We start from the raw sequence: 57,671 nt of genomic DNA on the forward strand, positions 1-57,671 counted from the left end.
AGGCGTTGGACCACTGGTGTCAGGTGATAAATTGAATCTATTGTTAGGGGATCAAGACGTAGGACGGATCACTATAGGGTGAAACAGGCTTTTCGGTTAGCGCGACTACAGATGTGGTGTCGCGCTTTTATCTTTAGAATTGAACGTGCGAATAACAACCTAAAACACAGGCTTCCACACCATTAATACCAACAACAAAAACGCAAATGTATGAACAACATTCAGGAGCTTCAACGTCTTTTGGCGTGTTGCTTGATATTCACTTGGCACATTATCCGATTGACTACCCGTTAACTGCCCTAGGCCAAATGCCGTTACTTTTGGCAGCATCCCGACAGTAACGATTTGCGTGACCAGGTATAGTACAATCGCTGCAATGTACCAAAATTGCGTAAATTTATGCGCGATGTTCTCAATGAAGAACACACATACAAATTTTGTAGCTCCTCTTTTGAATGTAGCTCTGCTCTTACAAAGAGTTTGCGCAATCGTTCTAGCCGATGCTTCCGTCTACGTAACCTTCTTCTAACAGAACGTGCTTTCCTACGTGGTAGTGCTAGTGAATCCCCATTCTTTGGATTTTCAGCTCGATCAAAAATACGCACTCCTAAATCCTCAATACTTACTGGTTCATTCGTTACTGCATCTTCTTCAAGTACACTCCACCCCACTGAAGCAATTCCAATGTCCAGTCCAATACGATACAGAAAATCCCACCATCCACAAAAACCCTACTCCAAAGAGGACACAAAAGTAACGAATTTTACGTTTAGATGACAGAGAAGCGGGTATGTACATATTGGCGGTCAATTTTTTGTCTATTCCGTGCATATACTCAATTCAAACTATTCTGTACCAGGAATGTACAAAAAGGGGATCGTCAAAAAAGAAAAAATACCATTAAGGGGAGATGCTTCACTTATGAAGAAAACTTGGAAAACACTCGGTATGGCAGTTTTATCTATTGGAATACTCGCAGGATGCGGTTCTCAGGTGGCCCAGACAGAAAGTGGCGCTACGATTATTGAGGAAGGTAAGCTAACTTTTGCCGTTTCAGGTGAATTTAAGCCATTTAGTTATATGGACGAAAACAACGAACTGACAGGCTATGATGTGGAAGTCGGGAATGCCATTGCAGAAGAACTCGGGTTGGAGCCCGTCGCAGAAAAAATTAAGTTTGCTAGTATTATATCCAGTGTAAAATCTGACCGCGTTGATATTGCCGTGGCCAGTCACACCATTAACGATAAACGTTTGGAAGAAGTCAATTTTTCCACTCCCTACTATTACTCAGGACCGCAAATTTTCACTAGACCTGATAGCGACATTGAAACCGTGGAAGATTTGACTGACATGGAAGTGGCGGTATCCAAAGGGTCAACTTATCAGGAAGATGCTGCTGAGTATACAGATAACATTGCAACATATGACAGTGACATCACGGCATTGCGTGCACTCGCTGATGGTCGTCATGACGCCGTTATTACCGATTTTATCACTGGAAAGGAAGCCATAGGAGAAGGCTTTGAAATTGAAGGGAGAGAACTGCTTGGTCGAAGCGAGCAAGCAGTTGCCGTCTCCAAAGAAGATGAGCAACTTCTAGAAGACATCAATGAGGCACTTGAAACGCTGCGTGAGGATGGAACGCTTACCGAACTTAGTAAAAAATATTTCGGTGAGGATATTAGTGTAGACCCGGAAGAGTAAAAAACCTCCATCTATACTTTTCAAAAGTGCGCACAGTCTTTTTGAAGACCTGCGCACTTTTTAGCTAATTACGCGACGTCACGAGCGCAACGATTGCCCAACTCGCATCGTGCGAGCATAAGGAACCTGGAGGTCATGATATGGATAGCATACTGCACTTTTTTGAAACATTCGCAAGTTCCAGTAACGTATTCGTCGAAGCGTTATTACTGACTCTACAACTAGCCGTCGTTTCTCTAATTCTTGGTATTGTCATCGGACTTTTCTTTGCTCTTCTTAAGCTTACCAATAAGAAAGTGCTTCACTTCATTTATGATACGTATGTGTTCTTAATTCGAGGGACACCGCTCATCGTACAAATTTTTATTTTGTACTTTGGAATTAGTGATCTCTTCTTAATAGACAAATTTTGGGCTGCTTCTATTGCGCTTGCCGTTCATAACGGTGGATATATCGCTGAAATTTTTCGTGGAACCATTCAATCTATTGATAAAGGACAAACGGAGGCTGGTCGTTCACTTGGAATGACGTCTAGCATGACAATGCGTCGAATTGTATTACCACAAGCCTTCCGCCGAGCACTTCCACCTCTTGGAAACCAATTTATTATTGGTGTGAAAGATTCATCACTGGCCGCTTTTATTAGCTTACCTGAACTATTTAATATTGCCACCACTAGAGGGTCGACGACTTTTGATGAAATGACGTACTTGCTCATCGTAGCGGTTTACTATCTCGCCTTAGTCGCCGTTCTGACGATTGGGGTAAAACTTCTTGAAAACAAGCTATCTGTTAGTGAATGATAAGGAGGGAATTAAACTTGGCAAAAGAAATGATAAAAATTGAAAAACTCAACAAATCTTTCGGCCCATTGCACGTATTAAAGAATATTGATATGACGGTTACTGAAAGCGATGTTGTCTGTTTAATTGGCGCTAGTGGTTCTGGGAAAAGTACCCTATTACGTTGTATCAATTTTCTTGAGTTTAAGGAAAGCGGGAAGATTTTTCTTGAAGGTGAAGAAATTGATCCAGACAAAGTCAATTTAAACGAACATCGTCAACGGATCGGGATGGTGTTCCAACATTTCAACCTCTTTCCACACAAAACTGTGCTTGAAAACGTGATGGAAGCGCCTGTCCAACTTCGTAAACAAACGAAAGAAGAAGCGAGGAAATCTGGACTTGAACTTTTAGCGAAAGTTGGCTTGTCAGACAAAGAAACGGAGTATCCAAGCAGGCTATCGGGTGGTCAGAAACAGCGGGTGGCGATTGCTCGTGCACTGGCGATGAAACCTGACGTGATGCTCTTTGACGAACCAACATCTGCACTTGACCCCGAACTCGTTGGTGAAGTATTAGCAACGATGAAGGAGCTTGCCGAGGAGGGCATGACCATGGTGGTCGTGACGCACGAAATGGGCTTCGCGCGCGAAGTGGCCGACTGGGTTGTGTACATGCATGATGGGCGTATCGTCGAGGTTGGACCACCTGAGAAGTTGTTTGGCAATCCGCAAGAAGAACGTACCCAACAGTTTTTAGATACCGTATTATCGTAAATATACACAATCAAAAAACCCTTCCAGTACCGATCGAGGCGTTGGAAGGGTTTTTACTGCACTTAAAAAATCAAATGAGACGCTAGTGCAATGACCGGAAGTGTGATTAACGTACGAAGCAAGAAAATGAGCACTAGATCTAAGAAGTTAACAGGTACTTTCGAGCCGAGCAACAAACCACCCACCTCTGACATGTAAATGAGTTGAGTAACCGAAACCGCTCCGATCACAAATCTTGTTTGATCGCTCATAATATCCCCGCCCAGTGTCGCAGGGAGGAACATATCAGCAAAACCGACGACCATCGTTTCCGCAGCGGCAGCAGCCTCTGGAATTTGTAGCAAGGCAAGCAACGGCTGGAATGGTGCTCCTAGCCATGCAAACAGTGGCGTGTTTTCTGCCAAAACAAGCGCAATCGTTCCAAATGCCATCACGACAGGTAAAACACCGAACCACATGTCGAGAGCGTTTTGCACACCGCTTTTCACGATAACGCCAATATCTTTCGATTTGCCTGCTTGGTGTGTAGCTTGTAGCAGTCCGTATTTCACTACGTTAATACCTTCTGGGATGGTTTCATCTGCTTTTGCCTCTGCACCTTCGTAGTACGTGTCTGGTTTGCGCGAAAGTGGTGGAATACGCGGCATAATCAATGCGGCAATAATTCCAGCTACCACAATCGTTAAGTAGTATGGACCAAACAAATACGCCAAATCAAGTGCATCTAACACAGCGATACTAAACGTAATGGAAACAACAGAGAATGTTGTCCCAATGACAGCTGCCTCACGCTTTGTGTAGTAGCCTTCTTCGTATTGTTTGCTTGTCAACAGTACCCCAATCGTTCCGTCACCTACCCATGACGTTAAGCAGTCAATAGCTGATCGTCCAGGTAAACGGAACAGGGGTCTCATGACTTTAATCACTAATGAGCCGACAAACTCTAGCAGGCCAAAATTCAAGAGAAGTGGCAATAGTAATCCAGCAAATAAAAAGACCGTTACGAGCAGCGACAATAAGTCATTCAACAGTAATTGCCCGATATACTCTCCCGTAACTGCTGCCGGCCCAATTTGAAACACAGTCATCGCTGCAAAAAGAAGTCCGAGTACGCGCACGACGAACCAAAAGAGGTTCACTTTGAAGAGTGAGGTGAAGAACGGGCTATTGTGCATGGCGGAACTGAATTGATAGATGATGCTGCCGAGCACTGATATAAAGATAATAGCTAAAGTAATACTCGGAAGAGCCGTGCCAAGTGCCCCACCCAATTCGCTTGCCATAATGGCGACTGGGATCGTCATTTCTCCACCGTATTGAATCGGAATCATGAACAGAAAAATGCCGAGAACGGAAGGAATAATAAATAAGAGCAAATGCCCGACCGTCAAGTCATTCTGTAGCTGTTCCAGTTTCCCCTTTTCTTTTCCAGAATCCATACGAAACCCTCCTATTCTTTTGATAAAGGATTCATCCCTAATTTGTATAATTTCACTTTTTCTACTACTCTGTCAAATAGGAATTTCATACCGATATCTCCCCTTATACATCGCCACAGAAACTTTATTCATATAGCTGTATAACTTCTATATTTAGTTGAATAAAAATACCCAGGATAGTGTACCATGGGTGAATCGATTGGTAAACTATCCTACTATAAAAAAAGTGAGTGGACCCTATAAACCGAGCACACTCAACTGCATTTCAATCTGTATAGTATCGTGAATAAAATTCATGTCGGGCGTATATTTTTTTTACAATACCCATTTCTTGATACGAGTCGTTCAAATCGTTTTTTAGGATAACTTTAACTCCACAGCATTAAATGACATCTTCCTTTGCATACGCCTCCAACATATATAACGGCATACTGGCACGTGTATACACAGAAAGCTCAGACCATTGCGGTTTCAAGAGTTGCTGCACTCTTCTCATGATTTCAAATTGACGTCTCTCATACGCGCCGTAAATAGTCGGGGGGATATCCAAGAGGGCTGCTACTAAACGCTCTTCCTCTGCATCAACAAGTGTTGTAAACAAATGCGGAAATAAGTGGGCGAGGAATCTCTTTACGTAGCGTTTATCGTGTGGAATCTTTGACTGTATACAAAATTGATCATACCTTTGACACAATTCAATGGACTCGACATAAAACATGCGTTCACGCGCAGACATTGGATTTTGACGAGCAAGCACTAGTCGCGTCAGTTGATCTTTCGTATCCGCATGATGGAGAAATCGGACAAACCCGTCTGCCCCAAATGTCTTCGGAATCATCACCCAACTTTGGGCATCTTGAAGTAGAAAGCTTGGCTCCAACAGGGACTCATCCAAACCAATTTGCCATCGTCGCGCTCGACGGTCGACCTCCTCCAAGAAATCCTTCACACGAAACTCTTGCTCCAAACGTACATCATCACGTATATACCTCTTATAGCCTCTCCATGCCCAGTTTGTCACACGTCTGCCTCCTTTTGTTTGGCTCTAGATCGGTATCCCCTTTTTATTGAAGGGTTTAACACTAACTAATGCCGGAAACAAGTGAAGTAGAACGATGAAACCGCTTTCTTCTAGAGGCGTTCATTAAAAAACCTCAGCAACTTAACCTTGGTGGCTAAATTGCTGAGGGTTACCTTAGCGGTTATCTACTTTCTCTGGATACAAATCATGATTCATTAAGCGGTAATTTGCCATCTCTTCGTATTTCGTCCCTGGATTTCCCCAGTTTACATATGGATCAATCGAAATACCACCCCGCGGAGTAAATTTTCCCCAAACTTCAATATAGCGTGGCTCCATTAGCTCCTTCAAATCGTTAAGAATGATGTTCATACAATCCTCATGAAAGTCCCCATGATTACGGAAGCTAAACAAATATAGCTTGAGCGATTTGCTCTCCACCATTTTTTTATCGGGAATATAGCGGATAATCACATTTGCAAAATCAGGTTGCCCCGTTTTTGGACATAGCGACGTAAACTCTGGGCAGTTGAATTTCACGACCGTGTCACGATACGGGTGTTGATTCTCAAATACCTCTAAAATTGCTGGGTCGTACTCATACAAATACTTCGTCCCTTGGTTTCCAAGAAGCGATACTCCGTCTAGTTGTTCATCATTGCGCCCTGACATGACATGTCCTCCTCTATTTGTTGATTGAACTACACTCGACTTGGTTCATGTACAGATTTGTACTCGCCGTTTGTCTAGCGCGCATTTCCGCCGCTAACCAGGTTCCAGCGGATGATTATCCTACACGCCTCGTCGGTTCCCCCACAAATACGTATGCAGCTGGGGTAGAACACGAACATTTCGAAGCGCTGTACTCGCAGACACTTGATCAACGAGCCACTCGTAGCGTGAGATGAGATGCTGCAAAAAGTCCATCCCTTCTTCTGCGTCTGTCGTGTCGTTCCCTACTTGTGCGTAAAACAACACGTCTGGGTAGCGTTTATGAAGGTCCACAGCAAACGCTAAATCCTGCTCATCAAACACGACCACTTTCAGACTAAATCGTGTTCTGTTCGGATTCGCTTCTTGTAACCGCGCTACAATCGCATCCAAAATAGATAAATCCGGCGTCATTTGCGAGCTGGGTGGCTTTGGAGATAACGTCAGCTGATCGATATCGACAAACCAATCTTGCCACCGACTCCCTTGCGTCTCCAAACCAACCTCCATTCCGAGTCGATGCAACAAATCTACTAACTCTCCCATCCCTTTCAAAAGCGCTGGGTTTCCTCCTGAAATCGTTACATGCTGGAAGGTATCGCCACCGATTTGCTTTAGTTCGGCATATATTTCTTCGGCAGTCATCAGGCGTATGTGTTCCTTTGCCGATCCGTCCCATGTAAACGCGGAGTCACACCAGGCACACGAGTAGTCACATCCGGCCGTCCGCACAAACATCGTTTTTTGTCCGATGACCATGCCCTCTCCTTGGATCGTCGGACCAAATAGTTCTAGCACAGGAAACTTACTTGCCGTCATGAGCAAATGCCTCCTTTTTCGGGCGATAGATCACATAACTCGTTGGCGTCTCCCGCAAAAACACTTGTATGCAGCTTGGTTTGTGAGGCAACGTATTCAAATGGGCTTGAATCGTCTCCCATACCATCCGCGCCACTACTTCTGTCGTCGGAAACCGATCTGCATGCTTATCTGAAAACCATTCGTCCTCATTCAAAACGCGATGATCAAAGCGGTTGTGGATTAACTCTTTTAACACTTTGAAGTTGACTAGAAAGCCACTGTTATCGAGTTCATCGCCCACAACGGTCACATTGCATGTATACGTATGACCATGCACACGCTGACACGCACCGGCCTCCTCGTGTGGAACGTAATGTGCCGCGGCAAAATGAAAGTCTTTGTTTAACTCGTAACTGGACTCGTGCGGAGGTGGTGATGGGTACAATTGGTTCATATCGTTTCACCCGTTTCCCGCTCTTTCATATAAGCGTGTAATCCACGACTGCGTAGTTCGCACGCCGGACATTCGCCACACCCTGACCCTTTGATTCCGTTGTAGCAAGTCAGCGTTTCTTCTCTCACAAAGTCAAAGGCACCTAGTTCATCTGCCAGCGCCCACGTCTCTTTTTTGTCCAGCCACATAAGCGGTGTATGAATATCAAACGGTTGATCAATCGCCAAATTCATCGTCGTATTTAATGATTTGACAAATGTGTCCCGACAATCTGGATACCCACTGTAATCCGTCTCACAAACGCCGGTCACAATATGCTGTGCCTTAATTTGATGGGCAAGGATCGTAGCAAATGTCAAAAACACTGCGTTACGTCCGGGTACAAACGTCGACGGCAGCTCCCCTTCTGCTTGCTCAATTTCCATATCCGGCCTCGTTAACGCACTTGGCGCAAGCTGGTTCAATAGCGATACATCCAAAATGTGATGATGAACGTTTAGCTTACTGGCAATCGCCTTTGCACATTCGACCTCAGCCGAATGACGCTGCCCGTACGTAAAAGTCACCGCCTCTACTGCCTTAAATTGCTGTAGCGCCCACACTAGGCACGTCGTACTATCTTGACCGCCGCTAAATACAACGACTGCTTTTTCGTTTCGTTTCATCATTGGAACGCTCCTTTTTAGTAAGGTAGCTCGATTCATGACTTACCAGCTTCTATATTTGAACACAAAAAAATGGTGACGATAAATAGAACTCGTCACCACCCTGTACATGCAACACAAAATACGCCCTTCATAAAGAAGCGCATGTATCGGAAAAGGAAAGTCAACTAGGCTTTCCGTAGTTTTTTATAGAGGGAGTTCTCGAACCTCTTGCTATTTAGTTGATCACTATAATTAGTTTACCACTCTTGTCAAGCCAGTAGCGGGTGCCGTGAATGGGGATCTGCCCCGCGGATCGCGGATATCTTTCTCTGATCGCGGATATATGCTCCTCACCGCGGATATCTGCTCCTCACCGCGGATATATTCCCCTCACCGCGGATATCTGCTCCTCACCGCGGATATCTGCCCCTCACCGCGGATATATGCTCCTCATCGCGGATATATGCTCCTCACCGCGGATATATTCCCCTCACCGCGGATATATGCTCCTCACCGCGGATATATTCCCCTCACCGCGGATATCTGCTCCTCACCGCGGATATATTCCCCTCACCGCGGATATATGCTCCTCATCGCGGATATCTGCTCCTCACCGCGGATATCTGCTCCTCACCGCGGATATCTGCTCCTCACCGCGGATATATTCCCCTCACCGCGGATATCTGCCCCTGAACGCGGATATCTGCCCCTCACCGCGGATATTTGCTCCTCACCGCGGATATCTGCCCTTCACCGCGGATATCTGCCTTACCGTGCTCGTCACTTCTCGTTTTATCGCCCCTTGCCAATTATCTCGAATTTGAGATATACTATCCGTAGACAAGATCATTTAGAGACTATATCTAGTAAGGAGTGAACAAAATATGACACGGATGACGGGTATTCATCACATTACAGCGATCGTTGGAAATGTTCAGGAAAACGTTGACTTTTACGCACAGGTTTTAGGTTTGCGACTTGTGAAGAGAACGGTGAACTTTGATGATCCTGGTACGTATCATTTGTATTTTGGGGATGAGAAGGGTTCTCCGGGTACGATTATTACATTTTTTCCTTGGAGTGATGCACCACGAGGTACTGTTGGAAGTGGGCAAGTCGGTGTTACCACGTATGTCGTTCCAGCAGGAGCACTTCCGCACTGGGAGCAACGTCTTCAGGCAAAAGGGATTTCCTTTAAAAAGCAGGAACGATTCGGGGAGGAACTACTTGCCTTCGAAGATCCACACGGTCTCAAGCTTGAGCTAGTCGCACGGGAAGAGGGCAAACAAAATAACTGGCACACAGATGAACTTACAAAAGAAACGGCAATTAAAGGGTTTGGTGGTGCGATCCTCTATAGTGATCACCCGACAGAAACGGTGGCGCTACTGGAACAACTGATGGGCCTTGAAAAAATTGCAGAGAACGACGATTACTTCCGTCTTCGATCTACAGCAGATCTCGGTAACATCATAGACATCCCTAAATCTCCGCATCCACGGGGGCGCGGCGGGGTCGGAACCGTTCACCACATTGCTTGGCGGGCGGCTGATGATCATGATGAATTGCGTTGGCGAAGTGCCTTAGAATTGAACGGTTTCTCTACAACAGAAGTAAGAGATCGTCAATATTTTAAGAGCATTTACTTTCAAGAGTCTGGTGGCATTCTGTTTGAAATTGCGACAGATGAACCTGGTTTCCTGACAGACGAACCAGATGAAACGCTCGGAACTGATCTCAAATTACCTCCATGGTTAGAAGAACATCGAGGTAAAATTACTAAGCTTCTGCCAGCTCTTACCGATTCATCGCGATAAAAAAGGAGGATCACAATGGAGCATACACATATTTTCCAAAAGGGAACTGATTCAACGAAACCTACATTGCTTTTACTTCACGGAACGGGTGGAAATGAGAAGGATCTACTACCACTTCAATCAGAAATTGATAGCACTGCGTCTGTGCTTTCTGTTCGGGGAAACGTGTCCGAACACGGTATGCCGCGGTTTTTCCGCAGAATTGCCGAAGGGGTTTTTGATGAAGAGGATCTTATTAAACGAACAGGTGATCTGCATAGCTTCTTAGATGAAGCGAGTGAGCAGCATGGATTTGACCGCCACAACGTCGTGGCAATAGGATACTCAAACGGAGCAAACATCGCGGCAAGTCTCCTTTTCCACTATCAAAATACTTTACGCGGTGCGATCCTATACCATCCCATGGTTCCTAGACGAGGCATCACACTCCCTGAGCTTCACAATACGCCAGTCTTTATTGGTGCTGGTAAGAACGATCCTCTTTGCAAGCCCGAGGAGTCTGAGGAGCTTAAGAAGTTATTAGAAGCAGCGGGATCTACCGTCGACATCGCATGGGGTACGAGTGGACACCAGCTTACAATGGACGAAGTGAAAGCAAGTCGCGTATGGTATGAACGTCACTTTGCATAGCAAAAAGAAAGCAATCGGCGCTGACCGATTGCTTTCTTTTTGCCTATTGCTCACGGATACTATCTCGAAATCATCCTTTATTTGTCACCAATTGTGGAATAATCGCCTTCACATCTTCTTCTGACACTGCTCGTGCTTCCAGCCACCACTCAGCTAACTTCATTCCATCCACTAGCTGAATCGAAACATCCTTTGCATATTCCCTAGCCGCATTGGTAAAGCCAGCAGTTGAAATAACGTAGCCACCCTTCGCGTCCTGTTTGATCATCTGGGAGTGTAACACAGCGATCGGTTCGAAGCCGACATCCGTCGCACTGCACTTCACCTGCCCAAGATACAAACCATCTTCTCTGTCATGGTGAAAATCCACCCCTTGGTCATTGACTGGTGGCGTCACCCATGTGGAACCACCCTTGGCCAGCTCGATCACTTCTGCAACGAAATCTTCAAACAATAGAGGATCCTGTGTATCGTAAAATGCAGAGTATGCCACTCCTTCCGCCTGCTTTTGAAAGCGCAAATACAAACCAGCAGCTAGCGTGCGCTTCATTTCCTCACTATCGTTCATCTCCCGTGCAATTTCATTGTTCCGCTGTTCATGCGAATGCTTTGTTTTGACAAAATGAAGAAATGCGATAATAAGTGCGAAGGCAGCAATTAACTCTACGTAAAACATATCATCTCTCCTTTCGGCTAGCTGTTTTTAGGATCTCCAGTGCGCCTATCCGGCGTTTTTGACTTTTTTATCAGTATTGCCGCGAAGTTATGCGTACATTCCTCTTAAAAACGACAAAAACCGAGGTGCTTTTGCCTCGGTCTTCGCTCTCATTTTTTATACGATCTGACTCTCTTCTCCAGAAAATCGCCTAACCCCCTCTGCTCGCAGCTTAAATTTTTGTATTTTCCCAGAGGCAGTCATCGGATAGCTGTCTGTAAAGGCTATGTACTTTGGAGTTTTATGACGGGCGATTTGTCCTTGGCAAAATTCTTTTAGCTCTTCTTCAGACAAAGTTGCATTTTCTTTACAGACGATCCACGCCACCGCTTCTTCTCCGTATACAGCATCAGGAATGCCCACTACTTGTACGTCTTGTACGCTTGGATGGGTGTACAAAAATTCCTCGATCTCTCGTGGGTAAATGTTCTCACCCCCCCGGATAATCATGTCTTTGATGCGCCCGGTCACACGGCAATAGCCTGCTGAGTCCATGACTGCTAAATCACCGGTATGTAGCCATCCTTCCTCGTCAATCGCCTGGTGAGTCGCTTCTCGATTTTTGTAGTATCCGCTCATAACATGGTACCCACGTGTACAGAGCTCGCCTTGAACACCTCTTGGTACTTCAACCCCAGTTACCGGCTCAACAATTTTCACTTCTACATTCGGTAATGCTTTTCCAATCGTTTCTGTTTTTCTTTGCAACGAATCAGTAGTAAGCGTTTGTGTAATGACAGGAGATGACTCTGTTTGGCCGTAAGCGATCGTCATTTCCCTTGCCCCCATGCGTTCCATGACATCACGCATTACTTCTACTGGGCAATTGGATCCTGCCATAATCCCCGTACGTAACGAGGATAAGTCGTACTGTTCAAAATTCGGATGATTGAGCTCGGCAATAAACATCGTCGGCACTCCATGCAAAGCAGTACAGCGCTCTTTCTGGACTGTTTCTAGCACTCGCTCCGGATGAAATTCTTGTTCGGGAACCATCGTCGCCCCTACAGACACACAGGCGAGTGTTCCAAGCACACAGCCGAAGCAGTGAAAGAATGGAACTGGAATACACATACGGTCCTCTTTCGTTAGTTCCATACACTCCGCAATGTTGGCAGCATTGTTCACGATATTTGTATGGGAGAGCATGACCCCTTTCGGAAACCCTGTCGTACCGGACGTGTACTGCATGTTAATGACGTCAGTTGGATCCAATGAGTCCGTCACAGCATCCAACCGCTCGTCGCTCACTCTGTCTGCTGCTTCTAACACATCGTCCCAAGAATAGGTACCAGGATAACGTTTGTCTCCAAGCACTATAACCGTTTTCAGTTCGGGAAGTCGCTCAGCGTTCAGTTCTCCTGGGGTGCATTGTTTTAATTCCGGGGCGAGCTCATACAACATGTCCATATACGAGTTGTCTCGATATTGATCCATTAAGATGATCGTCTTGGCATCGCTTTGTCGAAGTAAGTATTCTAGCTCCGTCGTTTGATAGTTCGTGTTTACTGTGATGAGGACGGCGCCCATTTTTCCCGTTGCAAATTGCGTTGTTAACCATTCCGGAGTGTTCGTTGCCCAAATGGCCATATGGTCTCCTGGCTCAATACCGAGTTGCAAAAATCCTCGTGCTGCTTTTCGGCAATACGTATCAAACTCGGAGTAGGTCATTCTCAAGTTACGATCTGCGTAGACAACTGCTTCGTGTGCAGGGTGCAGCCTCGCTTTTTCCGCTAATAAACCTCCAACCGTTTTCATGATGATCTCTGACATGGTACCTCCCCTTTCTTCCCCTTGTCCTATCCTTATATTATCAAACTATTCTGACGTGATGAAGAGAGTAACTTTGTCGAAATTCAACTTGTTTTGTCACAAATGGGATATAATTCAGTCTGCTGTTTAATAGATGTTTTGTTCGATGTATGGTACAGTAGATGCGTTAAAGCATACTATACTCATAGGAATTAACAGATATATGTGAGGTGACCCAAAATGGGCAGAGAATTTTTATCAATTTTCGAAGATTGGGCAGATCGTTATGACAGTTCTACAGATGGTAAAGACCCACAATACGCGGCGGTCTTTCTTAAATATGAGGAAATTTTACAGGCAGTAGCAGACGCTGTCGATGGCAATGTGGTAGAGTTTGGGGCAGGAACAGGAAACTTGACAACAAAATTGCTTCAAAATGGTTGCTCCGTCATCGCCATTGAACCGTCTGAGCCAATGCGAGCTCAAGCACAAGAAAAGCTCGGGAATCATGTCACTTTACTAGACGGGGACTTTCTCCACTTTGAAGTGGAAGGTCCTGTTGATCATATTGTCAGCTCGTACGCGTTCCATCACCTTACTGATGAGGAGAAAGGTCGAGCGATCCGGCAGTATGCTAGCCTGCTTTCACCAGGTGGGAAAGTCGTATTTGCTGATACAATGTTTCCGACGAATACAGACTTCGAACACACCATTTCCAAGGCAAAAGAAGACGGCTTTTTCCAGTTAGCTGAAGACTTAGAAAGAGAATATTATACGACTCATACCGTCTTACGGGAGCTTTTTGAATCAGCAGGCTTTGTCGTCACATTCAAGCAGTATAACGAGTTTGTCTGGTTACTAGAAGCAAAGAAATGGACGGTCAGTTAAAAGGAGAATAGTTATGAACGTTTTTCCAAATGTCCACGCATTAATCGGTGGGACGCCCGTCGTGGAGCTTACGCAATTTCCTCTACCGACTGGCGTAAGACTGTTTGCCAAACTAGAATTTTATAATCCTGGCGGTAGCGTAAAGGACCGACTCGGCCAGGCGCTACTTAAGGAAGCGATTCAATCGGGGCGATTACCAAAAGGAGGCACGCTCATTGAGCCGACTGCAGGGAACACGGGAATTGGTTTAGCGTTGGCTGCTGTTGGCACAGGGTACCGCGTCGTCTTTTGTGTTCCAGAGAAATTCAGCTTAGAAAAACAGCAGCTCATGCAAGCACTCGGTGCAGACATTGTGCATACACCCACCGAACAAGGGATGAAAGGAGCAATTGAAAAGGCAGAAGAACTCCTCAAAACCATTCCAAACAGTTATTCACCACAGCAATTTGCTAATGCCGCTAATCCAAAAACGTATTACGATACACTTGGGCCTGAATTATGGCAACAGCTGGACGGCTCTATTCACACTTTTGTTGCCGGTGCAGGGACAGGGGGTACGTTCATGGGAACAGCTCAATATTTGAAAGAGCAAAATCCTTCCGTGCGCACCGTCATCGTGGAGCCTGAGGGGTCCATTTTGAACGGTGGTCCTGCTGGCTCTCATGATACGGAGGGCATAGGAATGGAATTTTTGCCAGATTATATGGATACTACCTATTTTAACGGCATTCATACTATACCCGACAGCGATGCGTTTCGACGAGTCAAGGAGCTAGCGCGTAAGGAAGGATTACTCGTAGGAAGTTCATCCGGAGCTGCCTTGCATGCCTGCTTATTAGAAGCTGAACAGGCATCAGCCGGCACGAACATCGTCACGATATTCCCAGACTCCAGTGAACGCTACTTGAGCAAAGAGATTTATAACTATTAAGGAGGCATAAGCCAAAATGAAACCAAAAACTAAACTCATCCACGGAGGTATTGTTGGGGATCCCCATACAGGCGCCGTATCTACTCCTATTTACCAAGTAAGTACGTACAAACAAGAGGGGGTAGGACAGCATAAAGGCTTCGAATATTCTCGGACAGGAAACCCTACGCGTCATGCACTTGAAGAGCTCATTAAAGATGTTGAAGGTGGGCAGGCGGGCTTTGCCTTTGCATCTGGGATGGCTGCCATTACCGCCGTTGTTATGATGTTCCAAAAAGGCGATCACCTTGTGCTTACAGACGATGTGTACGGGGGGACGTATCGTGTCTTGACGAAAGTGTTGAACAAGTTTGGCATTGAGCATACATTTGTCGATACGAGCGATCTCACACAAATTGAGACGGCCATCCAATCGAATACGGTTGCTGTCTATTTGGAAACTCCAACCAATCCACTGCTAAAAGTGACGGATATTGAGGCGACCGTACAGATTGCGAAGCACCACAATTTACTTACGATTGTCGACAATACGTTCAGTACGCCGTATTGGCAAACACCTTTAGCGTTCGGCGCGGACATCGTTTTGCATAGTGCAACCAAATACCTCGGTGGACATAGTGATGTCGTCGCAGGACTCGTTGTCGTCGCGACAGATCAACTTGCGGAAGACTTACACTTTGTCCAAAATTCGACGGGAGGTATTTTAGGACCCCAAGACAGCTGGCTATTGATGCGCGGGATGAAAACGCTCGGTATCCGTATGGAAGAACACGAAGCGAACACGAAAAAGCTTGTTGAATTCTTAGTAAATCATCCACAAGTGAGCAAAGTGTTCTACCCTGGACTTCCTGAACATCCGAATCACGCCATCGCGAAGAAGCAAGGGACCGGTTTTGGCGGCATGGTTTCCTTTGATGTCGGAAGTGAAGAAGCAGCAGATCGTCTAGTGAAGCAAACAAAGTTCTTTACGCTTGCCGAAAGCTTAGGTGCTGTTGAAAGTTTGATTTCCATTCCTGCCAAAATGACACATGCCTCTATTCCAGCTGACCGCCGTGGCGAACTTGGTATTACAGACGGATTGGTACGCATCTCGGTTGGACTTGAAGATGCGGAAGATTTAATTGCCGATCTACAACAAGCTTTAGAAGCATAAATGTTACGACCTCCTGCCACGCGCAGGGAGGTCGTTTTTTTGCCATTAAACAGAGGATTTTTCTTCGCTTTTCTGTTAGCGTTAAAGGGATGGTTTTACATATACACTCAACTAGAGGGGGACAAGCGCATGAAGCATTCGCTAACCATCTTTCTCATCACTATGATGATAGTGAGCGCGGGGTGTCAATCCTTCAACGCTCCCCTAAATTCCGTCCCATCTGGAACTGGCACTTGGGAATCAGCGTTTTCGGTTGCACAGGCACTCGATAATCAAGATGATTCAACGAAAACGGTCGAAGGGGTGATTGTCGGTATTCCGATTTCTGAAACCCGGATTGAAAGCTCCAATTTTGACAATGATTACGCAATAGCCATCGCTGATCTCTCGAATGAAACGGAAACAGATAAAATGGTCTATGTCCAACTTCCCTCTTCGTATCGTACGCAATTCGGATTACAAACGAACCCAAATTTGCTTGGAAAGTCAATTAAAGTAACGGGTTGTTTAAGCGACTATTATGCACACGCCGGTGTGAAATGTTTGTCTAAAATAGAACTCTCCGCTCAAGAGACGAATGAGGAATCACCGATCAAAGAGACGGAGACCCCTTACGATGATACATATTATAAAGAGGCTATCGGGAAAACAGACAGCACTCTAAAGCAAGCACTCCACGACATCATTGATGATCATAACGAATTAACTTATGACGAAGTGTGGGATGCGTTACGCCAAACTGATGAAGATCCGGATGATACGGACAATGTCATTTTGTTCTACACGGGTCGCTCACAAGACAAATTGCTCAACGGGGATGACGTCGATGACTGGAATCGAGAGCACGTTTGGGCAAAGTCCCACGGTGATTTCGGTACATCCATGGGGGCAGGCACAGACCTTCATAACCTTCGTCCAACCGACGTGACCGTGAACAGTTCTAGAGGAAATAAAGACTTTGACGACGGTGGTGCACCACATCCCGAAGCAGACGGCACCTTTGCTGATGGTGACTCATGGGAACCCCGCGACGACATCAAAGGCGATGTCGCACGGACGCTCTTTTATATGGCCGTCCGTTACGAGGGGGATGTAGAGGGAGAAATTGATTTAGAATTGATCGATAGAGTCGACAACGGATCGGTCCCACTCCATGGCAATTTATCTACTTTGCTACAATGGAATAAAGAGGATCCTGTGGATGACTTTGAACGACGTCGTAACGATGTGATTTATACAGAGTACCAAGGGAACCGCAACCCGTTCATTGACCATCCTGAATGGGCAGATGAGATTTGGTAATTACAAAAAAAGCGCCTCTCCGTATGAGTAGCGCTTTTTTTATGGAAAAGGGGCGGAGTTACGCAGAATCCTAAAATCATATGATTTATCCTAGTTGAAAAACGACTTTGGATGTTAATTGATAATAGACATGGGGCTACACTCGCGCCGCCTTGATGACAACTCGACTGCTTTGTGACCAGCTTCCATGCATGGTTGCGTGCCCAGCCTTTAACCGTGGTTCATTCGTTCTGCCGTCTTATACGCGTCCACCATTCCCCAGATCCACAGAATTGGTGTCGTAATGAATCCAATTAAAACAAACATTAAGAGTCCCGAGATAGCGTACGCCACGATGAAGAGAATTCCCTTTACAATTTGACCGTTATAAATTTGCCCCAGCCCTGCTATGAAAAAAGATAACACGGCCGCAATACCTGGATGTCTCATCATTGATGTGTTCCTCCTTTACATTCACTGTATAAATTGTAAAAGGAAATGGGATAAAAGGGAAGCCCTCTACCCCACTTAGGAGTAGAAAGCTTCTGGACATCAACAGTCAGCTTGCTTTTTTGCGCTCGTCTAACAGCTTTTTCATATCTTTGTAAGTGATTTTTCCATCCTTGTCGAAATCTGCTTTAGACGCTTCTTCCCAGTTGTTATCAGATTTTTCCTTCCCCATGTAAGCGGCTAGCCGTGCTACATCACCTGTAGAAACGACGCCATCACCGTTTAAATCGTAAGCATTCGCTGGTCCCGGCTCTGCACTTCCTTCAGCAAGCAAAGGAACCTCGATATCTTCAAGTTGCTGTTCTTCACCAGTCGCTGAAGCGAGAATGATGTTGGAAACCACTACATTTGTGCTCGCTACTTCATCCTTCTTCACTTGAAACTCTATCGTATAGAGCGTGTTTCCATCCACCGCTTGCGTCCCTTCCGCATAGCCGAGGAAAGAAACGCTTCCTTTTTCACGCCCAAGCTCAGGTTTGCTCCAGCCTTTTGCTGCATTAGCTTTTTTGAATTTCACTGGTTTGTCATTGAAATTGAGGTCGAATGATAAAGCTTGCAAATCGGCTGCGTCCTCTGCAGTGATTGCAACTTCCACCCATTGCTGTTTCTTCGTATCTTTGACAACCTTTGTTGCAAAGGAAAGTGCTGTGTTGGTTTCTTGCTCTGCCAATTTCACATCTTCTGCTCCACGGGGCTTCACTTGATATGCTCCTTGAAAGACGCTACCCATACCCGTTACATCAACCACATCTCCTGCTTCGTACAATGTGGAAAACTGGTCATAAGCAAAGCCAGTTCGGTTATCGATACGAACTATAATATCTTCTTCGCCTTGCGTAGCCGTAAATTCGACTGTTCCGTAAGCTAGTTCCGTAATGTTAGAGATCGTCACACCCTCGAGTGCTACCACTTCGCCTTGTGCATCAGCCACTTGTGCTGGCGTCACGGATTGTGGTGCGGGCACGCTCTCTTGGCCGATTACTTCTAATGCTGTAACGTTTGACAACTGCACCTCGCCATTGAATTCATCACGAGTACCCGTCATGCGAATCACATCGCCTGCTGCTACGTCAAAGTCACTTTGGTAAATGTATAGACCCGCATCCTCATCTTGCAAATAAAACCCTTTTGCTCCCCAGCTACCAGGAGTTGTTGTGACTGTCCCTTCAATGGTAACGACTTCACCTGGTGTAGCTTCACGCGCCTTTGTAATAGACACAACCTCATCATCAGGGGTCGGTTCAGGCGTCACACCAGCAGCAGCTGTGTATCCTGCACTTGCTGCTTGTGCGGTATCCCAAAAGAATACTCGCTTTTCTACAGGAACGCTTTCCCAATCTTGTGGAGCTACGTATTCTTTTGTATCCGAGTTTCCGACATACTTATCAAGTTCATCGCCTTCGTAACGAGTACGGAAGACAAATGGTAACTCTGCAAGAGGATCTGCTGGATTCCAAATCCCCTTTTCTGTCTCTTTTGCTTCAAGAACAGCACTCTGGTATTGCTCGTACTCAGCCTCATCACCTACAGGCCAAATAAAGTACGTCACTGCTAGGCCTTGTTTCACCATTTCTAAATTTGTGTTTAATCCATCTTCATCGCGAATAACCTGTGCTAGCAATCTACCATAATTATCAAGTGGCTCAGCGCCTACTTTCACTCTCACTTTGTCACCTGGCTGCAGCAACTCGCCCATATAAGCTGTGGCTCGTTGTCCATGATCCATTTGATTTTGGTCTAAGTCGTTTCGTACGCTATGAAACGTTTCTGGCGTATCAATGTTTAAGAACCGAACGCTCGTGCTTCCGAGAATTGGTTCTACTACGTTAATCGTATCCCCATCAACTACTCGCGCTACAGTCGCCACATACTCCCCAGACGGATCCGGCGCTTCCGGTTGTGAGTCTGCTTCTATTATATCGTCAGCACTTCGAACGAGCAGTTGATAGCTGTTATACTGGCTCACGATGGCTGTAAAGTCATACCATCTACCCTCTTCAATAGAGTCGATGGCATTTGTGCCTTCCATCACACGAAGAGTTGTACCGTTATAATCCTCATCAATAATTGTAACGTTATAACCCCCACCAGCAGGGCTGCTAGGTTTAGAAGAGACGTAGCCGTTGACTTTTACAAGTGTCCCTTCGAGCGGTTCTGCTGTTTCGGCGGTCATCAGTTCTGCAAGAGTAATCGTTTTTGAGTCTGGAAGGGATACATTTTCTGCGAGTATTTCAATACCGCCTTCAACCGGAACAATTTCTGTCAGCCCGTTGTACTCAGTAATCGATCCTTCCACGCGAATTTTCTGACCTGCAGTTAAATTCGGGAAACCGTCAGGAGAAAATTCAAACACGTTGATTCCACCTGTTTCATCTTGTACATATGTGGACAAACTACCGCCACCAATAGCTGCGTTATCTGCTGTGACAACGCCTTCGATGATGACCGTTTGACCAGATTGCCCTTTTGCTTCTTTTATAGTCATCAATTCTGGCTCTGTTGGCTGTTCAGGATCTGGTGCAGTATCACCTTCCACAACCGTCATGCTTGTAGGTGACTTTAACCCAGGGGCACCATAATAAGCTTCAAGACTGCCACTGACTTCTACTTTCGTTCCAACTAAACTAGGATTGGCTTGTAATCCAAATTCCCCACGGAACTCAGCAGGTAGTTGCACCAGTAACATGTTCGCCATGTTCGTCTCATCTGGCGAATCTGCTAACGCATAATTATAATCATTACTAAATGGAGCTTCTTGATTTACAGAAGAACTTGAAATAACATGCCCCACGATATACCCTTCTACCGTTTCATCACCACTGTTATTTTCGATCGCTTCCGCAACAGAAATAATTTCGGCCGCCTGCAACTGTGCATAAGGCGCCACCATACCGAGTAGCAACGTAAACATAATGACAAAGCGAAATACGATCTGCATTTTTTTCGTTTTCAAATCAAACTCCTCCTCTCACCTAGTCCGAGCCAGATTGACCCGTCATAAAGATTGTATCGAAAAGTTATTGAGTTTCCGTGAATACTTTGTAAATGTCGAGAAAATCATTCGAAAGGCATAGATCACCCTGCCATAAGACTGAAAGGACAGACGACTAAAGTTAGGAAAAAATACCTATTCCCCTCTTTATCCACACATATTATCCACAACCATGTGGACGGCGGGGATAACGTACATGTCTGTTTACAGGACCAACTGTCGATAGCCTGTCGAATTATTGCAAAAAGTGGACAACGCCTGTGTATAGTTTTGTGGATAGTGTGCATAACCTTGTGATTTGCCTTTGTTATCATGGTTTTCCTGTGGATAAAGATTAGTTAGTCGTTTTCGTAAAGGGGAATGGTGTTCTGATCCGACTTCCGCCTCACGATCACGGATTTTTTCCGAAGGCTGTTTTCTAAAAGATTGTTGCTTTTTTAATGAAATCCCATTACACAGTAGCTATATGATGCGACATACTGCTATGTTGATTTCCGCTGCAGGCGGACGCTTTCCGCGGGGCGGGCGGTGAGCCTCCTCATCGCTGCGCTCTTGCGGAATGAAATGCGGAAGCGGTCCGTTTTGCTCCCTCTGAAAGATGTTCTTTGGCTTTAGAGTCGCTTTTCGCCTCAAAAGACGAAGGTTATTTTCAGACGGGAGCAGACCGCTGTAGCTAGACACGTCTCACCTGTCCCGCTGATCCCGCAGGACAAGGAGGAAATACACGTAGACTCCTGCGGAATAGCGGAGACGATGAAGAGGAGGAAAGGCTAAGAGCGCCACGTCCTGTGGCAACGCCTTTCTGACCCACGTCCTGTGGGCCTCCGCAGAGAGCGTACTTTGCGAACGAGGAGGCTCAGCGCGGAGCCCGCGGAAAGCGAAGTGTATTTCCGGAGCGGTATTCAAGCACTATGAATGTGCATTATGTCGCATCATGGGTTAAATGTTTAGTAAAAACAACAAAGGATACGAAAAGAGCCTTTCCGAATGATAAATTGTGGATCACGATCGAAAGTTCTTTCTGAATGCGAATTCTTTGATCCTCACTTTCGGTTATGCACATTATCCACAGGTGTGTGGATAATGTGCACAACCCCTACATCTTCCGGCTCATAGACGTCCTTTATCCACATAACTCTTCCTACTTACCCACAAACCTGTGGATATTATCAATAGACAAATTTCCCCACTCCTCGTATACTGCTAACACACCTACTTTTTTCGGGAGGCGAAATGATGCGTACACTATTAGAAAAACTGACGAGTATCCCTGGTCCTTGTGGATACGAGCAAAAAGTGGCCAATTGGATTGTAGAACAAGTTCAAGATGGAGCTGTTGATGTCAAAATCGATGGAATCGGTAATGTATGGGCAACGTTAAAAGGAAACAAGGATGGACCCAAAGTGGTTGTCACCGCTCATATGGATGAAGTTGGGTTCATCGTGAAAAAGATTGAAGCGAATGGATTGCTCCGCTTTGAAAAGCTTGGGGGGCATGATGATCGTATTTTGTTAGCTCAGCCTGTCGACGTCCATACGAAGAGCGAGACTTTACACGGTGTGATCGGGACCATGTCGGCACACTACGTAAAATTTGATGATGCCAAGAGGGTTCGTAGCCACCGCGAACTTTATATTGATATTGGTGCTCGCTCCGAACAGGAGGCTTTGGACATGGGAGTGCGTATCGGCACCATTGTCACATGGCATACTTCTCTTCAAGCACTTGGCAATGGCACAACAAATCGGCTCTATGGGAAGGCATTGGATGACAGGGCAGGCTGTGCTGTCCTATTAGAGCTCTTTCGCCGTCTAAAAGGTCAAAATTTCCATGGTGAAGTGCTATTTTTGTGGACGGTGCAAGAGGAGGTCGGGTTAAGAGGCGCGCATACTGCTGCACGTTCGCTACAAGCCGATCTCGCTATTGCCATCGACACAACAGCGGCAAGTGACACCCCGGAAACCACGATGGATGGAACCCTAACACTCGGAGGCGGTACGGGTATAAAAGTCCTTGATTTTAGTCTTATTGCCAATCCTGGTGTGAAAGATCGGCTCGTTGACCTTGCTGAAGAGCATCACATCCCCTATCAGCTTGAAGTATTCCCTGGTATCGGTACAGATGGAGGGGCGGTTGCGTTTAGTGAACACGGCATTCCTACAGGTGTCCTTTCCATCCCGTCCAGAAATGCTCACGCCCCGGTTGAAGTGATTGATGAAGGGGATTTAGAAGCTACCGTAAATTTGCTGGAGATTTTTGTTCATTCGAGCAATACAATGTTCAAATAGCCCAACTTAATAGGCTGTCGAAATCCTTCGACAGCCTAACCGGTGGTCGTGAATTAATCATCATTCTTCATCTGTTGTTCAATTTCAGTTAGTAAAGTAGGAATAAAACCCTCTTGTGCAAGCGAACGTACTTCTTCCAATTTTGGTTTTAGCTGTTTATTTACTTGAAGCGTAGATTCTTGATTAAATATTGAGTAAATAGTTTGTATGAGTTTTCCAATGTCATTTTCAGGAAAACGGCTGTCCGTCTCTAACTTTCTCTTATACTTAGCTTGAAAGAGTGTAACAGTGAAGTCATATTGAACTGTATAGCATCAATTGCTGCGTCATGACGACCATCAGTGATCAGAGTAATCGCTTCTGTCACTTCAATATCTAGCTCGCTAGAAACCCCCAATAAAAGAAAAGCTCTAGAGATTTTTCGGTCATCATCGGAAAGATCCTCAAACCATTCAGGATATTTATCAACTATGTTTCGGACTCTCTGGTCAATGATTTGTTTTTCAATCATAGTAGACTAACTACTTTACTTACTCTTACTAATCAGTATACCAAATAGTACTATAGGAAAAACACTATTAGCAGTTACAACTTTTCGTAATGTTCCAATCTCTTCAAAACTCTTCTTGCTTCTCCCATAACCTGATCTATGGTGTCCCCCACAGAGGCTATAGTGTCGATTAGCCCAATCGTTTGCCCTAAAGAGAAAATTCCCTTCCCCAAGTCTCCAGTTCGGAGCGACTCTAAATACGCCTCGCCGCTAATGTATGGCATGATTTCTTCCAATGTCGCTCCTTTATCTTCCAGTGCCTTTAACTCTTTAGCCTGTTCTGTCGCCATTACACGTATCGGCTTCCCGATCGAGCGCTTGACGATCATTGTGTCATTTTCCGTGAGCTGTGGAAGCTTCTCTTTTATCCGCTCGTGTAAGACAACTTCCTTCGTCGCTACAAATCTCGTTCCCATTTGGACGGCTTCTGCTCCGAGCGATAAAGCGGCGATCAACGAAGCCCCTGTAGAAAATCCGCCCGCTGCAATTACAGGAATGGATACTTCTCTGACTGCTTTTTGCACGAGGGTCAGAGAGGTTACGTCTTCCCGCCCTGGATGACCTCCACATTCATAGCCTACAATCACGATTGCATCACAACCAATTTCCTCCGCCTTCTTTGCAAACTTTACTGAAGGGACTACGTGGACTAGCTTGACACCATTGTCCTTGAGTGGTTTAACAAACTCAGCTGGATTGGCACCTGAGGTAAACACAATCGGAACCTCGGCCTCGATGACACCTGCTACATATTCGTCCATCGGCTTGCGAATACCGATCGCAATATTTACCCCAAATGGCTTAGAAGTAAGATGACGCGTTCGCTCTATATCGAGTAGCATCTCTTCCTTTGAATCAAAGGATCCTGCTGTGAGTAATCCCAATCCCCCTGCTTCACTCACCGCGGAGACGAGTGGACTTGTGCCGAGTCCATGAAGCCCCCCTTGTATAATCGGATATTGAATGCCGAACATGTCTGTAATCGCTGTTTTCATATAAGGTTCACCTCTTCACATACTAACTGATTCGCCATTCAGTTTTTAGAATCCTTCCTATCACACCACCATACGACGGATCCGTATATGGCGGTTCTAATCAGAGAGTTTGGCCATTCCGGTCACACCAAAGAAAAGAGCCCTAAGTTCACAACTTAGCGCTCAAACTTATTTAGCTTCTGGACCGAACTTGCCCTCCTAAAAGTCACGGCAAGGTAAGTCATTAATGAATATTTTTCGTGATCCGGAAAAAATCGTGCCCACTAAGGATTTTTTGTTCACTAACATCAATAATGTACTGGGTGTCATCCTTCGAGTAGTTCCGATCTACAAGTTCTTCCCGATAGGCCGCCTCATACCATAGAGATGCGAGGCGGAATTCTTCCTTCGAAGCTAGTGAACAGTCTTTTTTTTTCTCGCTAACTCCTCTTGCACGTACTTAGCCTCTGCCTTACACGAGTATTCCATGGACGTTCCAAGTTCCTTCTGCATCGTTTCAATCTCGTCAATTTGTTCCTTAGTCGGTGCTTCAGTTAACGTCTTTTTAATGGTGGCGTTAATCTTTTGAGCCAACTCTTCGTGGAAAGTCGCATTCGTTTTTATATCTTCATCAATTTTGTCGTACCACGATGCTTGTGTTTGAATGTATGTCTTCCATTCCTTCGCAAACTCGTTCAAATCGTATTCATCTTCGTTCCAATGAATTTTCGCCATATACTGTTCAAAGGCTTGCTGTATAGAACGGGTAATACTAATCTTTACACCTTGTGGTAACTTTTTTATCATTGTGGTCCCCCCTTGCAAGAGACAATCCAGTCAGTATGTACGTCAAAACATTTTACCAAAAGAAACCGAAAATGACAAAACTTCTTTAATTTTTGGCTCTCTTCTTGATCCCGCAGGAGTAGAAGGAGGAAAGGCTAAGAGCGCCACGTCCTGTGGGCCTCCACAGGGAGCGTTCTTTGCGAGCGAGGAGGCTCAGCTCGAGCCCGCGGAAAGCGAAGTGTATTTCCGGAGCGGTTCTAAGCACTTTTTTGAAGTTTTTGTTATGTCGCATCATATAGCTACTGTGTAATGAGATTTCATTAAAAAAGCAACAATCTTTTAGAAAAAAGCCTAATTTTTTGATCGATTCTTTTACACTTCCCTATATCGTTACGGGTATTCACAAAGGACTATGGCATAAAAATGCTCGTTTGCATGAAAAAACGACTCGTCAGACGAGTCGTTTTTAAAAAATGGATGGAGAATTTAGTTTCCGTTATTATTTTCTTCGTCCTCGTTTACGTTACCGTTTTCCCCCAAGTCCTCTATTTCATCTCCCGCGTCGTTTACTCCCTCTTCTACGTTATCCATTCCGTCTTGCATGTTTTCTTCCAGATCTCCTTCTTCTTCCAGAACGCCACCTTCACCATTACCGTTGTCATTCCCGTTGTCATTACCGTCTTCGATCATACCCTCGTCCTGTTGCTCCTGTTGATCAGGTACGTTACCGTCTTCTGGAGGTGGTTCTTCTTCCCCGCCTGCACATGCAGCGAGAAGCATCGTAGATAAAACGGAACCACCGATTAATGTAAGTAACTTTTTGTTCATTGTTATGAACCCCTTTCTTCATTTGGCTGTCTTAATGGACCGAACTTTGCGGTCTGTGGTTAGCATGCCCACAACTTCGGAAATCTTGCATGAAACGCCATATGCGGTTTTCATTTTTCATTCTTTTATAAAGGCGTTCAAGGAAGTATTTCATTACTACCACGGGGCGGTGCCTGTTCATGACCAAGTTACCCAATTCAGACAAGCATACACTTCTTCGTTGCAGAGAAATCATTCCTAATATCGAAGGCATGGAAAACGATGACATCTTGTTTTTTTGTCACAAAATAAAAAAAACCTGCATCTCAAAAGAGTGCAGGGGAAATTTTACTTATCACTTATTGCAAACATGAGCTCGGTTTCACAAACGAGTTCTCCATCCACGGTCGCCACGCCTTTTCCTTTGCCAATTGGTCCGCGAACTCTTGTCATTTCAACCTCTAAACGAAGTTGATCACCTGGTTTTACTTGCCTTTTAAATCGGCAATTATCAATTCCAGTAAAAAAGGCTAGCTTTCCTCTATTTTTTTCACTTCCTAGAACGGAAACAGCTCCCACTTGCGCCAGCGCCTCGACGATGAGTACCCCCGGCATAACAGGATACCCAGGAAAATGCCCGTTAAAATATTCCTCATTTGCTGATACATTTTTAATTCCGACTGCACGCTTTCCTTCTTCGTGTTCTAAAATGCGGTCAACGAGTAAAAATGGATAGCGGTGTGGAATAATTTCTTGAATTTGTTGTAGAGTCAGCATGGTTAGATTTCCCCTTTGCAAAGTATTTTTAGTTTACCATAGCAAAGAAGCGTAAAGACCCCCTGTCCTTGCGCTTATTCTGCTGTTTTTTTTACAAGATCGATTATATGCTGCCACGTAGACCATTCCATTACATCAGTAGGCTGTCCGTCACCAATAACCCCATACCCAATCATGGTTCCCCCAAGAAGAGCTGCTGCACCTAGCATCAACACTATAAGTAGCCGTAACCATATGGGGATGATGCGAATTTTCGGACGGCGAACTTTTCTATCCTTATGCGTCTCCGTCTCTTCTGCCGCTCGCCTATTTTCTCGTTCTCTTTTTATATCAGCACGTGTTTTTTCATGTTCGGTCATGGTGTACTCCTTTAGCGAATCCCGTTGACAAGTCCCATCATCTGGTCCGCCATAGAAATTGCACGAGACTGGAATTGCATTTGACGTTGCGTCGTAATAAGGTTTGTCATTTCCTTCTGCAAATCAACGTTAGACTGTTCAAGACTGCCCTGTTCTAAACCGAGCTGACCACGTTCATCCGCACCTAAAAATTCCATTACCTCATTCATTGGCACCCCGAGCTCATCAAAATTAGTCGGAAGATCCCATAAGTTATCCCCACGTTGCTCCAAAAACTGTGGTTTATCAACTCGCACTACGCCGATCGTCGCAAATTGGTCTGCTCCTTCTTCAGTGGAAACGCGCAATACACCCTCAGAGGATATAGCGATGTCTGTTGGCGTCCCGGTAATCAGGATGCGTTCATCATTATCATCTACTATAGGACGACCACTCGAATCAGTTAGCATTAACGTATTGTCGCCAAGGACACTGAAGGAAAATGAACCATCTCTTGTCAATTGAATCCCTTCGCCTGTTTCATCGTTTACCTGCACACGGAAGAAGTAACCTTCCCTCGTCATAGCTACATCAAGGGCACGATCAGTTTTCTGCAGGTTTCCTTGAGATAATATAGCCGAGGATTGTCCAAGTCTGGCTCCAACACCTAGACGAATTCCATCCGGTGTCAACCGACCCTCTTCACGGTTAGGAAAAATCTGATTCCTATACTCTTGTGCAAGTAACTCGACGAAACTGGCTTCACGACGCTTGAACCCCGTTGTTTGCACATTAGACATATTATTTGATATAAGATCTAACTGCTGCTGCAACTGGTTTATCGTGTTTGCCGATGTAATCATAGCTCTATTCACCGTGACTTCCTCCCTTCTATCACCTCTTTGTTAATTTAATCTGCCGATTTCATTTACGGCTTTGTCCATACTTTTATCGTACGCCTGTAGCACTTTTTGGTTTGCTTCAAAAGTTCTGTAAGCACTCAACATGTCGGTCATCGTTCGTTGTACGTCAACATTTGAACCCTCAATAAACCCTTGCTGCGTTCGAAAGTTAGCTTCTAGATTGTCGTAAGCGAGTGGCAACACTGCATTTCCTTCTAGCGAAAATAGGCCCGCACCTTCTTTTTCTAACATGTTTGGATTTTCACTGTAAGCAATTCCGAGTCTAGCAACGGGGGCATCGTTCTCATATAAAACACCCGTCTCATCCACGCGGAAGTTCTCATTTTGTAAGGAAATCGGTTCACCTGCATCATCTAGAATATACAGTCCGCTGCTTGTCGTTAAAAAACCATTTCCGTCTAGAGTAAACGTTCCATTTCTCGTGTAACGAACATTCCCCTCCTCATTTTGAACCATAAAAAAGGTAGCGCCGGGAATGCCCTCTTCGTTTATAGGCATGTCCACATCCAAAAGGGCTACGTCCGTATTTCGATCCGTTTCACGTAAATCACCTTGAAGAAAGTTTGGCACCGTTTCCTGCATATATACTCCCGTGCTCAACTTCCCCACAACAGGGCGATTCGCGAGACGCAGTCCACTTTCCTTTGGTCCTTGCAACGAATCATAACGGCGCAGTAGCATCTCAGGAAATGAGCGCATCGACGATTGATCGACTTTGTACCCCGGTGTGTTGCTGTTCGCCATATTATTCGTTAACATATCTGTCTTTCTTTGCTGCGAAATCATTCCAGATGCTGCTGTATAAAATCCACGAAGCAAAGGACTCACCCCCATTCAGAATCTGATTTATATTTATTCCAGTGGATATGCAAACATAGCTACCCGTGTTTGCACTACCCTTTCAAAAACGTTGCAACGCAATCTTTTTCCATTATATACGATATTTCGACAAAGTTCAGTACCGATTCACGAAAAATGTAAAAAAACGAAAAGGAAGGGGTTGCAAAATGATAAGTCTGGATCCCGTGCCACTAACTGCCTAAAAAGTTACCCCAGCACATATAAAAAAGCAGCCACCCCAAAAAGGGTACTGCTGCTGCCATGCATCATTTTTATTTAGCTGCCTGAAAATCGTCTTCTTGTGCTTGGAGTAGGTCCACGAGTTCTACATCTTCGTTTTTCTCCTGGAAGTAGCGAAGGGCAAAGTCATTTTTGAATAGAACAGCGAAGCGACCTTCTCGATCTTTAACGAGTAATGATCGTTCGTCAAAGAGTCTTTTGTTCAACTGCTTGTCGTTTACAGCTAGCCATCTTGGAATTCGTTCGCCCATAGACACCATGTCAATCTCGACATTATATTCGCCTTCCATTCGGTAGGAGAATACGTCGAATTGGAGTTGACCCACTGCCCCGAGGATGTACTCATCGGATGAGTCTTGACGGTATAGTTGAATGGCTCCTTCTTGGACTAGTTGTTCGATTCCTTTATAAAATTGCTTTGCACGCATTACATTTTTGGCTCGCACTTTCGCAAAAAGCTCTGGTGGGAATTGCGGTAATTCGTCATATTGATACGTTTCCTTTTTCTCTACGAGTGTATCGCCGATTTGGTAAGCGCCCGGATCGTAAATACCAATAATATCCCCCGGGTACGCCTTTTCAACAGTTTCTCTATCGCTTGCCATGAAAAACTGCGCTTGAGAAAGCTTCATTGTTTTGCCTGTTCGTGTTAGATGAACCGTCATTCCCCGCTCAAACACGCCTGAACAAACACGCAAAAAGGCAATACGATCACGGTGTTGTGGATTCATATTGGCTTGGATTTTAAATATATATCCGCTAAATCCTTCTTCTTCTGGCTGCACAATTCGTTCATTTGTTTTTCGGGGCTGTGGTGGAACAGCATACTCCAAAAACGCTTCAAAGAAAGCTTGCACACCAAAGTTCGATAGCGCACTTCCGAAGAATACCGGAGTTAATTCACCAGCACGCACCCGTTCTGGATCAAAGTCATTCCCCGCTCCTTCTAACAGTTCAAGCTCTTCCAAGCCTTCTTGAAAAGTTGGCTGTTGTTGCAGTTCTCCATGAGCTTCTAGTGCTTCTTTCGGTATGCGTTCTTCTTGCTCATCTCCTGTGAATCGAATGAACGCATCGTTGTAGCGGTCGTAAATACCTAAAAATCGTTTTCCCGTTCCGAAAGGCCAATTTAATGCATAAGACTCGATATCTAGTACTTCCTCTATTTCTTGCAGTAACTCAAGCGGTTCACGACCTTCACGATCGAGTTTGTTCATAAAGGTGAAAATTGGAATACCTCGCATGCGACAAACCTTAAACAGCTTTTTCGTTTGCGGTTCGACCCCTTTTGTCGAATCGATAATCATGACAACGCAGTCTACAGCTGTTAGCGTTCGATACGTATCTTCACTGAAATCCTCGTGTCCAGGAGTATCAAGAATGTTAATATGATAACCCTCGTAAAGGAAGCTCATCACACTGGAAGTGACAGAGATACCACGTTGTTTTTCAATTTCCATCCAGTCAGAAGCCGCAAATTTCCCGCTCTTTTTTGCCTTTACAGTCCCTGCTTGGCGAATGGCTTTCCCAAATAACAAAAGCTTTTCAGTTAGTGTCGTTTTCCCTGCATCCGGATGGGAAATGATTGCAAATGTACGACGAGTGTCAATTTCTTTTTCTAATAAGTTCTTCACCGTTTCGTTCCTTTCTACTTATAGAGTGTTGTTTTATTATTTTGTCCGAAACGAATTGGTGGTTTACATCCTTGTACCTTCTTTCGTTTAGTCATACCTATTAGTATGCCCGACTTCCCTATATTTGTGAAGAAAAGTCGAACTAAAAAACAGATGCTCCTCTGCAGGCAACGGAAAACAAGTTGAAATCCATCTTCATACATTAGCCACCTTCATGAAGAGTGGTTAGCCACAAAAATGTCATCGTAAAACAACAGGTTGTCTCATAGAGTAAGAAAAGAGACAAGTCATCCCCATATATCGCATCGGTAATCAATTAGAGAAATATACTGTAGCCTTTGCTGATGACCTGATCAAAAAGGAGCTCGAATTATGAATATCATTTGGAAAGGTTTAATTCTGCTCGTATTAGCTGCGTTCGCAGGAGAGCTCATTGAATTTCTTATTAATATGACGTTAGCTCGTCAACTTGGTGAAGCCGGCATAGGCGTGTATATGTCCATTTTGCCCACCATTTTCTTTATTGTCATCATCGCTAGTTTAGAGCTTCCTGTTTCTGTGTCCAAATATGTGGCAGAACATCCTGCATCCACTCATAAATCAATGCTTACATACGCATTCCGACTAGCTTGTATTGTGTCCATCGTACTCATAATTGGTTTAAGTATCCTATTCGTAGGGTTTCCGCATTTTCTATTTGACGAGCCTGCATTGAAGTGGATGCTCTTGGCGATGGTGCCGATCGTGGCGTTTACTTCTGTTGCACGGGGCTATTTATTGGGGATCCAACAAATGCAGACGATTGCTTTTTCCAATTTATTGCGGAAGGCTGTCCAGCTTGCTCTACTCATATTTGTGTATCAATTGTTCTCCTTTCCCTCACACCTGGCTTTATGGTTAGCATTTGGTGCATTTTTAGGAAGTGAACTATTTGTAGCGGTTTACTTGTTGCTTTCTTTTTTGAAGACCCGTTTTGTGCACAAAAGTATATTAACAGAAGAAGTTCCTCGCTCGCAAATTCGATCAGAATTGCTCGCTATTAGCGTTCCGACAACGGGACTTCGACTGTTCCATGCCTTTACCCATGCCGTACAGCCATTTCTCATCACCTATATTTTAATGAACTCAGGACTTTCAAAGCTGGCGGCAACCGAGCAGTTCGGCCTCTTAGCAGGGGTCGCGTTAACGATTGGTTTTTTCCCTGCTTTTATCGCCCACTCATTGTTAACTGTTCTCATCCCAAACGTAGCGGAAGCACACGCAAAAGGAGAGCAAAAAAAACTTGTTAAGCTGTTTTGGCAAGTGATGGGGCTGACCTTGCTCTATGGTGTACCTGCCATCTTTCTATTTACTTGGCTAGCCGAGCCACTTACTAAATTATTTTTCCATTCATCTGAAGCTGCATACGACATCAAACTGCTATGGCCGTATTTCCTGTTTCACTTCTTCCTCATACCTCTACAAGGCTTTCTGATTGGATTCGGGTATGTGAGAGATGCGTTCATGCACACATTCATATCGACTGCTGTCGCATTTGCCTCAATGTATTTATTCGGACAAATGCTCCCCTATGCAATTGACGGTATTATTGTTGGCATGAATACCGGTGCCGTGTTGCATATGCTTTTACACCTTGTAACTGTTATCGAAAAGCTCGGTATTACACAACGTTTTACACGGTCTATACCGAACTAATAAAAAAGAGTGTCCAGCTTCTCAGCCTGCATCGTTTTCTCGATTAGGATAAGGTACTAGGCACTCCTTTTAGTTGTTTACACGAGTTGGCGTTTAGGTAATTTATCCATGTTTTCTAACATAATTCCTGTTCCAATAGCTACACAGTCCATTGGGCTTTCTGCGATCAAAACAGGCACGTGTAGCTCCTCGGCAAGCAGCAAATCCATTCCGTGGATCAACGCCCCGCCTCCTGTTAAAATCACCCCACGGTCAATAATATCAGCAGACAACTCTGGGGGCGTTTGTTCTAGAACGGCTTTGGTAGCTTGTACAATGACAGCTACGGATTCTCGGAGGGCAGCTTCTATTTCGCTCGAATGAATTGTGATCGTTCGTGGTAATCCTGATACCATGTCCCGTCCACGGATGTCCATTTCCTCGCTGCGTGCTCCTTTAAAAGCTGTACCTATTTTTATCTTAATTTCTTCTGAAGTTCGCTCCCCAATAAGTAGCTTATATTGACGCTTAATATACTGAAGGATTTCGTTATCAAGCTTGTCCCCCGCCATCTTAATGGAACTACTAGTGACGATATCCCCCATGGAGAGTACTGCAATGTCAGTCGTTCCTCCACCAATGTCCACAACCATATTCCCAGACGGTTGAAAAATGTCCATTCCTGCTCCGATCGCTGCTACTTTTGGCTCTTCTGCTAACTGCACATTCTTTCCACCGCTCTTTTCAGCAGCCTCTTTAATGGCCTTTTGCTCAACAGCTGTAATGTTCGTCGGGCAACAGATTAGAATACGGGGCTTTGATAAAAACCCCTTCACACTCAATTTATCGATAAACGCTCTTAGCATTGCTTCTGTCACGTCAAAATCTGCGATGACTCCATCTTTTAAAGGGCGAATAGCCACGATATTCCCCGGAGTTCTCCCTACCATACGGCGAGCTTCCTCGCCCACAGCTAATACTTTGTTTGTATCCTTATTTATAGCCACTACGGATGGCTCATTAAGCACAATACCGCGGCCTTTTACGTGTATCAGAACATTTGCGGTACCGAGATCAATCCCGATATGCCTAGCAAACATATTTAATCCTCCTATCTCCATATACCGTCTGTTTCTAATAAAATATTCTACCATACCTTATACTCATCACGTGAAGATTTTAGGGGAATTTGCGTGTCTTCGTCGAAATTTGTCTAACACCTTAAAATTTATATGCAAAAAAGAGCCTCTCTTCGATGAGAGACGCCCTCTTCTGCAACTTGACAGAGAATTTCTTATTCTTATTGAACCGGCTCTTCTTTTTGATATTTTAGCTTTGTTGCCTCCCCACCACGTAAATGTCGAATAGACTTGTGATAATCAAGAATTTCCTTTACCTCATTGGCAAGCTCCGGATTGATCTCCGGTAACCGTTCTGTTAAATCTTTGTGGACAGTACTTTTGGACACGCCAAACTCTTTCGCAATGACGCGAACCGTTTTTTTCGTCTCCACGATATACTTTCCAATCTTGATTGTACGTTCTTTGATGTAATCGTGCACACCACTCGCCCTCCCCAAACATGGATGTGAGAAGTGTGAAATGAGACGGCAGTCTACGATGAAATAATGCATATCCGCTATAATAGCTTTATGTGAGGATGTAAGAGAAGTCTAGTGCGGTTATCGCGGTCAGAAAGTTCAGAAAACAAAACCTTCTAGAATCTACGTATCGAACTTGATTTCGCTAATTTCACGCGCTCACCTCAAACACTCTCTTTGTTGTCAAGTTTGTATCAGTCTATTAGCTTGTGCACCAAGATATGCACGAAACAACGAATAAGGACGAGTATGAACGAAAAGCGGAAGGCGGTTGATCAGGGGAACCGGCTCATCTCGCTTTCCGGAGATAAAGTCGTTCTTTGACTTTCTCGGAGGAAACGAAATGACGCCGCGTCCCCTACCGCCTGGAGCTGGACTAATGAAAAGCGGAAGCGGCTTGCTCAGGGCAACCCGCTCATCTCGACAAAGGAAGAAAACAAGCTATGAATTTAATATGGAAAGAACAGTTGGCTTCTGCAGAGGATTATACAAAAATAAGAAAAGAGGCTGGGATGAGAATACTTTAGTAGCGATGGGTCGAATTATCGGGGACGACGGGCTCTTTTATCAAGTAGTAGATATCGCTGTATCGCCATCTTTCCAAGGTAAAGGTATCGGTAAAACAATACTGAGCTATATCATGGAGTATTTAAATAAGAATGCTCTACCAAGTCATATGTGTACTTAATTGCTGATGGTAATGCGCAGTTCTTGTACAAAAAATATGGTTTTATGCCTACAGCTCCTGCTTCGATTGGAATGTATCTTCGCTTTTAATAGTATATTTGTTTCCTTGAAAAACCACAGCCTTCCTAATAGAAGGCACATTGTAGTGTATTCATTTGATTAGAAGTCAAAGTCTATACTTTTCATCCAAAAGGTTAGTTCCTCTTTATGTTTTAAAATAGGCTATTTTTTTTCTAAAAAAAGTGGTAAACTTTATTTTACATATACTTATACAGGAAGAAAGGGGAACGGATCCATGTTTAGTGAAAGAGTAGCTCTCCGTTTTCGTTTAGAACAAATGTCTCAACAAGAAGAACGTTTAAAACAATTATTTATTGATGAAAGAAATGAAATTTACTCCCGACTTCGGGAATTAGATGCCGAGGAGAATAACGATTCTTCAATTCGTGAGCAAGTTGAAGAGTCAATCGCTACGCCAAGCTATGAAAAAGAGGCTAGCTTACCATCTACTCCGACGCCACCTAGTCCAACTAGCGTTAAGCCATCGTCAAGCAAAAGTAAACGCGGACGCAAACCTACTCGTACTCCAGAGAAAGAAGCGGCTATCACCATTTTAAAACAAAACCCCGATGGTATGAAGGGTGTGGATCTTCAGAAAGCCGTGGAAGAAGTCACTGGCTCTGATATTGCTAACATGACCACTTTCATGAAGTCTGTTGAAAACCTCGATCCTAATGTAAAAAAGCCTATTCGTGGGATGTACACATACGAGGGACCCATTGAAGTTGCTCAAGATGAATCTGAAGAAGACTTTCCACTAGGACAATTATCTGATTCTGATAGCGAATAAATTATTTATTGCAAACCCGGTCTAGCTAAACGATCGGGTTTTTTGTATGTTTTCCAAACATCTAAGCGTGTTGTAACTTCATGTGTAGAGGGAGAGTGCATCATTGTTCTTGCACTTAGTATAGTAACTGTGAGGATATATAACGAGAAAGGAATGAGAATAAGCATGGCAGACGACAGAAACTTATCAAAGGAAACAGACGGGGCTCTACTCTCTTCTTTGACGTCAGAGCTAGAAGTTAAGCCGCATAAAGATTGCACACCGTGGACTTACCAAGTTTTAAATAATACGAAGCAGCACTACTCGCTTATTTTCCGTAGCGGCCAACAGTATGATTACGTGCTAATGAAAGATGATAAACTCATCGAAAAGTATTCAGACGGTAAAATGTTTACACAACAAATTATTTTCCGAAATATTGCCCCAGGAGACTCCCTGTCCTGGTCTGGAGAATGGTGTAACTTGTCTCCAGGTAAGTATGCACTAACATTTTGGGTGACTGACCTAAATTGGTCTAGCCTTACAAAGCATACTTTTTTTGAAATTCATTGATTACTAATTGAGAACAAAAGCTGAAGGGCTGTCTTGCTCTCGACAGCCCCGTATAGCCCTTTGACTAACTGTTATGCCTTTTCATCGTTCATCCATACTTCGCCATCTTTGTAGCTCATTTGCTCAGGATAGCGTAAATCAACGACCTCATCTTGTAAATTCTTCGGTGGTGCTTTCGTGGAAAGTGACACAATGATATTTGCTAAGAAACCAGCCACCGCACCAAAGATCCCTGCACCTGTGTCTTTGATTCCAAGAATCGCCACCCCGCCATACTTCGCCATAAAAATATATGTTAACACGACAGTAAGACCAATCAGCATCCCAGCTATCAAACCATTCGCATTCGATCGCTTCCACCACACACCCAAGATAAGTGCCGGGAAGAAGGTTCCTGAAGCAATTGCAAATGCCCATGCGACGATTTGTGTAATCGCACCTGGGGGATTTAGCGCCACGATTCCTGCCGCTAAAGTAGCGAAAACAATCGACCACCGTGCCACAGCTAACCGCTTTTCCTCTGATGCTTTCGGATTAAAGATACGATAATAAATGTCATGTGCAAAAGAGGACGAAATGGAAATCATGAGCCCCCCAGCTGTTGACAAAGCTGCTGCCATGGCCCCTGCTGCGACTAATCCAATAACAAAGACACCTAAGTTTGCTATTTCCGGAGTTGCCATAACGACAATGTCATTCGAAAATTGAAGTTCAGCCCATTGTAAAACTCCATCGCCATTACTATCTGCAACAGAAAGCAAGTTTGTGTCAATCCAACTCGCTGTCCATGCCGGCAAATTAGTCATCTGCTCCCCAACAATCTGTGTTAATAAAATAAACCGTGAAAACGCAGCGTAAGCAGGTGCAGATAAGTAGAGTAATCCAATGAACAGCAACGCCCAAGCACCCGACCAACGTGCAGCTTTCATCGTTGATACCGTATAAAAACGAACAATAACATGTGGCAATCCAGCTGTTCCTGCCATTAATGTAAACATCAACGCTAAAAACTGCCATTTTGTTGCTTCAGTAAACGGGACCAAGTACTCAGAAATACCTAGTTCCTGATCCAATACACGCATTTCATCAAGAACACTACCGTAGGAAAGCCAAGGAAGCGGATTCCCTGTGATCTGCAAGCTCATAAAGATCACTGGTACAATGTACGCAATAATTAAGATGATGTACTGGGCAACCTGTGTCCATGTAATCCCCTTCATACCTCCAAATGCAGAGTAAAAGGCGATTAATACAACGCCGATCATCGTCCCAATTGCCGCATCAATCTCGAATAGTCGCCCAATTACTACCCCTGATCCAGAAAGCTGACCAATCGAGTACGTAAAGCTAATAATAATTGTACAAATCGCCGCCAATACACGGGCCCCATGACTTCCATAGCGATCCCCGATAAACTCCGGAACCGTATATCGGCCATACTTCCGGAGTTGCGGTGCAAGTAGGAAGGTAAGGAGTAAATAGCCACCTGTCCATCCCATGATATAGCCTAGTCCATCATATCCCAATACAAGGACCGTTCCTGCCATCCCAATAAAAGAGGCGGCACTCATCCAGTCAGCGCCGATTGCCATCCCGTTAAATACTGCGGGAACACCACGACCTGCAACATAAAAGTCGCTCGTTTGTCTTGCTTTGTTGTATACGGCAATTCCGATATATAAGGCAAATGTCACGAGAATGATTGTCAATGAGACGAGAAACTGTGTATCCACTTTTGATCCCCCTTTATGTCCCGCACAAAATGCGGTATTGCTTCTTTTGATCGTATGTGAATCGTCGTGTTTTCCTTCAGACAACTTCCCTTTTAGTGGTCGACTGCGCGTCCAGAGCTGATTTGTTGGTTTTTGGCTTCATTGATTCCGTACTTTTTATCAATTTTGTCAGCAACTACGGCATTCACAAATAAGAGACCGATAAACGTCAGCACGGCCCCTTGAGCCCCCATGTAATAATGGAGAGGAAATCCTCCAAAGATTTGTATTGAGCTTAGTGGTTCAGCGAAAAAAACAACTCCGTACGACACAACGAACCAAACGACAAAGTACAAGACGAGGTACCTATTTTTTTCTCGAAAATAGGCATCCGCAACAGTTTTGTCAATTTTTTTCATAATTTCACCTCCGTATTTCCCATTTTCTATTGTTTCTCTATAGAAAATCTCCTGTCTGTGTGTCGCCCCTTATTCGTAGCTCACCTCCCTTAAGGCAATTTCCTTTGTCTCTCTTTTCTCTATCTATTTACTGCAAATTAAAAATCCATTGCACCGTTTCAAATACGGATCCCGGAACCTTTACTATTTCGACTATGAATAAACCAAATATTGCGACGAATGGTAGTGTCAATGCCCACGTTTTTCGCTTTTTTAATCCTAGGTACAAACTAATTATTGTAATGATGGATATAAAAACAAGAATTATCCTCAACCTCCCTCATGTTATTCATGAAACCGCTACCATTATTCTCAAAAAAAAGAACCTTCATTTAAATATAATGAAAGTTGCGAAAATTATAACACCACTAATGAATATGAGCAAGTAGGGATAGAAATGACCTAAAAAAATCTATTATTCATCCTTGTAGCGATACATAAGGAAGAGTGGCGAAACCCTCGCCCCCCTCCTCTCTATTGTGCAAAAAATAGTCTTAAGACAACTTGTCTGACTGGTGTTCTTCCCCGATGACTTCTAACAGGCACCGAACCGCAGCAGTCAAATCCTGTTGTGACCAGCTGGACATTTTTTTGCCTGATTGGATAACTAGTTCATGTGAAGCAGGAATATGTACGAAGCCCGCTTGAACTGGTCTTGCTTTTCTGTTCGCCTCATGAAGTGCAGTATACATAACGGCATTGCATAGATAAGTTCCTGCTGTGTTACTTATATTTGCTGGGTAAGACTTTGCGTGTAGTGCTTCCACAAAAGCACGATTCGGTAGTGTGGAAAAGTAGGCTGCCGGTCCACCTAGCACAATAGGATCATCTCTTTTTATCACACCCTCATTGTCAGGTTCTCCATCACAGACGTTAATGGCAATACGCTCAGGTGTAATGGCTGTTCTGCCCGCTGCGAGCCCGAGAGCAAGAATGACATCAGGCTGAAGTTCATCCACTGCTTCGAGAAGCGCTTCTGGTCCCTTTTGAAAATCGACTGGTAATACTTTCGTGTGAACATACATATCGCCTACATATATACCATCTATTTCTTTGCAGACCATTTCAGTAGGGTTGATCTCCAGTCCTAAAAACGGCTCAAATCCTGTGACTAAACAAGTACTCATTAGCTCATTCTCCTTTTTGTCTCATTATACAGAACATAACTACGATATTCCTACTAGAAACATTCATGTATGGTATACAGTTCAACATTTGTAATTTATGTGCTATATTTGTAAAATGAAACCATATTCTAGGAGTGATCAAATGAACTCACTGTGGACGATGTTATCTTCGTTACTTGTTATCGTACTTGCTGGATGCGGGACTGCAAGCGGGGATAGTGGACCACCTCCCTTCGAGGCAATCGATCAAAACGGCGATCCTGTCACAGAGGCAGATTATGAAGGGAAAACCTTGCTTGTCGACTTTATCTTTACTAGCTGTGAAACCGTCTGTCCACCGATGACCTTCCGAATGGCAAAGGTTCAGCAAATGCTAGAAGAAAAGGGCCTTCAAAATCAAGTGGAACTCATTTCTTTTAGTATTGATCCGCAAATAGATACCCCTGAAAATTTAAAAGAGTTCATAGGACGATTCACACAAGATGAGAGCAACTGGACGTTATTAACAGGGTATTCTCAATCTTTTATTGAAAATTATGCGGTGGACGAATTCGGAGTTCTCGTGAAAAAGCCAGCAAACGATGATCAAGTGATTCATGGAACGTCCTTTATTCTGATAAGTCCTAGTGGGGACATCGTTGACGACTATAGTGGGGTAATGGACACACCTTACGATGAAATCCTTGAGGACATACAATCGATTTAACACCAAAAAACTCTCCTACCTGTTTCATTAGTAGGAGAGTTTTTGATCATTGTTTACGTATTTGATTGACCGATGGAAGCGTCAGGGGACTCTTCCTCTTGACCGTCTTCTTGGTCATCTTCTACGCCTTCAGCCTCGTCTTCATCGTCAGCAGGTTCTTCCCCAGTTTCACTATCTACACTTTCTTCATCTCCAGCAGGCTCTTCTGCATTTGAATCGCCTTCGGAATCATCTTCTTCCGTAGCATCATAGAGACTAGATAATGGTTGATTAAAATAGTCGAGTGGGTTTAACGCGTCCCCATCTTTGCGAATTTCAAAGTGAACGTGTATCCCTGCCTCTTCATTAAACAAGCTTTGTCCTGCTTGTGCTAGTACATCACCTTGTTCAACTTGATCTCCTACTGCGACTTGCACTTCCTCTAATGAAGAATAGTGCGTTATAATACCTTCACCGTGTTCAATTTCAACAATATTCCCGAGCAGTGCGTCCTCAGTTACACTGAGTATTGTTCCACTCATAGACGCTGTTACATCAAAGCTTTCACCACTTTGGCTAGCGATGTCAACGCCTTTGCTTTGCTGGTACGTATTGTTGTAGAACACAAGTGCTGCTTCACGCTCTTCATCAGAACCCTCAGCATCGTAATACTGTGTCTCGATTACGGCTTCATCTTGATTCACTACTGGCCAAGCAAATGTTTCGTTGTCTGCTGTAACCTCAACCGCGTCCCCATCATTGGTCTCGTTTTCACCGTAACTTCCATCCACATTCGTATTCTCTTCTTCTGCTACCTCTGGTTCAGGTTGATTTGTAGCTTGGAACCATACTGCAGTGGAAATGATAATGGCGGCAACGGCAATGTACATCGCTGGGAATACCCAACGTTTGCGGAAAAATTTCCGCGCTGGTTTTGGAGAAGTTTGCTTTTCTTCCTCTCTCATTTTCATCACCTCAGCAACCAGTTTGGTCGCGTTTTAGAAATAATATACATGGGGTGAAAAATTTTTTGGATTTAGTTTATGTAGAAAGAAGAAATCTATACACAAAACATAAAAAAAAGCGTGCAGTTTTTGCACACTTTTTCTTATGGAGTAGAATACACCACCGTTTTCTTTAAAAAGTTTGTTGCCTTCCCTATCTCGATGCCTTGATAATAATAAGTTACAATTTGCTCTGCAGTCTTTCCCTCTCTTGCCATACCGTTCGCTCCGTATTGGCTCATCCCTACACCGTGTCCGTATCCTTCTGTTTGAAACAAAATCTCGTTTCCATTCCTCGTCCACGTAAAGTCAGAAGATCGGAGTTCAAGAGCTTCTCGAACCTGTCGACCTGTAAAGGTTTGCTCACCAAGCTGCACTGTCGCCACCCGTTCCCCTGCTGTCCGCTCTAAAATGGTGCCGATTTCCCCCTGCTCTGGCAAGGTGATATTCAGCGCAGTTTCTACTATCTCTATAGGGATGGACTTTTGATCTTCATACTTTGGGGACGATGTTTGATCCCAAGTGCTTTTTACACTTTTTAAATACGGAACTTCGTTTGCCCAATAATCTTGACTATTTTCTGTGTAACCATTTGATGTTGAAAAATAGAACGCATCAATTGGCTCATTTGCATAAGTTAAAATTTTCCCTCTCGTTTCGTCAACCGCTTGCTCAATTTTCTTTTTATTCTCCTCGTAATCCTCTTTCCAAAGAGACCGTAGCTCCTCATCATCTTTATATACTTGATGAGAGATCGTATCTGTAACTTGTGCTCCTTGTGGGACACCTGCTGGATCATCTTGTAAAAGTAGTTTAGTGATATACGTTCGCGCGGCCAGTGCTTGTGCCTTCAACGCTTCTAATTCAAAGTCTGCTGGCATTTCACTTGCCACAACACCGACAACGTATTCTTCTAAAGGGATTTGGTCGATTTTCTCTTGATCAGAACGAAAGACCGCTACCTCTACTCCATTGAGTGGATCTGATGAAGTAGCTTGCGCTTTTGATTTGATTAAGTTCTCCTGCTCTTGTCCTTGGAACGGCATCACAACAAGCACCGGCACAACAACAGTAAGGATAAAAGTAGCTGTTATACAGAGGATTAGGGGTTTCCATGATTTCAAACAAAGGCCCTCCAGTCATTTTCAATAGGTAGTAGAATGAAATGGTGTAGTAAATTGTTTCCCATAAAAGGGCTTGGTAGCTTTCTGGACAATTCTTTCACAATATATGGGGCCCGGGCATAAAATATGACAAGGTGGCTTGGTTTTAGATGAAAACGAAATCACTCTAATTTCTGACCAAGACAAGACAGTTCCCACGACTACGGGATTATTCACATGCTAAGATTAGAATTAGCAGCATAGGGGAGATATAGGAGAGCTATGCAAAAAGAAGGTGCAGGACGCAAAAAAAGACAGATAGCTAAAAATAGCCATCTGTCGCCTAATCATTTATTATTGTGCTGCTTTTGAAGAAGTCGCTTCGAGTGGTGACCAATTATAAGCATCTTCCATTCGCACTCGTTCAATATCGGCACCGAGCTGTGCAAGCTTTTCGTGCAGACCGACATAGCCACGATCTAAATGCTTTAACTCCGTAACACGCGTCATTCCGTCTGCCCGAAGTCCTGCTAAAATTAAGGCGGCCGCAGCTCGCAAATCAGTCGCAGCCACTTCAGCACCTTGAAGTTCACTAGGGCCAGACATCATCACCGAGCGACCTTCAATTTTAATGTCGGCATTCATGCGTCGGAATTCTTCTACATGCATAAAGCGATTTTCGAAAACCGTTTCAGTAATCATACTCGTGCCATTTGCACAAAGCAACAGTGCCATAAACTGAGACTGCATATCTGTCGGAAACCCTGGATGTGGCATCGTTTTAATATCAACTGCCTTTAGCCTCTCTGGTCCGATGACACGAATACCGTCTCCTTCTTCTTGACACAACACACCCATCTCCTCCAATTTTGCCATTAGAGAAGTTAAATGTTCTGGCACAGCGCCTTGAATCCACACGTTCCCTTTCGTGATGGCTGCAGCTACCATGAATGTTCCTGCCTCGATACGGTCTGGAATAATAGCATGCTCGACCCCACGAAGCGATTCTACACCTTCAATACGAATAGTGCCTGTGCCCGCTCCCCGAATAGAGGCGCCCATTTTGTTTAAAAAGTTTGCTAAATCAACAATTTCAGGCTCTTTCGCGCAGTTTTCCAGCACAGTGGTTCCTTCCGCTAGTGTCGCGGCCGTCATAATATTTTCTGTCGCCCCGACACTCGGGAAATCAAGATATACTTTTGCTCCTTGCAAACGCCCTTCAACTTGGGCATCAATAAATCCATTTCCAACTTTCACAGTAGCGCCCATTGCTTCAAATCCTTTTAAATGCAGGTCAATCGGGCGTGAACCAATCGCACATCCTCCTGGTAATGCGACTCGTGCGCGACCATTTCGAGCGAGCAACGGTCCCATTACTTGTACAGAGGCTCTCATTTTTCTTACATACTCAAATGGTGCTTCATCTTTTAACTCTCGTGATGCATCGATGTGAATTTCATTACCCAACAATTTCGTTTCGGCACCTAAATATTTCAGAACCTCTGAAATTGTGTTTACATCGGAGAGAGCGGGTACATCACGTATGACACTTTTTCCATCACTGGCTAACAATGTAGCGGCAATCACGGGCAAGACAGCATTTTTTGCACCTTCTACTTTTACAGTGCCCTCAAGCCGGTTTCCGCCGCGGACGATGATTTGTTCCAAGTGTATTCCCCTCCGCGTCCAATTTCTCTATATTACTATTCAATCGTCATGGTTGGTGTGCCAACTACTGAGGTAGTCTTTGCGCCCAATCGTTGCTTTCGTATGTCAAATAATCTAAGTGTTTCGGTCTTCTTCAGGTTTGTTGTCAATGTTCCGGTTTCATTTACAATTTTCTAGCCCGGATGGAAATCATGTTTCCCGTACATCCTCATTGGTTAAGGCAAAATCATTTGCTATTTCTGTGTTCCAGCCTGGCACAATAGCCTCAGACCATAACATACGTATGGGCTGCTTTGTTTTCGAGGGTCGTTTATCGGCAAATGGTGTTCATACAATCTGAACGTCACTTTTTCTCTTCGTCCATTGCCAAACCCTTTCAGCTAAACCTACACATGCGTTCACGTCCACTTCCGACTTCACCTGTTCAATCGATTGTCTTGCTCAACAAAGTCCATGTTTCAATCTCACACCCGCTTTTCACCAGCTGCAGTAGTAGTAACGAGGAGCTGCTCGCACAACTTGAACTTGGATTTGTTTCAGTTAAAATAAACGATATCGCAAAGACTGGTAGATCAAACAAACGAATAAAGAAAATAATGGCAAGAACACTATATACGACTTTTATACCCTCGTCTCCCTCTCCTTATTACCAGTGTTACCACTGCAGGGAAGAGCATACGTAAGAAAAGTCTGCACCATATATTGGCGTGTGATTCTATTTGGAATTTTCTCAGTAGAAGATGTTTTCGACTAAAAGTTTCCTTGTTTTTCAATGGTTAGACGCCTGTAGATCAGAACGTCAAAAACCAACGAATTTTGGAAAAACCCTTAAATTCCTGCCACGACCACAACAAACAACGATAAGTATATCTAATAACAATACGTATGTATGTTTTGATCAGTTGTGAGCAAGTTGTAGACCAACCCTTCACATTTTAATTCATTTCACAAAGGAAGACTACATGTAAGAAGTCCCATTTCTTGAGAGAATTTTCCCTTTACGAAAACATATAGGGTAATCGACGTGCCCACTCGACATAATCAATGGCGAAATTGCCAACAGCTGAGCCAATCGCAATCGTAATGAACACGTATAGAATACGGGCCTGTGCGACTCGATTTGCACGCAGCAATTTATCAAAATGGAGTGCTTGTAATGCCCACCACGTGACTGCTATGAAAAACAGCTGAATGATGATGCTGAGCAACGCCATCTGTCCAAAAGCCTCCACACGTACCCGCTCCTTTTCTACGGCTAATTTTAAGCAAATTCATTATACATTTTAACACAGAGAGATATTCTCTTGTATAGGAAAATACAGCTTTCGACAAGGTTAAGCATGATTTTTCGACATTTTTTGAAAAAGGATGACTTCATGAAAAAACCACTACGTCTACTCTCAGACCTCTTCTCGCCATGCTACAATTTTAGTTTCAACTTGTTTTATGAATGTTCATAATTGCTTATCACATACACTTTGTAAGTTTGTATGATAAAAGGAGACAGGCACCTCATATATATAGACTATCTTGAAACAAGAGGTGAAACCATGAGTTATATTACTCTTTGGACAATAACCGTTCCGGCAAGTTTAGTTACCGGTTTACTGGCTGTGTTAGGGACTGGGCTTATCCTATCACGGCATTCCAAAAAAACGTACAGCCTAGACCCCTTGTGGGATACTGTTTTTTGGCATGTGCTTATTTGGAAGGGAAGCTATGTAATCATGTATTGGGAGACTGTCGTTTCCTCCCCATTAAGCGTCCTGTACTTTGATGGCGGGCTTACGGGTGCGATACTAGCTACCGTTGTATCTGTTGCGCTTCTTTTTTGGAAACATACAGAACAAGGTAAACTATCCGTATACATACGGGCTTACTTAGGAGTATTTACACTGTATCAGTGGGTAGAATTCATTTTAGACGGTTACTCGATCGGTATGCTTCTTGTACTAATTGCTCAAAGTGGGCTCCTCGCTTGGTATTTACGGCGAAAGCACCCAACCATGATCGAAAGCCGACAAACGATTGTGCTATACATGGCATTCTTACTTTGGATGGAAACCGTAAAACTAACATCAACACCCGCTGAATTACCCGTAGCTCTCTTATATGGAGTCGGTTTGCTATTGTGTACTTTACGCAGAAAGGAGACGACTTCTATATGAAGCGGCACATATTCTCCACAATATTGATTTTATTATTAATCAGTGTGTTTTTAGCAAATGTGTTGGACTGGTTCGGAGGAGAGGATAACCTCGGTGAAGGAGTAAATATATCCTTTGAGACAAACGGATCTAAGATTCTAGAGGCTGGAGATGAAGCGCCTAACTTCACATTACAAACTTTAAGCGGGGAGACGTTTGAACTGTTTGAAAATCGCGATAAACCTCTCTTGCTAAACTTCTGGGCGTCATGGTGCCCACCATGTAAGGCAGAGATGCCCCATATGCAAAGCGTGTATGCAAAGTACAGTGATCAAGTTGAGATTGTAGCCGTGAATCTGACGAATCAAGATAATGGGGTCGAAGCTGTGAAATCATTCCAAGAAGAGTATGGGTTGACCTTTCCGATTCCACTTGATCAAAAAGGCGAGGTAGGCAGACTTTATTCGATACTCACTATCCCTACTTCGTATTTCATTAATACCGATGGAACCATCTATCAAAAGTACATAGGTCCGATGAATGAGGAGACGATTCTTTCGATTGTTGAGGAGATGGAATAAACGAAATCACCCAACAAACGGAGCCTAATCATTGATCACGGCTCCGTTTGTCGTTGAGTTAAATTATACTGTCCTCCTAATAAATCATAAAACACGTCTTCAAATGGTGCAAAATTAGAATGACCTGTCACGCTTCTTGCCTCACTAGGAGTTCCATGGAACGAAATCCTTCCTTCCGCTAATACCATCATTCGGTTACACAACCGCTCTACTTCACTCGCATCATGAGTTGTATAACAAACAGCTCTTCCTTCGCGCACCCACCCCGTCAGAAATTCGCCAATTTCTCTTTTAGAGGGAAGGTCTATCCCTACAGTCGGCTCGTCTAGAAGGAGAACTTTCGGGTCATGAAGCAGCCCGATGGCAATATGAAGTTTGCGCTTCATGCCACCCGATAACTGGTGGACCGGTACCTTCCACACCCCAGGTAATGAGACTTGTTCGCATAGTTGCTGAAGAAATTGTGGATCCTTTTCTACTCCCTGTACTTTGGCAAAGAAGCGCATATTTGTTTCCACCGTTTCCCCGTCCCATAACGCCAGCTCTTGAGAAACGAACCCTACAGCCCGCCTAACAAACTTTTGGGAGCCCTCTAGTGAGTGTCCCGAGATGAAGACATCGCCGCTAGCAACTGGACGCAACGTAGCCAACGTAGCTAACAAAGAAGATTTCCCTGCTCCATTGCTTCCAAGTATGCCAAAGATCTCCCCCTCCTGGACTTGAAAAGAGAGTGGGTGGACAACGGTCTTCTTTCCGCGTCGAATCGTAATTTGATTAGCTACTATCATCATGAGCGGTTCTCCTCCCGATAATGGTTTCCCCAACAAGCAAAGATACCGAACCCGACCCATAAAAGCGCGGGTGTATACAAAAAGGGTGATTGAAGTAGCCACGTTTGGAAAACACCAAATGGGAGGATCTCTTCTGCAAAAGTAACTGTCCGCAATAACTCACTCCCCCCCACAAAGGCACCTCCCAGCAAACTCATGAACAGAGCAAGCAATGAAGCAAACAAAACAAATGAGTTTTTTCCTCGAAAAAAGGTCGCCATGCTTCCCCAGAAGCTGACAAGAAAAAGCGAGACTAGCGCTAGTTTGAACGCTAGCATGCCACTCATGAACGGAGTAGGTGATGCGATCAGTTCCAGGAGCAATCCCCCTACAAACAGCCCTGTTCCCCAAAGAAAATGTTGTTTCGAGGCGTACGCCTTCCATCCTTTCGCTGTCGTTCGAATTCGTTTTCCTAAGGGGGTCGTCCGGAGTACCTGTAACTTTCCAGATCTTTCAATTAGCAACAGCGAAGCGGATAACATCCACACCCCCCATGAAAAGGGGCTGACTACTTCTTCACTTCCCTTTTCATCATTTGCCTCCATTGTAGACTCTGCCACCGTCAGTAGTGGTACAGGCTCCCAGTATTGCTGACCGAATGCATACGCTTCCTCATACGTTACTGCCTCCATCGCCTCCAAAGAAACCGCGGCCTTTGCCTGCAATGCAATGCGCATCAGCTCGCTTGCCAGTTCCTCTTGAAATACGCCATACCCAAAAGACCCAGCTCCGATAATGCTCGTAACGATAGGATCTATCTCACCGTTAACTAGCCTCTCCTCAAAGCCTTTTTGGAAAAGAAACACACTGTCCACTTTACCAATTGCTAATGCACGTCTCGCTTCATCTTCCTCGAGCTGAATGAGACGATACGTTTGTGTCGTCTCTTCCAAACGTTTCAAAACGCTCTCCACCATTTCAGTCTCTTCCTCGGTGACAATGGCAATCGGAATCCGAACATTCTCTCCAGCTTCTCTCGTCCCCCATGCCCACCCTTGCGTAGCTATGACAGGAATAACAGCAAGCACTATGAACACAGCAACTTTATTCTCTATGCGATGGGTTTTAGGATTTTCGTTCACACCTTGCCCAGAAATAAACCCCCGTCGACTACATTCAACCGCGAATACAAGTAGGATCATGCCGATCAAGAATAAAATCATCACCTGTACTTGTAGCTTTTCTCCCCCTTCTCCCCAGGCAAACAATCCCCATTGCTGAAACCATGTCGTTGGAATCAAGTCAAGAATCGGCATCCATTCAAGAGGAAAATAGGCAACGGGGACCCACTGACCACCGAGTATCGTCCCGCACAAAAATACCGGCAATAGAAGTACCCACTGTAAAAGGTGATTTCTCGAAATAGAACAAACTAGAAACGCGATCGCCTGCCAAAACACGACGAGAACTATAGATGTGCCAAGTACAGGCGCTAGCTGAACGTCACTTTCATTCCAAAGTAGAGACATTCCCACCGTATAGGGGATCCCCCATGCCATCACGAACGCGATCGAGCCAAACCAATGAGAGGAGAGGAGTTTCCAGCGAGGCACCCCCATTACTTGCAGGCGCTCATCCACTGCGTGTGAACTCTTGAGGGAAACGATCACCACAGATAAAATTGACCACATAGACAATACCAACAACCAAGACGATACGATGAGGTACGACAGAAGTGAAGACGCATCAGTACGCCACTCTTCTTCCTGATCAAAAAAATCCTGTCCCTTTAAAGCCTGTAATGTATATGCCAAAATTGCGGGTTGCATCTCGTCAACAGTAAGCGCAGGGTTCTGTTTGTTTTGAAAGTGATACAAGGTGTTGACTGCACTTTGGGCTGCCGTCACATAATCCGTTGTGCTATGCAGAAACTGTGAAATCCACTCCGCATAAAATGGCTGTTCTTCGTTTTTCACCACTTCGATTGATCTGTTTTCCCCGTCCATTAAAGAAGCAGCAAAACCTTCTGGAATGACCATCATCGCTGCAACGTCATTCGTTCGTATCGCTTCCTGTCCTTCCTCATAAGACATCTCCTGAATGTCTAAAGAAGCCTGCACATGTTCAAGTCCTTGTAAATGTTCGACAATAAACGTCGTTTGAAAGTTTTTATCCTGATTGACAAGCGCTACAGAAATCGGCTTTTGTTCATCGATGGACAACAACATCCAGAGAAGAAACGTGATGGTACCTATACAAATAATCGGAAAAAGCCCTGCCAGTAGCAGGGTTTTTCGATCACGCCAAAGAGCTCGCATGGAAAGTTTCGTTAATTGCCAAATCGTATTCATTGGACCTTATCCTATAATCCTAAAAATAGCGATTGATATTCCAATATAATCTCTTGAAAACGAGCAGAGATATCCTTCCCTAATGCCGTAAACTCCTCACTCGTCATCTCACCAACGTACACACTTGGCACTTCATCAAAATTTGGGAAATCGAGATTGTCTGTAAAAATAGTCGTCGAGTCGACTTCAAGTTCGACTTCATATTGCTGGGCACCATCATCAATCAACAGGGTCATATCATATTCTTGCTCAGCACGGTCGTCTTCCAGCGCTATGTTACGTACTTCTAGTATCTCACCAGAAAGTCCTACTTCAAGTCCTGTGCCCGTGACCTCGTCTACGGAGAGGTCAAAAGCATGCTCAAACGTTTTTTTAGTTCCCTCTTCATTTACAAGCTCGCTACTCCCATTCAATACAAGAGTAGTAGATGTCGTCCCATCAACGTTCATGCCCACTTCAAAGGAATATTCACTACTTTCATTGCTCATTTTATCTTTTTTCAGATCAAGAGTGATCGTTTCCGCTGAATTGTTATTCGTCAGTTCTGCACTCCATTGCTGTTTCGCTCCTGCTTCCATAGGTACATTATGCGTTAGAAGAGATACAGCCACTGGTTCTGGCCCACCTTCTGTTGTAAACGAAAGTTCGCGCTTCACAATTTGCTCATCACCATCCACCCATACCACCGAGGTTACTCCTTCAGGCATTCCGATATTTTGAATATCGTTTTCCAGAATAAGGTGAAGCTCATTCTCAAACTCCTCCACCGAGATCACATTGTCTGCATTGGTTTGAGTTCCCAAAAACATCTCGTAGCGGCCCACGATCATATCATGGAGCACCTCATCCGTGGCGGCTTTCTTCCAGAGGGATTGAAAAATAGCGTAGATCTCATCCTCTGATAGCTGAAGTGTTATCTGCCTAAGGTTATCTACTGTTGCGCCTTCATACTCTACAGAAGCTCCCTCTTCCATCGTAAAGCTCTCTTCTGGAAGGTTATCGTATAAAAGCTTTCCATACGTATCTGCCAAATAATTACTCTCTTCTTCTGACAATTTGATGTTCTCCCATGTCAGTTGCTTGTACGATATGCTTTCTAGGCCCCTATACATAGGATCGAAAGTTCTCATGACATTTCCAAACTCATCATTTTGAATGTAATAGTATTCATCGAACAGCTGCGGTACTTGGACACCAGATTGCTCTTGAGACTGATAAAATTCTGCACCGATCAGCTCTTGCTCTTGTAAAGATATTCCTAAGCTTGACAAAGTCTCATTTGCCTCTGGATTGATTTGTGTTTCCATTTGCAATGACACCTGTCCTAGTAAACTATTTATAAGGAGCATACTAGGGTCGCCTGCCAAGTTCGGCATGGAGAATCCCCCGGTAACCTTTACTTCACTTTTACTCGCTTCCGTCGCAGTCCGCTCGGATAGCTCTAGGAGATCACCATACGCCTGTTCAAACTCTTCCGAAGCCGTATCATATGCGTTTGCTTCACTCATTAAGTACACATTTTTAGGTGATGATTGGGCGATGAAGGCCATACTTGCTGCACCAATACCTACCAACCCGATCAAAGTCAAGATCCCAACAAGCCATTTCCTCTTCACAGGGACTGACGTGTTCGACGAAACTTCCAACGAGGCCGCTGATTCTTGCTGAGCATCCTTTTCATGCTGACTCATTTACTTCCTCCCCCTCCTTGCCCTCACTTACGTACTCAAAAAAGCATCTGTCTGCCACAAGCCAAATAGAAAAGCTTGTCTCTTTATATCTATGCGCCCTGTGTCATTCTAAAACATCTACTCGTAATATCTGTCCGATAGCTGCTCCTACAAATTCGACTTCCACATATTTATTTCCTGCATATGGCATCATGTTCGTAGGCAAAAAATAAACGCACTTTAAAGAGTGTTTCTCTTTAAAGTGCGTGAATAGTGTTTCTTTAGCGTTTACCAGATGCGCTCATACGGTTCATCGCACGTTGTAGTGCGAGTTCTGCCCGTTTGTAGTCAATCGTCTCCTGATTCTTTTGATTCAATCGTTCTTCTGCACGCTGTTTAGCGCGCCCAGCACGATCCACATCAATGTCATCAGCGTTCTCAGCAGATTGTGCAAGAATCGTTACTTTATCTGGGCGAACTTCCAAAAATCCACCGCTTACTGTTACGATGTCTGTGCTGTCCGCTTTCTTTAATCGAACAGAGCCAATGGTCAGTGGAGCGACCAGAGGGATATGCCCAGGCATAATACCGAGCTCCCCACTCTCCGCCTTCGTACTGACCATTTGCACATCGGATTCATAAACGGGACCGTCAGGCGTGACAATACTGACCGCTACAGTCTTCATACTTGACCCCTCCTAGGTTCCGGCGTTTATGCTCCTTGTTCCATTTTCTTAGCATTTTCGAGTACATCCTCCATGCGCCCGACAAGACGGAACGCATCCTCAGGAATGTGATCGTACTTGCCTTCAAGAAGATCTTTAAATCCTTTTACCGTTTCCGCGACAGGTACATAAGAACCTTTTTGTCCTGTAAACTGCTCGGCAACGTGGAAGTTCTGTGACAGGAAGAATTGGACACGACGCGCACGCGATACGACCAATTTATCTTCATCACTCAACTCATCCATTCCAAGGATCGCAATGATATCTTGTAACTCTTTGTAACGTTGAAGTGTTTGTTGCACTTCACGCGCAACAGCGTAATGCTCTTCTCCAACGAACTCCGGTGATAGAGCACGAGAAGTTGATGCCAATGGGTCTACTGCTGGGTAAATCCCCATTTCTGTCAATTTACGCTCTAAGTTTGTTGTCGCATCCAAGTGGGCAAACGTCGTCGCTGGTGCTGGATCAGTATAGTCATCGGCTGGTACATAAACCGCTTGAATAGACGTTACAGAACCAACGTTTGTAGACGTAATACGCTCTTGAAGTTGACCCATTTCGGTTGTAAGCGTAGGCTGGTAACCTACCGCTGATGGTAGACGCCCAAGAAGTGCGGATACTTCTGAACCAGCTTGAGTAAAGCGGTAGATGTTATCAATAAAGAACAACACGTCTTGACCTTGCTCATCACGGAAGTATTCCGCCATTGTCAAACCAGTCAAGGCAACCCGCATACGTGCACCTGGTGGCTCGTTCATTTGTCCGAAAACCATGGCCGTTTTGTTAATAACGCCAGAGTCTTTCATTTCGTAGTACAAGTCATTTCCTTCACGTGTACGCTCACCAACACCGGCGAATACGGAAATACCTCCGTGCTCTTGCGCGATGTTGTTGATCAGTTCTTGGATAAGAACCGTTTTACCTACACCGGCACCACCGAAAAGTCCGATCTTACCACCCTTAATGTACGGCGCTAGTAAGTCAATGACTTTAATACCAGTTTCTAAAATTTCAACCTCAGTAGAAAGTTTGTCGAACGTTGGAGCACTACGGTGAATTGCGTCACGACGTGCAGAGCTATCAACTGGTTCGTCTAAATCAATATTGTCCCCAAGTACGTTGAAGACACGACCTAAAGTCACATCCCCTACTGGTACGGAAATTGGTGATCCCATATCCGTAACGTCTTTCCCACGAACTAGACCATCAGTAGAGCCCATCGCAATAGTACGGACTGAGTCGTCTCCCAAATGGAGGGCGACTTCAAGCGTAACTGAACTGCCTGCTTCTGAGCCTGATACAGTTAGGGCGTTGTATATTTTCGGAAGTTGTCCACTCGGAAACTTCACGTCAACTACAGGTCCCATAACCTGAAGGATTTGTCCCTTGTTCATCACATTCCCTCCTTACATTGTGTTTCAGCCTGAAGTGCTTATTTAACGGTTCGAATAGTTATTCTAAGGCCGCTGCTCCACCGACAATTTCAGTAATCTCTTGCGTAATCGCGGCTTGACGTGCACGGTTGTAACTAAGCGAGAGCGAATCAATAAGTTCTTTCGCATTATCCGTCGCACTCTTCATTGCCGTCATACGGGAAGCGTGCTCACTTGCTTTCCCATCAAGGAGCGCTCCGTAGATTAGACTTTCTGCGTATTGTGGTAGGAGTACCTCTAAGATTTCTTCAGCATTTGGCTCAAATTCATACGATGTGAGCTTCTTTTCACTACTTTCTGCGAGATCCGTAAGCGGTAGAAGTTTCTTTTCCTGGACCTCTTGCTGGATAGCGCTGACATAGTGACTATAGTACATATAGAGCTCATCGATGGTTTCGTCTTGGAACATGTCCACCGCTTTGCTCGTCATTTCCTTAATATCTGCAAAGTTCGGTTGATCAGGTACGCCTGTAATGTCTAACAGTACGTTCATGCCACGTTTCACAAAGAAATCACGCCCGACCCGACCAATTGCAATTATTGCATATTCATCCTTTGATCGATGACGAGATTCAATCGCTAGTCGTACTTGTCGTAAAATGCTGGCATTATAGGCTCCCGCCAGACCACGGTCTGACGTAATGACCAAGTAACCCGTTTTCTTCACAGGGCGATTTTCGAGCATAGGATGGCTAGCATCTTGACTTCCAAGTGCGATACTCGTCACAACATCTTGGATTTTATCCATATAAGGGACGAACGATTTTGCGTTCATCTCCGCACGGTTCAACTTGGATGCCGAAACCATTTCCATTGCCTTCGTAATCTGGCTCGTTTTTTTCGTCGAGTTAATTCGCGTCTTGATGTCGCGTAATGATGCCATCTCCGTTCACCACCCTCTTATTAACATTCACTCAGAGATTATTCGCTAATTGCAAACGTCTTTTTAAACGCCTTGATTGCTTCGTCAAGCTCGTCACCTTCAGGTAGTGTTCCACTTTCACGAATAGTTTGCAGCAATTCTTTACGCTCGCTATCCATCCAGTTGAACATTTCTCCTTCAAAACGACGAATGTCAGTGACTGGTACATCATCAAGGTATCCTTTTGTGAGTGCATAGAGGATCGCAACTTGTTTTTCCACACGGAGTGGCTTGTTTAAGTCTTGTTTCAATACTTCAACCGTACGCGCACCGCGAGCTAGTTTTGCCTGTGTTGCCTTATCAAGATCTGATCCGAATTGAGAGAAGGCTTCTAACTCACGATAAGATGCTAGATCCAAACGGAGTGTACCAGATACCTTCTTCATCGCCTTCACTTGGGCAGACCCACCAACACGTGATACAGACAAACCTGCGTTAATCGCTGGACGTACGCCAGAGAAAAACAAGTCAGATTGTAAGAAGATTTGTCCATCAGTGATGGAAATAACGTTCGTTGGAATGTAAGCGGAGATATCTCCAGCTTGTGTTTCAACGAACGGAAGGGCTGTTAAACTTCCTGCACCCTTTGCGTCACTCAATTTTGCCGCACGCTCTAGCAAACGGCTGTGTAGGTAAAAGACATCCCCTGGGAATGCTTCACGACCTGGAGGACGACGAAGTAGCAAAGATAATTCACGGTAAGCAGACGCTTGTTTAGAAAGATCATCGTATACGACAAGAACGTGCTTCCCGTTGTACATAAATTCTTCTCCCATTGTTACACCCGCATATGGTGCTAAGAAAAGAAGTGGTGCTGGTTGAGAAGCAGACGCTGTTACAACGATTGTGTACTCTAGCGCTCCATGCTTACGCAACGTTTCTACCGCTGTACGAACAGTTGATTCCTTCTGTCCAATCGCTACGTAGATACAAACCATGTCTTCATCTTTTTGATTTAAAATTGCATCAATCGCAACAGAGGTTTTCCCTGTTTGCCGATCTCCGATAATAAGCTCACGTTGCCCGCGACCAATCGGGACAAGCGCATCAATCGCTTTAATTCCCGTTTGAAGAGGCTCATGAACAGATTTACGGTCCATAACTCCTGGCGCTCCACTTTCAATAGGGCGCGTTTTTCCAGTTTGAATCGGACCTAATCCGTCAACTGGTTGTCCTAGTGAATTCACAACACGTCCGATCAGCTCTTCTCCAACCGGTACTTCCATGATGCGTCCTGTACGACGAACTTCATCGCCTTCACGAATGTCTTGGTATGGTCCAAGAATGATGATCCCCACATTACTTTCTTCGAGGTTCTGTGCCATTCCTAATACACCATTAGAAAACTCGACAAGCTCTCCTGCCATGACATTGTCAAGACCATGAGCACGCGCGATTCCGTCACCAATTGTGATGACTGTACCAACGTCAGTTACTTCGATGTCAGACTGATAATCTTGAATTTGCTTTTTTATCAGTGCACTAATCTCTTCAGCTTTTATGCTCATGATTTTCACCCCTTATACTGATGGAATGGATATTAAGCGAGTTCCCGTTCGAGACGGTTTAACTTACCCCGTAGACTGCCGTCATAAATTCGGTTACCGATTTTAATGCGGACGCCTCCGAGCAACTCACTGTCTACTTCGTTTGTAATACGAAGGGTTTGTTTTCCTACTTTTGCTGCAAATACATCAGAAAGGCTCGCTTTCTCTTCAGCTGTCAGAGGACGAGCAGAAGTAACCACTGCTTCAGCGATCCCTTTTTCTTCGTTTGCTAATGCGATGAATTGTTCTGCAACTGTTGCAATCTCAGTCTCGCGATGACGCTCGACAAGAAGTTGGAGCATGTTCAACACGTAAGGTGCTGCTCCTGCAAAAGCACCCTTCACTAATTCCTTCTTTTTCTCACTAGAAAGTTTCGGAGATTGTAAAACAGTCACCAGTTCCGGCGTAGTTCGGATCGCTTGACGAATTTCACGAAGTTCCGCTTCCACTTCATCGAGCTGCCCTTGTGCTTTCACAAGTTCAAACAAAGCAAGTGCGTAACGTTTAGCAACTACACTCATTTCGCGTCCCCTGCCTCATCTAAATAAGAAGAAATAATTTTGTGTTGATCTTCCTCTGACAAGTTCTTCTCAATAACCTTCGATGCGATCATAACAGAGAGAGACGCCACTTGTTCACGTAATGCTGCCACAGCTTGGTCCTTCTGCTGATCAATTTCACGCTTCGCAGACTCTTTTAAACGACTTGCTTCTTCACGAGCCGTGACAAGGATCGACTCGCGTTGATCTTCCCCTTGTTTACGTGCACGCTCTATTAATTCTTGCGCTTCTTGACGAGCTTCCTTCATCAAAGCACGGTGCTCTTCTAGTAATTTGTTCGCTTCATCACGTTTAGCGTCAGCGTCATCCAATTGACTAGCTACGTGTTTTTCACGTTCTTTCATCATATTGGTAATCGGTCCCCATGCAAACTTTCGTAACAAAGCAAGTAGGATAATGAACGCGATTAGCTGATACAAGCTGTCGCCCCAATTAAATCCTACAGCACCAAGGACAAACATATCTAACGTACCCACGAGCGATTCACACTCCTTTCAGAGTTGGTCAATTCTATCGACTCAAATTTATACAGTCCACATAAGACAATGGCGAAGGTTCCAGGTTGGAGGGTCTTCGCCATAATGACTCCAAAATTCTTAATTAAACAGTAAACGCAATAACAACCGCGATGATTGGAATCGCCTCAACAAGTGCTACACCGATAAACATCGTTGTTTGTAACA

At 44.5% G+C, this 57,671-nt stretch carries 57 protein-coding genes and 1 riboswitch (2 of these 58 cut by a window edge); of the genes, 18 read left to right on the forward strand and 39 right to left on the reverse strand.

The features are described from left to right. A protein-coding gene (locus HHK01_RS13725) for a fumarylacetoacetate hydrolase family protein (protein ID WP_170008306.1) crosses the window boundary here: on the forward strand, positions 1–82 show its 3' end. The gene continues 536 nt to the left of window position 1, outside the view; 82 of the gene's 618 nt are visible here — the last part of the coding sequence; its start codon lies off the left edge, out of view; its stop codon occupies positions 80–82. 77 nt (positions 83–159) lie between these two features. On the opposite strand, the gene HHK01_RS13730 is transcribed toward HHK01_RS13725, so the two are convergent. Next, complete coding sequence (locus tag HHK01_RS13730; protein WP_170008307.1) at positions 160–426, reverse strand: hypothetical protein; 267 nt, start codon at positions 424–426, stop codon at positions 160–162. Between the two features lie 495 nt (positions 427–921). On the opposite strand from HHK01_RS13730, the gene HHK01_RS13735 reads away from it, so the two are divergent. From HHK01_RS13735 to HHK01_RS13745, 3 genes are all read left to right on the forward strand, one after another. Next, positions 922–1,707, forward strand: coding sequence for a transporter substrate-binding domain-containing protein (locus HHK01_RS13735; protein ID WP_170008308.1), 786 nt, complete (start codon positions 922–924; stop codon positions 1,705–1,707). A gap of 140 nt (positions 1,708–1,847) precedes the next feature. Continuing rightward, positions 1,848–2,510 (forward strand): amino acid ABC transporter permease, encoded by a 663-nt coding sequence (locus tag HHK01_RS13740; RefSeq protein ID WP_170008309.1) that lies wholly within the window; start codon positions 1,848–1,850, stop codon positions 2,508–2,510. A 29-nt stretch (positions 2,511–2,539) separates the two neighbouring features. Next, complete coding sequence (locus HHK01_RS13745) at positions 2,540–3,265, forward strand: amino acid ABC transporter ATP-binding protein (protein WP_170008808.1); 726 nt, start codon at positions 2,540–2,542, stop codon at positions 3,263–3,265. A gap of 62 nt (positions 3,266–3,327) precedes the next feature. Here the strand turns inward: HHK01_RS13745 and HHK01_RS13750 are convergent, their stop codons facing one another. The 6 genes from HHK01_RS13750 to queC all read right to left on the reverse strand — a co-directional run bounded on the left by HHK01_RS13750 (position 3,328) and on the right by queC (position 8,395). Further along, positions 3,328–4,704, reverse strand: coding sequence for a YjiH family protein (locus HHK01_RS13750; protein WP_170008310.1), 1,377 nt, complete (start codon positions 4,702–4,704; stop codon positions 3,328–3,330). A gap of 382 nt (positions 4,705–5,086) precedes the next feature. Then, positions 5,087–5,725 (reverse strand): hypothetical protein, encoded by a 639-nt coding sequence (locus HHK01_RS13755; protein WP_170008311.1) that lies wholly within the window; start codon positions 5,723–5,725, stop codon positions 5,087–5,089. Positions 5,726–5,899: 174 nt separating this feature from the next. After that, the gene (gene queF, locus HHK01_RS13760; RefSeq protein WP_170008312.1) at positions 5,900–6,397 is read right to left on the reverse strand and encodes a preQ(1) synthase; all 498 of its coding nucleotides are present in this window, start codon (positions 6,395–6,397) and stop codon (positions 5,900–5,902) included. A 120-nt stretch (positions 6,398–6,517) separates the two neighbouring features. Continuing rightward, a complete protein-coding gene (queE, locus tag HHK01_RS13765) occupies positions 6,518–7,255 on the reverse strand; it encodes a 7-carboxy-7-deazaguanine synthase QueE (RefSeq protein ID WP_170008313.1) in 738 nt (245 codons plus the stop codon). Continuing rightward, positions 7,242–7,691: a 6-carboxytetrahydropterin synthase QueD gene (queD, locus tag HHK01_RS13770; RefSeq protein ID WP_170008314.1), complete on the reverse strand. Its 450-nt coding sequence runs from the start codon at positions 7,689–7,691 to the stop codon at positions 7,242–7,244. The genes queE and queD overlap by 14 nt, the downstream gene beginning before the upstream one ends. Next, the gene (gene queC / locus HHK01_RS13775; protein WP_170008315.1) at positions 7,688–8,395 is read right to left on the reverse strand and encodes a 7-cyano-7-deazaguanine synthase QueC; all 708 of its coding nucleotides are present in this window, start codon (positions 8,393–8,395) and stop codon (positions 7,688–7,690) included. Before queC ends, queD begins: the two co-directional genes overlap by 4 nt. 133 nt (positions 8,396–8,528) lie before the next feature. Then, positions 8,529–8,572: riboswitch (PreQ1 riboswitch) on the reverse strand. A gap of 650 nt (positions 8,573–9,222) precedes the next feature. Here queC and HHK01_RS13780 point away from each other — a divergent pair. Together HHK01_RS13780 and HHK01_RS13785 are read left to right on the forward strand one after the other, a co-directional pair. Then, positions 9,223–10,155 carry a ring-cleaving dioxygenase gene (locus HHK01_RS13780; RefSeq protein WP_170008316.1) on the forward strand — a complete coding sequence of 311 codons (933 nt, stop codon included), beginning with the start codon at positions 9,223–9,225 and terminating at the stop codon, positions 10,153–10,155. A gap of 15 nt (positions 10,156–10,170) precedes the next feature. Next, a complete protein-coding gene (locus HHK01_RS13785) occupies positions 10,171–10,785 on the forward strand; it encodes an alpha/beta hydrolase (RefSeq protein ID WP_170008317.1) in 615 nt (204 codons plus the stop codon). A 70-nt stretch (positions 10,786–10,855) separates the two neighbouring features. Here the strand turns inward: HHK01_RS13785 and HHK01_RS13790 are convergent, their stop codons facing one another. Next, a complete protein-coding gene (locus HHK01_RS13790; RefSeq protein WP_228027585.1) occupies positions 10,856–11,461 on the reverse strand; it encodes a restriction endonuclease in 606 nt (201 codons plus the stop codon). Between the two features lie 156 nt (positions 11,462–11,617). Further along, positions 11,618–13,264 (reverse strand): AMP-binding protein, encoded by a 1,647-nt coding sequence (locus HHK01_RS13795; RefSeq protein ID WP_170008810.1) that lies wholly within the window; start codon positions 13,262–13,264, stop codon positions 11,618–11,620. A gap of 228 nt (positions 13,265–13,492) precedes the next feature. Here HHK01_RS13795 and HHK01_RS13800 point away from each other — a divergent pair, with 228 nt between their 5' ends. From HHK01_RS13800 to HHK01_RS13815, 4 genes are all read left to right on the forward strand, one after another. Next, positions 13,493–14,140, forward strand: coding sequence for a class I SAM-dependent methyltransferase (locus HHK01_RS13800; protein WP_170008318.1), 648 nt, complete (start codon positions 13,493–13,495; stop codon positions 14,138–14,140). A 13-nt stretch (positions 14,141–14,153) separates the two neighbouring features. Further along, positions 14,154–15,071: a PLP-dependent cysteine synthase family protein gene (locus HHK01_RS13805; RefSeq protein WP_170008319.1), complete on the forward strand. Its 918-nt coding sequence runs from the start codon at positions 14,154–14,156 to the stop codon at positions 15,069–15,071. Positions 15,072–15,087: 16 nt separating this feature from the next. After that, positions 15,088–16,224, forward strand: a complete 1,137-nt coding sequence (locus HHK01_RS13810) for a bifunctional cystathionine gamma-lyase/homocysteine desulfhydrase (protein ID WP_170008320.1) — start codon at positions 15,088–15,090, stop codon at positions 16,222–16,224. 129 nt (positions 16,225–16,353) lie between these two features. After that, positions 16,354–17,526 carry an endonuclease gene (locus HHK01_RS13815; RefSeq protein ID WP_407646912.1) on the forward strand — a complete coding sequence of 391 codons (1,173 nt, stop codon included), beginning with the start codon at positions 16,354–16,356 and terminating at the stop codon, positions 17,524–17,526. A 210-nt stretch (positions 17,527–17,736) separates the two neighbouring features. Here the strand turns inward: HHK01_RS13815 and HHK01_RS13820 are convergent, their stop codons facing one another. After that, entirely contained in the window at positions 17,737–17,958 is a 222-nt protein-coding gene (locus tag HHK01_RS13820) for a DUF5683 domain-containing protein (protein WP_170008321.1), read from the reverse strand. A gap of 106 nt (positions 17,959–18,064) precedes the next feature. Beyond that, positions 18,065–20,968: a DUF6359 domain-containing protein gene (locus HHK01_RS13825; protein ID WP_170008322.1), complete on the reverse strand. Its 2,904-nt coding sequence runs from the start codon at positions 20,966–20,968 to the stop codon at positions 18,065–18,067. Positions 20,969–22,240: 1,272 nt separating this feature from the next. Between HHK01_RS13825 and HHK01_RS13830 the strand changes: the two genes are divergently transcribed. Further along, positions 22,241–23,296, forward strand: a complete 1,056-nt coding sequence (locus HHK01_RS13830) for a M42 family metallopeptidase (protein WP_322619371.1) — start codon at positions 22,241–22,243, stop codon at positions 23,294–23,296. 250 nt (positions 23,297–23,546) lie between these two features. On the opposite strand, the gene HHK01_RS13835 is transcribed toward HHK01_RS13830, so the two are convergent. The 9 genes from HHK01_RS13835 to HHK01_RS13875 all read right to left on the reverse strand — a co-directional run bounded on the left by HHK01_RS13835 (position 23,547) and on the right by HHK01_RS13875 (position 31,162). Continuing rightward, positions 23,547–23,807, reverse strand: coding sequence for a hypothetical protein (locus HHK01_RS13835; protein WP_170008323.1), 261 nt, complete (start codon positions 23,805–23,807; stop codon positions 23,547–23,549). A 74-nt stretch (positions 23,808–23,881) separates the two neighbouring features. After that, positions 23,882–24,841 carry an NAD(P)H-dependent flavin oxidoreductase gene (locus HHK01_RS13840; protein ID WP_170008324.1) on the reverse strand — a complete coding sequence of 320 codons (960 nt, stop codon included), beginning with the start codon at positions 24,839–24,841 and terminating at the stop codon, positions 23,882–23,884. Between the two features lie 393 nt (positions 24,842–25,234). Continuing rightward, positions 25,235–25,627, reverse strand: coding sequence for a hypothetical protein (locus HHK01_RS13845; RefSeq protein ID WP_170008325.1), 393 nt, complete (start codon positions 25,625–25,627; stop codon positions 25,235–25,237). Positions 25,628–26,092: 465 nt separating this feature from the next. Beyond that, positions 26,093–26,434 (reverse strand): hypothetical protein, encoded by a 342-nt coding sequence (locus HHK01_RS13850; protein ID WP_170008326.1) that lies wholly within the window; start codon positions 26,432–26,434, stop codon positions 26,093–26,095. A 327-nt stretch (positions 26,435–26,761) separates the two neighbouring features. Next, positions 26,762–27,190 (reverse strand): 3-hydroxyacyl-ACP dehydratase FabZ, encoded by a 429-nt coding sequence (gene fabZ, locus HHK01_RS13855; RefSeq protein ID WP_170008327.1) that lies wholly within the window; start codon positions 27,188–27,190, stop codon positions 26,762–26,764. A 74-nt stretch (positions 27,191–27,264) separates the two neighbouring features. Further along, positions 27,265–27,549: a DNA-directed RNA polymerase subunit beta gene (locus HHK01_RS13860; protein ID WP_170008328.1), complete on the reverse strand. Its 285-nt coding sequence runs from the start codon at positions 27,547–27,549 to the stop codon at positions 27,265–27,267. An 11-nt stretch (positions 27,550–27,560) separates the two neighbouring features. Continuing rightward, entirely contained in the window at positions 27,561–28,403 is an 843-nt protein-coding gene (locus HHK01_RS13865; protein ID WP_170008329.1) for a flagellar hook-basal body protein, read from the reverse strand. 30 nt (positions 28,404–28,433) lie between these two features. Next, positions 28,434–29,270 (reverse strand): flagellar hook-basal body protein, encoded by an 837-nt coding sequence (locus HHK01_RS13870; RefSeq protein ID WP_170008330.1) that lies wholly within the window; start codon positions 29,268–29,270, stop codon positions 28,434–28,436. Positions 29,271–29,563: 293 nt separating this feature from the next. Further along, complete coding sequence (locus tag HHK01_RS13875; RefSeq protein ID WP_170008331.1) at positions 29,564–31,162, reverse strand: peptide chain release factor 3; 1,599 nt, start codon at positions 31,160–31,162, stop codon at positions 29,564–29,566. A 372-nt stretch (positions 31,163–31,534) separates the two neighbouring features. On the opposite strand from HHK01_RS13875, the gene HHK01_RS13880 reads away from it, so the two are divergent. Continuing rightward, on the forward strand, positions 31,535–32,857 hold the full coding sequence (locus HHK01_RS13880; RefSeq protein WP_170008332.1) for an oligosaccharide flippase family protein: 1,323 nt from the start codon (positions 31,535–31,537) through the stop codon (positions 32,855–32,857). A gap of 77 nt (positions 32,858–32,934) precedes the next feature. Here HHK01_RS13880 and mreB read toward each other — a convergent pair whose 3' ends face one another. Together mreB and spoIIID are read right to left on the reverse strand one after the other, a co-directional pair. Further along, positions 32,935–33,936, reverse strand: a complete 1,002-nt coding sequence (mreB, locus tag HHK01_RS13885) for a rod shape-determining protein (RefSeq protein WP_170008333.1) — start codon at positions 33,934–33,936, stop codon at positions 32,935–32,937. A 200-nt stretch (positions 33,937–34,136) separates the two neighbouring features. Beyond that, on the reverse strand, positions 34,137–34,397 hold the full coding sequence (gene spoIIID / locus HHK01_RS13890) for a sporulation transcriptional regulator SpoIIID (RefSeq protein WP_170008334.1): 261 nt from the start codon (positions 34,395–34,397) through the stop codon (positions 34,137–34,139). Between the two features lie 493 nt (positions 34,398–34,890). Between spoIIID and HHK01_RS15635 the strand changes: the two genes are divergently transcribed. From HHK01_RS15635 to HHK01_RS13905, 3 genes are all read left to right on the forward strand, one after another. Beyond that, the gene (locus tag HHK01_RS15635; RefSeq protein ID WP_228027586.1) at positions 34,891–35,124 is read left to right on the forward strand and encodes a GNAT family N-acetyltransferase; all 234 of its coding nucleotides are present in this window, start codon (positions 34,891–34,893) and stop codon (positions 35,122–35,124) included. 294 nt (positions 35,125–35,418) lie between these two features. After that, positions 35,419–35,973, forward strand: a complete 555-nt coding sequence (locus HHK01_RS13900) for a Rok-like winged helix domain-containing protein (RefSeq protein WP_170008335.1) — start codon at positions 35,419–35,421, stop codon at positions 35,971–35,973. 165 nt (positions 35,974–36,138) lie between these two features. Continuing rightward, positions 36,139–36,525, forward strand: a complete 387-nt coding sequence (locus HHK01_RS13905; protein ID WP_170008336.1) for a BsuPI-related putative proteinase inhibitor — start codon at positions 36,139–36,141, stop codon at positions 36,523–36,525. Between the two features lie 71 nt (positions 36,526–36,596). On the opposite strand, the gene HHK01_RS13910 is transcribed toward HHK01_RS13905, so the two are convergent. From HHK01_RS13910 to HHK01_RS13920, 3 genes are all read right to left on the reverse strand, one after another. Then, the gene (locus HHK01_RS13910) at positions 36,597–38,258 is read right to left on the reverse strand and encodes a sodium:solute symporter family protein (RefSeq protein ID WP_170008337.1); all 1,662 of its coding nucleotides are present in this window, start codon (positions 38,256–38,258) and stop codon (positions 36,597–36,599) included. A gap of 92 nt (positions 38,259–38,350) precedes the next feature. Further along, positions 38,351–38,656 (reverse strand): DUF4212 domain-containing protein, encoded by a 306-nt coding sequence (locus HHK01_RS13915; RefSeq protein ID WP_170008338.1) that lies wholly within the window; start codon positions 38,654–38,656, stop codon positions 38,351–38,353. Between the two features lie 533 nt (positions 38,657–39,189). Next, positions 39,190–39,822 carry a pyroglutamyl-peptidase I gene (locus HHK01_RS13920; protein WP_170008339.1) on the reverse strand — a complete coding sequence of 211 codons (633 nt, stop codon included), beginning with the start codon at positions 39,820–39,822 and terminating at the stop codon, positions 39,190–39,192. Positions 39,823–39,973: 151 nt separating this feature from the next. On the opposite strand from HHK01_RS13920, the gene HHK01_RS13925 reads away from it, so the two are divergent. Next, on the forward strand, positions 39,974–40,528 hold the full coding sequence (locus HHK01_RS13925; RefSeq protein ID WP_170008813.1) for an SCO family protein: 555 nt from the start codon (positions 39,974–39,976) through the stop codon (positions 40,526–40,528). A 53-nt stretch (positions 40,529–40,581) separates the two neighbouring features. On the opposite strand, the gene HHK01_RS13930 is transcribed toward HHK01_RS13925, so the two are convergent. The 4 genes from HHK01_RS13930 to HHK01_RS13945 form a co-directional block, all read right to left on the reverse strand. Continuing rightward, positions 40,582–41,472, reverse strand: coding sequence for a stage II sporulation protein SpoIIQ (locus HHK01_RS13930; protein WP_170008340.1), 891 nt, complete (start codon positions 41,470–41,472; stop codon positions 40,582–40,584). 143 nt (positions 41,473–41,615) lie between these two features. Further along, positions 41,616–42,635, reverse strand: a complete 1,020-nt coding sequence (spoIID, locus tag HHK01_RS13935; protein WP_170008341.1) for a stage II sporulation protein D — start codon at positions 42,633–42,635, stop codon at positions 41,616–41,618. A 333-nt stretch (positions 42,636–42,968) separates the two neighbouring features. Then, complete coding sequence (gene murA, locus HHK01_RS13940; RefSeq protein ID WP_170008342.1) at positions 42,969–44,282, reverse strand: UDP-N-acetylglucosamine 1-carboxyvinyltransferase; 1,314 nt, start codon at positions 44,280–44,282, stop codon at positions 42,969–42,971. A gap of 998 nt (positions 44,283–45,280) precedes the next feature. Further along, positions 45,281–45,514, reverse strand: coding sequence for a DUF1146 family protein (locus HHK01_RS13945; protein ID WP_407646913.1), 234 nt, complete (start codon positions 45,512–45,514; stop codon positions 45,281–45,283). A 318-nt stretch (positions 45,515–45,832) separates the two neighbouring features. Between HHK01_RS13945 and HHK01_RS13950 the strand changes: the two genes are divergently transcribed. Continuing rightward, positions 45,833–46,450, forward strand: a complete 618-nt coding sequence (locus tag HHK01_RS13950; RefSeq protein WP_170008343.1) for a hypothetical protein — start codon at positions 45,833–45,835, stop codon at positions 46,448–46,450. After that, positions 46,447–47,010, forward strand: a complete 564-nt coding sequence (locus tag HHK01_RS13955; protein ID WP_170008344.1) for a redoxin domain-containing protein — start codon at positions 46,447–46,449, stop codon at positions 47,008–47,010. Before HHK01_RS13950 ends, HHK01_RS13955 begins: the two co-directional genes overlap by 4 nt. Before the next feature lie 35 nt (positions 47,011–47,045). On the opposite strand, the gene HHK01_RS13960 is transcribed toward HHK01_RS13955, so the two are convergent. The 10 genes from HHK01_RS13960 to atpE all read right to left on the reverse strand — a co-directional run. After that, entirely contained in the window at positions 47,046–47,801 is a 756-nt protein-coding gene (locus tag HHK01_RS13960) for an ABC transporter ATP-binding protein (RefSeq protein WP_228027588.1), read from the reverse strand. Beyond that, complete coding sequence (locus HHK01_RS13965) at positions 47,798–50,131, reverse strand: ABC transporter permease (protein WP_170008345.1); 2,334 nt, start codon at positions 50,129–50,131, stop codon at positions 47,798–47,800. The genes HHK01_RS13960 and HHK01_RS13965 overlap by 4 nt, the downstream gene beginning before the upstream one ends. An 11-nt stretch (positions 50,132–50,142) precedes the next feature. Further along, on the reverse strand, positions 50,143–51,822 hold the full coding sequence (locus tag HHK01_RS13970; protein WP_170008346.1) for a DUF6583 family protein: 1,680 nt from the start codon (positions 51,820–51,822) through the stop codon (positions 50,143–50,145). Positions 51,823–52,082: 260 nt separating this feature from the next. Further along, on the reverse strand, positions 52,083–52,487 hold the full coding sequence (locus HHK01_RS13975) for a F0F1 ATP synthase subunit epsilon (protein ID WP_170008347.1): 405 nt from the start codon (positions 52,485–52,487) through the stop codon (positions 52,083–52,085). A gap of 26 nt (positions 52,488–52,513) precedes the next feature. Continuing rightward, positions 52,514–53,920, reverse strand: a complete 1,407-nt coding sequence (gene atpD / locus HHK01_RS13980) for a F0F1 ATP synthase subunit beta (RefSeq protein ID WP_170008348.1) — start codon at positions 53,918–53,920, stop codon at positions 52,514–52,516. Positions 53,921–53,978: 58 nt separating this feature from the next. Next, positions 53,979–54,842 carry a F0F1 ATP synthase subunit gamma gene (locus HHK01_RS13985; RefSeq protein ID WP_170008349.1) on the reverse strand — a complete coding sequence of 288 codons (864 nt, stop codon included), beginning with the start codon at positions 54,840–54,842 and terminating at the stop codon, positions 53,979–53,981. Positions 54,843–54,880: 38 nt separating this feature from the next. After that, a complete protein-coding gene (gene atpA, locus HHK01_RS13990) occupies positions 54,881–56,389 on the reverse strand; it encodes a F0F1 ATP synthase subunit alpha (protein WP_170008350.1) in 1,509 nt (502 codons plus the stop codon). Between the two features lie 32 nt (positions 56,390–56,421). After that, positions 56,422–56,949, reverse strand: a complete 528-nt coding sequence (locus HHK01_RS13995) for a F0F1 ATP synthase subunit delta (protein ID WP_170008351.1) — start codon at positions 56,947–56,949, stop codon at positions 56,422–56,424. After that, positions 56,946–57,464 (reverse strand): F0F1 ATP synthase subunit B, encoded by a 519-nt coding sequence (locus tag HHK01_RS14000; RefSeq protein WP_194241266.1) that lies wholly within the window; start codon positions 57,462–57,464, stop codon positions 56,946–56,948. Before HHK01_RS14000 ends, HHK01_RS13995 begins: the two co-directional genes overlap by 4 nt. Before the next feature lie 124 nt (positions 57,465–57,588). After that, positions 57,589–57,671, reverse strand: partial view of a F0F1 ATP synthase subunit C gene (gene atpE / locus HHK01_RS14005; protein ID WP_170008352.1) — the end only. The gene runs 121 nt beyond the window's last position; the window shows 83 of its 204 coding nt (coding positions 122–204); its start codon lies off the right edge, out of view; the stop codon is at positions 57,589–57,591.

The organism is Bacillus fonticola, from assembly GCF_012955605.1.
GTDB lineage: Bacteria > Bacillota > Bacilli > Bacillales > JC228 > Bacillus_CG > Bacillus_CG fonticola.

Bases quoted from the DNA above. Each gene is read 5' to 3' on its own strand.
- HHK01_RS13735 (WP_170008308.1), top strand. From the start codon at position 922: ATGAAGAAAACTTGGAAAACACTCGGTATGGCAGTTTTATCTATTGGA.
- HHK01_RS13740 (WP_170008309.1), top strand. From the start codon at position 1,848: ATGGATAGCATACTGCACTTTTTTGAAACATTCGCAAGTTCCAGTAAC.
- HHK01_RS13745 (WP_170008808.1), top strand. From the start codon at position 2,540: ATGATAAAAATTGAAAAACTCAACAAATCTTTCGGCCCATTGCACGTA.
- HHK01_RS13750 (WP_170008310.1), bottom strand. From the start codon at position 4,704: ATGGATTCTGGAAAAGAAAAGGGGAAACTGGAACAGCTACAGAATGAC.
- queF (WP_170008312.1), bottom strand. From the start codon at position 6,397: ATGTCAGGGCGCAATGATGAACAACTAGACGGAGTATCGCTTCTTGGA.
- queE (WP_170008313.1), bottom strand. From the start codon at position 7,255: ATGACGGCAAGTAAGTTTCCTGTGCTAGAACTATTTGGTCCGACGATC.
- queD (WP_170008314.1), bottom strand. From the start codon at position 7,691: ATGAACCAATTGTACCCATCACCACCTCCGCACGAGTCCAGTTACGAG.
- queC (WP_170008315.1), bottom strand. From the start codon at position 8,395: ATGAATCGAGCTACCTTACTAAAAAGGAGCGTTCCAATGATGAAACGA.
- HHK01_RS13780 (WP_170008316.1), top strand. From the start codon at position 9,223: ATGACACGGATGACGGGTATTCATCACATTACAGCGATCGTTGGAAAT.
- HHK01_RS13785 (WP_170008317.1), top strand. From the start codon at position 10,171: ATGGAGCATACACATATTTTCCAAAAGGGAACTGATTCAACGAAACCT.
- HHK01_RS13790 (WP_228027585.1), bottom strand. From the start codon at position 11,461: ATGTTTTACGTAGAGTTAATTGCTGCCTTCGCACTTATTATCGCATTT.
- HHK01_RS13800 (WP_170008318.1), top strand. From the start codon at position 13,493: ATGGGCAGAGAATTTTTATCAATTTTCGAAGATTGGGCAGATCGTTAT.
- HHK01_RS13805 (WP_170008319.1), top strand. From the start codon at position 14,154: ATGAACGTTTTTCCAAATGTCCACGCATTAATCGGTGGGACGCCCGTC.
- HHK01_RS13810 (WP_170008320.1), top strand. From the start codon at position 15,088: ATGAAACCAAAAACTAAACTCATCCACGGAGGTATTGTTGGGGATCCC.
- HHK01_RS13815 (WP_407646912.1), top strand. From the start codon at position 16,354: ATGAAGCATTCGCTAACCATCTTTCTCATCACTATGATGATAGTGAGC.
- HHK01_RS13820 (WP_170008321.1), bottom strand. From the start codon at position 17,958: ATGATGAGACATCCAGGTATTGCGGCCGTGTTATCTTTTTTCATAGCA.
- HHK01_RS13830 (WP_322619371.1), top strand. From the start codon at position 22,241: ATGATGCGTACACTATTAGAAAAACTGACGAGTATCCCTGGTCCTTGT.
- HHK01_RS13835 (WP_170008323.1), bottom strand. From the start codon at position 23,807: ATGATTGAAAAACAAATCATTGACCAGAGAGTCCGAAACATAGTTGAT.
- HHK01_RS13840 (WP_170008324.1), bottom strand. From the start codon at position 24,841: ATGAAAACAGCGATTACAGACATGTTCGGCATTCAATATCCGATTATA.
- HHK01_RS13845 (WP_170008325.1), bottom strand. From the start codon at position 25,627: ATGATAAAAAAGTTACCACAAGGTGTAAAGATTAGTATTACCCGTTCT.
- HHK01_RS13850 (WP_170008326.1), bottom strand. From the start codon at position 26,434: ATGAACAAAAAGTTACTTACATTAATCGGTGGTTCCGTTTTATCTACG.
- fabZ (WP_170008327.1), bottom strand. From the start codon at position 27,190: ATGCTGACTCTACAACAAATTCAAGAAATTATTCCACACCGCTATCCA.
- HHK01_RS13860 (WP_170008328.1), bottom strand. From the start codon at position 27,549: ATGACCGAACATGAAAAAACACGTGCTGATATAAAAAGAGAACGAGAA.
- HHK01_RS13880 (WP_170008332.1), top strand. From the start codon at position 31,535: ATGAATATCATTTGGAAAGGTTTAATTCTGCTCGTATTAGCTGCGTTC.
- mreB (WP_170008333.1), bottom strand. From the start codon at position 33,936: ATGTTTGCTAGGCATATCGGGATTGATCTCGGTACCGCAAATGTTCTG.
- HHK01_RS15635 (WP_228027586.1), top strand. From the start codon at position 34,891: ATGGAAAGAACAGTTGGCTTCTGCAGAGGATTATACAAAAATAAGAAA.
- HHK01_RS13900 (WP_170008335.1), top strand. From the start codon at position 35,419: ATGTTTAGTGAAAGAGTAGCTCTCCGTTTTCGTTTAGAACAAATGTCT.
- HHK01_RS13905 (WP_170008336.1), top strand. From the start codon at position 36,139: ATGGCAGACGACAGAAACTTATCAAAGGAAACAGACGGGGCTCTACTC.
- HHK01_RS13915 (WP_170008338.1), bottom strand. From the start codon at position 38,656: ATGAAAAAAATTGACAAAACTGTTGCGGATGCCTATTTTCGAGAAAAA.
- HHK01_RS13920 (WP_170008339.1), bottom strand. From the start codon at position 39,822: ATGAGTACTTGTTTAGTCACAGGATTTGAGCCGTTTTTAGGACTGGAG.
- HHK01_RS13930 (WP_170008340.1), bottom strand. From the start codon at position 41,472: ATGAGAGAGGAAGAAAAGCAAACTTCTCCAAAACCAGCGCGGAAATTT.
- HHK01_RS13950 (WP_170008343.1), top strand. From the start codon at position 45,833: ATGAGTTATATTACTCTTTGGACAATAACCGTTCCGGCAAGTTTAGTT.
- HHK01_RS13955 (WP_170008344.1), top strand. From the start codon at position 46,447: ATGAAGCGGCACATATTCTCCACAATATTGATTTTATTATTAATCAGT.
- HHK01_RS13960 (WP_228027588.1), bottom strand. From the start codon at position 47,801: ATGATGATAGTAGCTAATCAAATTACGATTCGACGCGGAAAGAAGACC.
- HHK01_RS13965 (WP_170008345.1), bottom strand. From the start codon at position 50,131: ATGAATACGATTTGGCAATTAACGAAACTTTCCATGCGAGCTCTTTGG.
- HHK01_RS13970 (WP_170008346.1), bottom strand. From the start codon at position 51,822: ATGAGTCAGCATGAAAAGGATGCTCAGCAAGAATCAGCGGCCTCGTTG.
- HHK01_RS13975 (WP_170008347.1), bottom strand. From the start codon at position 52,487: ATGAAGACTGTAGCGGTCAGTATTGTCACGCCTGACGGTCCCGTTTAT.
- atpD (WP_170008348.1), bottom strand. From the start codon at position 53,920: ATGAACAAGGGACAAATCCTTCAGGTTATGGGACCTGTAGTTGACGTG.
- HHK01_RS13985 (WP_170008349.1), bottom strand. From the start codon at position 54,842: ATGGCATCATTACGCGACATCAAGACGCGAATTAACTCGACGAAAAAA.
- atpA (WP_170008350.1), bottom strand. From the start codon at position 56,389: ATGAGCATAAAAGCTGAAGAGATTAGTGCACTGATAAAAAAGCAAATT.
- HHK01_RS13995 (WP_170008351.1), bottom strand. From the start codon at position 56,949: ATGAGTGTAGTTGCTAAACGTTACGCACTTGCTTTGTTTGAACTTGTG.